Origin of the sequence: Novosphingobium sp. CCH12-A3 (assembly GCF_001556015.1) — a bacterium.
Lineage (GTDB): Bacteria > Pseudomonadota > Alphaproteobacteria > Sphingomonadales > Sphingomonadaceae > Novosphingobium > Novosphingobium subterraneum.
This window is the reverse complement of record NZ_LSIA01000254.1, coordinates 54,847-102,983: the sequence shown is the minus strand read 5'-3', so window position 1 is coordinate 102,983 and position 48,137 is coordinate 54,847. Positions and strand designations below refer to the sequence as shown.

The 48,137-nt window shown below is 62.0% G+C and carries 37 protein-coding genes, 1 tRNA gene and 1 pseudogene (1 of these 39 running past the window's edge); 11 read left to right on the top strand and 28 right to left on the bottom strand.

Annotated elements, in window-relative coordinates; genetic code table 11:
- From AX703_RS20775 to AX703_RS20765, 3 genes are all read left to right on the top strand, one after another.
- The coding region (locus AX703_RS20775) for a hypothetical protein (protein WP_231735645.1) at nt 1–1,795 on the top strand (1,795 nt) is incomplete at its 5' end.
- The gene (locus AX703_RS20770) at nt 1,792–2,385 is read left to right on the top strand and encodes a TadE/TadG family type IV pilus assembly protein (RefSeq protein ID WP_062346838.1); all 594 of its coding nucleotides are present in this window, start codon (nt 1,792–1,794) and stop codon (nt 2,383–2,385) included. The genes AX703_RS20775 and AX703_RS20770, both read left to right, overlap by 4 nt.
- Entirely contained in the window at nt 2,382–3,056 is a 675-nt protein-coding gene (locus AX703_RS20765) for a TadE/TadG family type IV pilus assembly protein (protein WP_062346836.1), read from the top strand. The genes AX703_RS20770 and AX703_RS20765 overlap by 4 nt, the downstream gene beginning before the upstream one ends.
- Nucleotides 3,057–3,113: 57 nt before the next feature.
- On the opposite strand, the gene AX703_RS20760 is transcribed toward AX703_RS20765, so the two are convergent.
- The 4 genes and pseudogenes from AX703_RS20760 to AX703_RS20745 form a co-directional block, all read right to left on the bottom strand.
- Nucleotides 3,114–4,508, bottom strand: coding sequence for a pyruvate dehydrogenase complex E1 component subunit beta (locus tag AX703_RS20760; protein WP_062346834.1), 1,395 nt, complete (start codon nt 4,506–4,508; stop codon nt 3,114–3,116).
- 1 nt (nt 4,509) lies between these two features.
- A pseudogene (pdhA, locus tag AX703_RS20755) lies at nt 4,510–5,405 on the bottom strand (pyruvate dehydrogenase (acetyl-transferring) E1 component subunit alpha).
- 443 nt (nt 5,406–5,848) lie between these two features.
- Nucleotides 5,849–5,925 (bottom strand) — tRNA-Arg (locus tag AX703_RS20750).
- A 28-nt stretch (nt 5,926–5,953) separates the two neighbouring features.
- Nucleotides 5,954–6,388: a (deoxy)nucleoside triphosphate pyrophosphohydrolase gene (locus tag AX703_RS20745; protein WP_082734716.1), complete on the bottom strand. Its 435-nt coding sequence runs from the start codon at nt 6,386–6,388 to the stop codon at nt 5,954–5,956.
- Between the two features lie 72 nt (nt 6,389–6,460).
- Here AX703_RS20745 and AX703_RS20740 point away from each other — a divergent pair, with 72 nt between their 5' ends.
- Nucleotides 6,461–6,643 (top strand): Flp family type IVb pilin, encoded by a 183-nt coding sequence (locus AX703_RS20740; protein WP_156452151.1) that lies wholly within the window; start codon nt 6,461–6,463, stop codon nt 6,641–6,643.
- 100 nt (nt 6,644–6,743) lie between these two features.
- Complete coding sequence (locus AX703_RS20735) at nt 6,744–6,926, top strand: Flp family type IVb pilin (protein WP_062346830.1); 183 nt, start codon at nt 6,744–6,746, stop codon at nt 6,924–6,926.
- Between the two features lie 115 nt (nt 6,927–7,041).
- Here the strand turns inward: AX703_RS20735 and AX703_RS20730 are convergent, their stop codons facing one another.
- From AX703_RS20730 to AX703_RS28055, 5 genes are all read right to left on the bottom strand, one after another.
- Nucleotides 7,042–8,469, bottom strand: coding sequence for a M48 family metalloprotease (locus AX703_RS20730; RefSeq protein ID WP_231735644.1), 1,428 nt, complete (start codon nt 8,467–8,469; stop codon nt 7,042–7,044).
- A gap of 176 nt (nt 8,470–8,645) precedes the next feature.
- Nucleotides 8,646–9,590: an acetyl-CoA carboxylase carboxyltransferase subunit alpha gene (locus tag AX703_RS20725; protein ID WP_062346828.1), complete on the bottom strand. Its 945-nt coding sequence runs from the start codon at nt 9,588–9,590 to the stop codon at nt 8,646–8,648.
- Between the two features lie 32 nt (nt 9,591–9,622).
- The gene (locus tag AX703_RS20720) at nt 9,623–10,462 is read right to left on the bottom strand and encodes a tyrosine recombinase (protein ID WP_062346827.1); all 840 of its coding nucleotides are present in this window, start codon (nt 10,460–10,462) and stop codon (nt 9,623–9,625) included.
- A 46-nt stretch (nt 10,463–10,508) separates the two neighbouring features.
- Nucleotides 10,509–12,188, bottom strand: a complete 1,680-nt coding sequence (locus tag AX703_RS20715) for a hypothetical protein (protein ID WP_231735643.1) — start codon at nt 12,186–12,188, stop codon at nt 10,509–10,511.
- Between the two features lie 233 nt (nt 12,189–12,421).
- Nucleotides 12,422–12,565 (bottom strand): hypothetical protein, encoded by a 144-nt coding sequence (locus AX703_RS28055; RefSeq protein ID WP_197423791.1) that lies wholly within the window; start codon nt 12,563–12,565, stop codon nt 12,422–12,424.
- A gap of 97 nt (nt 12,566–12,662) precedes the next feature.
- On the opposite strand from AX703_RS28055, the gene AX703_RS20710 reads away from it, so the two are divergent.
- Both AX703_RS20710 and aroB read left to right on the top strand, forming a co-directional pair.
- Nucleotides 12,663–13,244, top strand: a complete 582-nt coding sequence (locus AX703_RS20710; protein WP_039332172.1) for a shikimate kinase — start codon at nt 12,663–12,665, stop codon at nt 13,242–13,244.
- Nucleotides 13,235–14,341, top strand: coding sequence for a 3-dehydroquinate synthase (gene aroB, locus AX703_RS20705; RefSeq protein WP_062346823.1), 1,107 nt, complete (start codon nt 13,235–13,237; stop codon nt 14,339–14,341). The genes AX703_RS20710 and aroB overlap by 10 nt, the downstream gene beginning before the upstream one ends.
- On the opposite strand, the gene AX703_RS20700 is transcribed toward aroB, so the two are convergent.
- The 12 genes from AX703_RS20700 to AX703_RS20645 form a co-directional block, all read right to left on the bottom strand.
- Nucleotides 14,338–14,790, bottom strand: a complete 453-nt coding sequence (locus AX703_RS20700; protein ID WP_062346821.1) for a DUF488 family protein — start codon at nt 14,788–14,790, stop codon at nt 14,338–14,340. The two genes, aroB and AX703_RS20700, sit on opposite strands and share 4 nt — an antisense overlap.
- 38 nt (nt 14,791–14,828) lie before the next feature.
- Nucleotides 14,829–15,611 carry an enoyl-CoA hydratase-related protein gene (locus AX703_RS20695; protein WP_062346884.1) on the bottom strand — a complete coding sequence of 261 codons (783 nt, stop codon included), beginning with the start codon at nt 15,609–15,611 and terminating at the stop codon, nt 14,829–14,831.
- Nucleotides 15,612–15,777: 166 nt separating this feature from the next.
- Entirely contained in the window at nt 15,778–16,746 is a 969-nt protein-coding gene (locus AX703_RS20690; protein WP_062346820.1) for a glucokinase, read from the bottom strand.
- A gap of 28 nt (nt 16,747–16,774) precedes the next feature.
- Nucleotides 16,775–18,613: a phosphogluconate dehydratase gene (edd, locus tag AX703_RS20685; protein ID WP_062346882.1), complete on the bottom strand. Its 1,839-nt coding sequence runs from the start codon at nt 18,611–18,613 to the stop codon at nt 16,775–16,777.
- Nucleotides 18,613–19,239: a 6-phosphogluconolactonase gene (locus AX703_RS20680; protein WP_062346818.1), complete on the bottom strand. Its 627-nt coding sequence runs from the start codon at nt 19,237–19,239 to the stop codon at nt 18,613–18,615. Before AX703_RS20680 ends, edd begins: the two co-directional genes overlap by 1 nt.
- Nucleotides 19,232–20,680 (bottom strand): glucose-6-phosphate dehydrogenase, encoded by a 1,449-nt coding sequence (gene zwf, locus AX703_RS20675; protein WP_062346816.1) that lies wholly within the window; start codon nt 20,678–20,680, stop codon nt 19,232–19,234. The genes AX703_RS20680 and zwf overlap by 8 nt, the downstream gene beginning before the upstream one ends.
- A gap of 170 nt (nt 20,681–20,850) precedes the next feature.
- A complete protein-coding gene (locus tag AX703_RS20670) occupies nt 20,851–21,762 on the bottom strand; it encodes an alpha/beta hydrolase (RefSeq protein WP_231735642.1) in 912 nt (303 codons plus the stop codon).
- Nucleotide 21,763: 1 nt separating this feature from the next.
- The gene (locus AX703_RS20665; RefSeq protein WP_062346814.1) at nt 21,764–23,812 is read right to left on the bottom strand and encodes a glycoside hydrolase family 97 protein; all 2,049 of its coding nucleotides are present in this window, start codon (nt 23,810–23,812) and stop codon (nt 21,764–21,766) included.
- On the bottom strand, nt 23,812–25,446 hold the full coding sequence (locus tag AX703_RS20660; RefSeq protein WP_062346812.1) for an alpha-amylase family glycosyl hydrolase: 1,635 nt from the start codon (nt 25,444–25,446) through the stop codon (nt 23,812–23,814). Before AX703_RS20660 ends, AX703_RS20665 begins: the two co-directional genes overlap by 1 nt.
- Entirely contained in the window at nt 25,443–27,266 is a 1,824-nt protein-coding gene (locus tag AX703_RS20655) for an alpha-amylase family glycosyl hydrolase (RefSeq protein ID WP_082734714.1), read from the bottom strand. Before AX703_RS20655 ends, AX703_RS20660 begins: the two co-directional genes overlap by 4 nt.
- Entirely contained in the window at nt 27,259–28,785 is a 1,527-nt protein-coding gene (locus AX703_RS20650; protein ID WP_082734713.1) for a tryptophan halogenase family protein, read from the bottom strand. The genes AX703_RS20655 and AX703_RS20650 overlap by 8 nt, the downstream gene beginning before the upstream one ends.
- Nucleotides 28,786–28,899: 114 nt before the next feature.
- A complete protein-coding gene (locus AX703_RS20645) occupies nt 28,900–31,620 on the bottom strand; it encodes a TonB-dependent receptor (protein WP_062346876.1) in 2,721 nt (906 codons plus the stop codon).
- A 350-nt stretch (nt 31,621–31,970) separates the two neighbouring features.
- Between AX703_RS20645 and AX703_RS20640 the strand changes: the two genes are divergently transcribed.
- The 3 genes from AX703_RS20640 (at nt 31,971) to AX703_RS20630 (ending at nt 35,546) form a co-directional block, all read left to right on the top strand.
- Nucleotides 31,971–33,005: a LacI family DNA-binding transcriptional regulator gene (locus tag AX703_RS20640; protein ID WP_039332154.1), complete on the top strand. Its 1,035-nt coding sequence runs from the start codon at nt 31,971–31,973 to the stop codon at nt 33,003–33,005.
- Between the two features lie 139 nt (nt 33,006–33,144).
- Entirely contained in the window at nt 33,145–34,650 is a 1,506-nt protein-coding gene (locus tag AX703_RS20635; RefSeq protein ID WP_062346808.1) for an MFS transporter, read from the top strand.
- Entirely contained in the window at nt 34,647–35,546 is a 900-nt protein-coding gene (locus AX703_RS20630; RefSeq protein ID WP_062346806.1) for an ROK family protein, read from the top strand. The genes AX703_RS20635 and AX703_RS20630 overlap by 4 nt, the downstream gene beginning before the upstream one ends.
- On the opposite strand, the gene AX703_RS20625 is transcribed toward AX703_RS20630, so the two are convergent.
- From AX703_RS20625 to AX703_RS20610, 4 genes are all read right to left on the bottom strand, one after another.
- The gene (locus AX703_RS20625; RefSeq protein WP_062346804.1) at nt 35,525–36,847 is read right to left on the bottom strand and encodes a glycoside hydrolase family 32 protein; all 1,323 of its coding nucleotides are present in this window, start codon (nt 36,845–36,847) and stop codon (nt 35,525–35,527) included. The genes AX703_RS20630 and AX703_RS20625 overlap by 22 nt on opposite strands.
- Nucleotide 36,848: 1 nt before the next feature.
- Nucleotides 36,849–38,243 (bottom strand): putative 2OG-Fe(II) oxygenase, encoded by a 1,395-nt coding sequence (locus AX703_RS20620; protein ID WP_062346802.1) that lies wholly within the window; start codon nt 38,241–38,243, stop codon nt 36,849–36,851.
- Nucleotides 38,240–39,742, bottom strand: coding sequence for a tryptophan halogenase family protein (locus tag AX703_RS20615; RefSeq protein WP_062346800.1), 1,503 nt, complete (start codon nt 39,740–39,742; stop codon nt 38,240–38,242). Before AX703_RS20615 ends, AX703_RS20620 begins: the two co-directional genes overlap by 4 nt.
- Before the next feature lie 159 nt (nt 39,743–39,901).
- On the bottom strand, nt 39,902–42,412 hold the full coding sequence (locus tag AX703_RS20610; protein WP_062346798.1) for a TonB-dependent receptor domain-containing protein: 2,511 nt from the start codon (nt 42,410–42,412) through the stop codon (nt 39,902–39,904).
- 266 nt (nt 42,413–42,678) lie between these two features.
- Here AX703_RS20610 and AX703_RS20605 point away from each other — a divergent pair, with 266 nt between their 5' ends.
- On the top strand, nt 42,679–43,698 hold the full coding sequence (locus AX703_RS20605) for a LacI family DNA-binding transcriptional regulator (protein WP_062346796.1): 1,020 nt from the start codon (nt 42,679–42,681) through the stop codon (nt 43,696–43,698).
- A 6-nt stretch (nt 43,699–43,704) separates the two neighbouring features.
- Here the strand turns inward: AX703_RS20605 and AX703_RS20600 are convergent, their stop codons facing one another.
- The 3 genes in view from AX703_RS20600 to AX703_RS20590 are tightly spaced (at most 22 nt apart) and all read right to left on the bottom strand, a layout consistent with a single transcriptional unit that may run on beyond the window.
- Nucleotides 43,705–44,838: a glycoside hydrolase family 68 protein gene (locus AX703_RS20600; RefSeq protein ID WP_062346794.1), complete on the bottom strand. Its 1,134-nt coding sequence runs from the start codon at nt 44,836–44,838 to the stop codon at nt 43,705–43,707.
- Nucleotides 44,839–44,860: 22 nt separating this feature from the next.
- The gene (locus tag AX703_RS20595) at nt 44,861–46,960 is read right to left on the bottom strand and encodes an alpha-galactosidase (protein ID WP_062346792.1); all 2,100 of its coding nucleotides are present in this window, start codon (nt 46,958–46,960) and stop codon (nt 44,861–44,863) included.
- Nucleotides 46,960–48,137, bottom strand: the 3' portion of a protein-coding gene (locus AX703_RS20590) for an MFS transporter (RefSeq protein WP_062346790.1). 145 nt of this gene lie beyond the right edge of the window; only the last 1,178 of its 1,323 coding nucleotides appear in the window; its start codon lies off the right edge, out of view; its stop codon occupies nt 46,960–46,962. The genes AX703_RS20595 and AX703_RS20590 overlap by 1 nt, the downstream gene beginning before the upstream one ends.

Below are 48,137 nucleotides of genomic sequence, written 5' to 3'. Positions count from 1 at the left end.
CAAATCCGCTAAAACCCACGCATTCCCAAAGGCTTCAGAGTTTTTCACGGGCGACTATCTGGTGGAATCCCGGCTTCAACAGGCCTGCGATGCAGGCGTCCTGGGTGCACGCAAGGAACTGGGCGCGATCGTGGACTTCGACCCGGACATCGACGGAGCAGCAGTCATCAGCAAGGGCACGCGCTTCTTCAACGCGAACTTTGCCGACGGCATCTACAACTCCGTCGACCGAGACTTCGTGATGACGCTGGAGGACGATCAATCCGTCGGCGGCATTGCGTCCGTGATCCTTCCCACCGACATCATGCAGTTCTTCGGCAAGGACGAAATTGCCATTTCCGTAAATTGCCGCGCCGAACTGAGCGTGCCCAACACCGACATCATGATGGCTCTCGATGTCACCGGCTCGATGGCCGAGAGCAACCCCGACGACACCTCGCCCAAGATCGCCGTGCTGAAATCGGTGGTGAAGGGCTTCTACGCCACCATGGAAGCAAATCGCCAGCCACAAAGCCGGATTCGCTACGGCTTCGTTCCCTATTCAACAAACGTGAACGTCGGCGGCTTGCTCAAGGACGAGTGGGTCGTCCCGCAGTGGCGCTATCCATCGCGGACCCTGGTTGGCACCAGCGGCAGCGGCGGGCTTTATGGCTATTACAGTGCGGTCTCTCCGGTCTCCGGAACCTATTACACCACCACCTCGACGTTTGCCGCGACAGAGGCCGGTGGCGGATATACGTGTTCTGCGCCAGCGAATACGCTGACAACGTCGACGCAACTCATGTCCACGACGACCGCCCAAGTGAGCAATCCGTCCGGCACAAGGACAACCTACACCTATAATCGTACGAGGAACGGCAACACCTACTCCGTCTCTCGTTCAGGCAGTACCTGCACGCTTTCCACCACGACCTACGCAAGCTACGTCGACACCTTCAAGTATATCACCGAGCCCAGTCTCGCTTCAGGCAGTTCCTGGCTCTACAAGGATGTGCTGAAGGACACGAGCGACTGGCGCACAGCGTCTAACGGTTGCATTGAAGAGCGATCCACCTACGAGATCGACGACTACGACAATGTCGATCTCGATCGCGCTCTCGATCTCGATATCGACACCGTGCCGACCGCGGGCGCGCCTGACACGCAGTGGCGGCCGATGTATCCTGCCATGATCTATGAGCGCGCCAGGCTCTGGGATGGCTCGGGCAGCTTCACCACCAGCGAAGTCACCACCAACAGCGAGTTCCTTGCTCCTGGCATTGCCGGATTCGCAGCCTGCCCCACGTCAGCGCGCAAACTGCAGGTCTGGGACCAGACCGCGTTTGACAGCTACATCGACGGACTGGTTGCCGCAGGCAGCACTTACCACGACATCGGCATGATCTGGGCGGCGCGATTGCTGTCTCCGAGCGGAATCTTTGCGACCGAGAACGCCGATGTCTCCACCCGCCAGAGGACAAGTCGCCACCTGATCTTCCTGACTGACGGGCAGACCTCCTCGCTGGACATCAGTTACAGCTCATATGGCGTGGAACCGATCGCGCAGCGGCGCTGGAATCCCAGTTCGCCCCTCACGCTAACGCAGACGATCGAAAAGCGGTTTTCCTTCGTCTGCGAGGAAGTGAAGAAGCGCAACGTCACGGTCTGGTTCGTCGCATTCGGCACCGATCTCAACCCGATCATGACCGACTGTGCCGGCAGCGGGCACTATTTCAGTGCGAAAAATGCCGAAGAACTGGAGAATGCCTTTCGGAAGATCGCGCGCTCGATCGGTGACCTGAGACTTGCGCAATGATCAGGCGCAACCAGCACAGCATCGGTACTGATACTGATGGCGCAACGGCGGTGGAATTCGCGCTGGTATCTCCTGTTCTGGTGCTCCTGCTGATGGGGCTCTTCGACATGGGGTACTCGGTATATGCAAACACCATGCTGCAAGGGGCGCTGCAGCGCGCCGCGCGCAATTCCACCGTCGAAGGGGCAGCAAGCACGCTGACCACGATTGATGATGCGGTAAAGGCAGAGGTCCGCCTTGTGGTCCCCGACGCTTCCATCGCGTTTTCGCGCAAGGCTTATGCAAACTTCACGGATATCGGACTGGAGGAAGACTATACCGACGCCAACGAAAACGGCGTCTGCGATGACGGAGAGCCTTACGAGGACGCCAACGGCAGCGGCACTTGGGATCGCGACAGAGGCGCCAATGGCCTGGGAGGAGCGCGCGACGCGGTCGTCTATACCGCGACCATGACCTACAGTCGCAAATTCCCGATGGCGTCATTGATTGGCCTCAGCGAAACAGTGACCAACAGCGCCAGCACGGTACTCCGGAACCAGCCCTACGATGCCCAGAAAAGCCGGGCGAAACTCGGGAACTGTACATGAAGCGGGTTATCGAACGCCTGGCGGGCCTGGTCCGCAACAGCTCCGGCGTCGCGGCGGTGGAGCTCGCTCTTGGGGCGCCACTGGTGCTAACTCTCGGGCTGTGGGGAGCGGAACTGGGCAATCTTGCCATCACTCATATGCGTGTCAGCCAGCTTGCCATGCAACTGGCCGATAACGGGTCACGCATTGGCGACGAGTCGATGCTCGAAAACCTGAAGATCTACGAAAGCGACATCAACGACCTGCTGGTTGGCGCCAACATCCAGGCGGGCAAGCTTGATCTGTTCGAGCATGGCCGCGTGGTCATCAGCAGCCTCGAGGTTGTGCCCGGCACTGAAGATACGCAATACATCCACTGGCAGCGCTGCAAGGGTAAGCGGAACTTTCAATCGTCGTACGGTGGTGAGGGAACGGGAACCGACGGCTCGCTGTCCGGAATGGGGCCAGCAGGGGAGGAAGTGACCGCGACCGAAGGCGATGCGGTCATTTTCGTCGAGATCGAGTACGCGTACCAGCCCCTCGTCAGCCAACGCTTCGTACCCGATGCCGTGATACGGACCACCGCAACTTTCAACGTCCGTGCGGATCGGGACCTGACCCAGATCTACCAACGGAACGCCGCAGCGCCGAACCCCATCGCACGATGCAACGTCTATGACGGATACCACTGAATGCAGAAGGGCGCCGGATCGCTCCGGCGCCCCTGAACTTTCAGCGGATCCACCACTTCAGCGGTAGCAGACCTTCCGCACGGCAGCCGCGATCTTGCTGGCGTCGATCAGGGCCAGCTTTTCGAGATTTGCCGCGTAAGGCAGCGGCACATCCTCGTCGCACACGCGCAGCACGGGGGCGTCAAGGTGATCGAAGCCCTCTTCCATGCAGATCGCGATGATCTCGGAAGCGATGGAGCAGACCGGGAAGCCTTCCTCGGCCACGACCATGCGGTTGGTCTTCGCCAGCGAGGCGAGAACCGTTTCCTTGTCGAGAGGGCGAAGCGTGCGAAGATCGATCACTTCCGCATCGATGCCTTCGGCGGCAAGCACTTCGGCTGCTTCGAGCGCGAAGCCGACGCCGATCGAGTATGAAACGATCGTGACATCCTTGCCCGGACGAACGATGCGCGCCTTGCCGATCGGCAGGACGAAATCATCGATCTGCGGCACGTCGAAAGTGCGGCCATAGACCAGTTCGTTCTCGAGGAAGACAACCGGATCCTCGCTGCGGATGGCCGCGCGCAGCAGGCCCTTTGCATCGGCGCTGTCATAGGGGGCGATGACGACGAGGCCAGGGACGTTGGCATACCACGGACCGTAGTTCTGCGAGTGCTGCGCACCGACGCGGCTGGCAGCACCGTTGGGGCCACGGAACACGATCGGGCAGCGCATCTGGCCACCGGACATGTAGTTGGTCTTCGCGGCCGAGTTGATGATGTGATCGATCGCCTGCATGGCGAAGTTGAACGTCATGAACTCGATGACCGGGCGAAGGCCGCCCATGGCAGCGCCTGCGCCGATACCGGCAAAGCCATACTCGGTGATGGGGGTATCGATGACGCGCTGTGGGCCGAACTCCTCGAGCAGACCCTGCGTTACCTTGTACGCGCCCTGGTACTCGGCCACTTCCTCGCCCATCACGAAAACGCGATCGTCGGCACGCATTTCCTCGGCCATGGCATCGCGAAGCGCTTCGCGAACCGTGGTCGGAACCATCGCCGTGCCAGCGGGAAGCTCGGGATCGGCGGCCGGCTTGGCATCGCTCTTGGGCGCGATCGCGGCCGCTGCCTTGGCCTTGGCGTCCTGTCCGGCAGGCGCTTCGCTTTCGGCTGCCTTCTGTTCGACTGCGGGTGCGGCTGCAGCTGCAGGTGCCGCGTCAGCCGAATCATCTTCGCCCTTGATGGTCGCAATGACAGTGCCGACCTTCACGCCCTCGGTGCCTTCAGCCACGAGGATTTCACCGATCGTACCCTCGTCGACAGCTTCGAATTCCATCGTTGCCTTGTCGGTCTCGATCTCGGCGAGGATGTCACCCGATTTCACTTCGTCTCCGGCCTTGACCAGCCACTTGGCAAGCGTGCCCTCCTCCATCGTCGGGGAGAGCGCAGGCATCTTCAGTTCGATGGCCATCTCAATAGTTCTCCACCAGCACGTCGGTATAAAGCTCGGCCACATCGGGCTCGGGCGATGTTTCGGCGAAGTCCGCCGACTCGGCGACAACCTGGCGAATGCGCTTGTCGATTTCCTTGATCTTCTCCTCGGTCACACCGCGCTTGAGAAGTTCGGCCTTGGCGCCCTCGATCGGATCGTGATTGTCGCGCATTTCCTGCACTTCCTCACGGCTGCGATACTTTGCAGGGTCAGACATCGAGTGGCCACGGTAGCGATAGGTCTTGAGTTCCATCAGGACCGGGCCATTGCCGGCGCGGACGTACTCAAGCGCAACTTCCGCTGCCTGGCGGACTTCGAGAACGTCCATGCCGTTCACGTCCATGCCCGGAATCCGGAACGCCGTGCCACGGCGATAGAAGTGCGTTTCCGCCGAACCGCGCTTTACCGCCGTCCCCATCGCGTAACCGTTGTTCTCGACCACGAAAATGATCGGCAGCTTCCACAGCGCCGCCATGTTGAAAGTTTCGTAAACCTGGCCCTGGTTCGACGCACCGTCGCCGAAGTACGCCATGCAGACGCCGCCATCGTTGCGGTATTTGTGCGCAAAGGCGAGACCAGCGCCCCGTAGAACTTGTGCTCGGTGCTGAACATATGCATCGAGCCGCCCTTGCCGCGCGAAATGCCAGCGCCGCGTCCGGTAAGCTCTGCCATGATGACCTTGGGATCGATGCCGTAAGCGAGCATGTGGCCATGGTCGCGATACCCGGTGATCACACTGTCGTGCCCTTCCTTGAGGGCGGACTGAAGACCCACAGCGACAGCTTCCTGGCCGATGTAGAGATGGCAGAACCCGCCGATCAGGCCGAGACCGTAGAGCTGGCCCGCCTTCTCTTCAAAGCGGCGAATCAGGACCATCTGCTCGTAGAACTTCAGCAGTTCCTCATCACTGGCATCGTAGCGCTTGTTGTTCGCATGCGCCTGCTGGAGACTCCGCAAGGCGAAGGTCGCTTCTTCGGCTACGTCGGACGCAATGACCGGCTCGGCCCCGACCACGGACGTGGTCGCACGCTTAACGGCTGGTTTCGTGGCAGATGTATTGGCTCTGGGCCTCGGGGACTTCGCCAAGTCTGGGTTTCCTTTTCTGGCAGCCTCGGGTTCCGTAGGGTCAGGAACGCACAGGCGAGCCTATACCTTAGCACAGCCCGTTCGCAACGCTGTTCGGTCAATACGAAGCTATTATGGATACCTATGCAAATTCCGCGAACCGTTTTGGCTCGCAGTTCGCGGTCGCACAAATGCATGGACTGCCAGAAACGAAAAGAGCCCGCGCTAAGGCGGGCTCTTTCGAGAGACGGTGATGGCGCACCCGGAACGATTCGAACGTCCGACCCTCAGATTCGTAGTCTGATGCTCTATCCAGCTGAGCTACGGGTGCTTGGGAGACGCGCCTTTAGGGGGCTGATTCACCTTTGGCAACCCCCAAGCAGAGGAATTACCGCCTGGGCCAGCGGAATGTCCAACGGGGGCATCGGCAGACCTGCCAGTTCCTCGGCGCCTACCCAGCAGATTGCGCTCCCAGCTTCCTTCGCCATCGCCACGCCACTCCAGATTCGCGCGCCATAGAGCAGAAGGAGGATCTGCCGGGAACTCGAAGCAACTGCATCATGCGCAAAGGAAATCGGAAACAGGGCTTCTGCGTCGATCGCAAGGCCGAGTTCCTCGTCGATTTCCCTTACAACCGCTGCAGCGAGGTTTTCCCCCGCCTCCACCTTGCCGCCTGGAAACTCCCAGAGGCCGCCGTGCTGCTTGTTCGGAGGGCGTTGATGCATCAGCACGCGCCCTTCCCGATCAAGGATCGCAACCGCCACGACGATCATGACTGTCGAGAATCTTTCCATTCCGCGCGCGTATCAACCTTTTCTTAGGAATGCCAGCGTAGACCAACCTATGCCGCAACCATGGAAACGGAAATGAAGACCCTTCTTCTCAAAATCTTCCGTAACCTGAGCGGCGCTACAGCTGTCGAATACGGTTTACTTATCTCGTTGATCGGCCTTGCTGCCACCTTTGGCATGAAGAACTTCTCCGACGCTCTGTATAACCTGTACGTCACTGTAGATCGACGCACTGACTTGCGAACGAACAAGGATTAACCAGTCCTTAGTTTTTTGTAAGTAAGACAACGAATGCTCGCTCCGGGGACAAGATGGGGCGGGACGGGAAGAATGAAGCACCACCTCTAGGAGACCGAACATGAAGCTTTTCCGTGACCTGCTCGCCAACAACGAAGGTGCAACCGCGATCGAATACGGCCTGATCGCTGCTCTCGTCGCTGTTGCTGCCATCAGCGCCATGACCCAGCTGGGCAACTCGCTGGAGAACACGTTCACCACTGTTGGCGGCAAGATGGACAACGCAGACACGCTTGCGCAGTAAGCACCTGCTGAACGGCTCCACAGCCGATTAAAAACGGAGAGGCGGTCGCGATGCGGCCGCTTCTTTCGTTTGAGTGCGTGGCGCAGGAGCGCGCTTCCTCACGCGCTAGGCAGCATCAGTAAACTACGAGTTTGACCTTCTGATCCGGGACGAGCCGGCTGCCGGAAGTGAGACCGTTCAGCACCAGGAACCGTTGCAGCGGCTGGTCGGTATAGGCCATCCGCTTCGCCAGGGATTCGACAGTGTCGCCCGATTTTACAGTTACCACCGACAGCCGGCGAGGCTTGACCGCCGATGCTTCGGTTGCACTGATTCTCCGGATTGATCGGAACATGGTATCGAACTGCGAGGCTTGCCCAGCCTGGCTGATGGTCGTGAAGTGATAGGCCTGCTGCGGGCCGAACTCATAGGCGAAGACGACAACGTCAACTTGCCCATTGCCGCTGTTGACGCGTGCCGCGCCATAGACGGCGGGGATGCCGTTGACCGTGGTCCGTTCAAGCGTTGCAGGTGCGAGCTGCTGTTGGCTGGAAAGCTTGGTGAAGACCGAGCGCACGTAATTCTCGAGATTTCCACTGTAGGCTGCGGTCGAAAACTCGCCCTTCCCGCTTTGCCCGGAGATGGAGACCGCTCGAGTGCCATTTACGAGGTAGAAGCCATTGGGTGCCTGGAAGGCAAGCCGCAGAGCGGGATGCACGAAGCTGGAACCATCGACGATGCCTTGAGCAGGATCATCCCCATAGGTCAGCCCGTTGATGCCAGCGAGGAAGGTGTCCCGGTTCGTTCTTCCCGTCGTGTTGCCCGCTCGGGTTAATGCTGCCCGCACGCGGGACGCCGGATCAGGGTGGGTGCTGGCCCACTCCGGCACCTGATTCGTCGTCCCCTTCACGCTGGCATCAAGTGCATTCTGGTTGGCAAGGCTTTGCAGAACCGTCGACATTGCGCGAGGATCGTAACCTGCCCGCTGAAGATAGGTGATCCCGAGGTTGTCCGCTTCGGTTTCCTGGCCGCGCGAGTACTTGAGAGTCAGCAACTGGCTGCCGGTGGAAAAGATCTGCTGGCCAAGCTGACCAAGGGCGCTGTTACCAAGCAATGCTCCCGACAGAATCGATCCCAGCGCTCCGAGCAAGGAATTGCGAGTCGCCTGGCTTTCGCGCTTGGCCGCGTGGCGTGCGGCTACGTGACCGACTTCATGGCCCAGCACGCCGGCCAGTTCGGCCTCATTGTTCATCAGCGCCGCAAGCTGACGCGTTACGTAGACATAGCCACCGGGGATGGCGAAGGCATTGTTGACCGGGGAATTCAGCAAGGTGACGGTGAAATCACCGCGTGCGTTGCTGAGGCCGGACTGGATCGCGATATTCTTGCCCACCGTTTCGACATAGGTGGCCTGCGCCCCCGTCATCGCTCCGCCAAATTCCTGAAGCAGTTGTGGATGCGCCTCGGCGCCCTGCTTCTTGTCGGCTGCGCTGATAGCCTGCGTCGCGCCTTGCGCGCTTGCCGGACTGCCAGTTTGACTGACACATGCAGGCAGAGACGACATCGCGATGACTGACACAGTCAGAAACGCTGCACGCGAACGGCGGAATAACGGCATCTTCAACTCCCCAAGGCGAAGGTCTAGCGGGACGCGAGTGCAGAACACCCGCCCGCTACGGGACTGGTCCGATAACCGTCTTGTCGCAAATCCGGTTCCCGAGCGCCAGATGGCGCCCGCGATCAGGCGCCGATGCGCAGGAAGCGTTCTGCCCGGATCTGGCGCAGCTCGTCCGCCGGCTTTCCGACCAGCGCATCGAGCTCTTCGCCGATGGCCTTGCCCAGGAGCGCACAGGTCGCGTCAGGATCGCGGTGCGCTCCACCAACAGGTTCGCGCACGATGCGGTCGATCACGCCAAGCGAAAGCAGATCCTGCGCCGTCACCTTCATGGCCTCTGCCGCATCTGCAGCCTTCTCGGCCGTACGCCACAGGATAGAGGCACATCCTTCAGGAGAAATGACCGAATAAACGGCATGTTCAAGCATCAGGACGCGTTCTGCGCTTGCCAGCGCCACTGCGCCGCCCGATCCGCCCTCGCCCACAATGGTCGCCACCATCGGAACGCCCAGCGCAAGACAGGCCTCCGTTGACCTTGCGATTGCTTCAGCCTGACCGCGCTCTTCCGCCTCTACGCCCGGGAAGGCGCCAGAGGTATCCACAAGCGTCACGACAGGCAGCCCGAATCGGCTCGCCATTTCCATCAGCCGGATCGCCTTGCGATAGCCTTCGGGCTTGCCCATGCCGAAGTTGTGGCGAATGCGGCTTTGGGTATCGTTGCCCTTTTCATGGCCGATAAGCATGACCCGGCGACCATCCAGCTTGGCGAAACCACCGACGATCGCCTGATCTTCACCGAACAGACGATCCCCGCCCAAAGGCATGAAATCCGTAAAGATCTTCTCGACGTAGTCCTTGAAATGCGGACGTGAAGGGTGCCGTGCAACCTGCGTCTTCTGCCAAGGGGTCAGCGCCTTGTACGTGCTGGCGAGCAATTCGGCCGACTTGCTTTCAAGCCTGCGGATCTCGGACGAGATGTCGATGTCTCCGCCCTGCGCAGTCTGGCGCAGTTCGGCGATGCGGGCTTCCAGCGCGGCGACCGGCTTTTCGAACTCGAGGTAGGAAATCATGGCCAATCCGCTAGGCGCGAGCGCGGATTTGGTCAACTCCGGGCAAGCGGATGACGCTGGTTTACGAGGGCGACCAGACGCGCGGAATCAACGTGGGTATAGATCTGCGTCGTTGCGATATCTGCGTGGCCCAGCAAGGTCTGCAACACGCGCAGGTCAGCGCCGCCCTCCAGGAGATGGGTGGCGAAGGCATGGCGCAGCACATGCGGGCTGACCTTTTCCGGGTCCAGGCCAGCCCGAAGCGCCAAATCCCTTAGCAACTGGAACAATCGAACGCGCGACAGGAACCCACCTCGCGGCGATGGGAAGACGAATCGCCCGCCCCCTCCCCGCGCTACCAGCCAATCGGACAACGCCTTCACGGCCCGGGCGGAAACCGGCACCATCCGCTGCGTCCCTCCCTTTCCCGTGATCGTCAGGAACGGTGCATCACGAGGCACCGCCGCCACCGGGAGCGAAACCAGCTCAGTCGCTCGCAGGCCAGACCCGTAGAGAAGCTCCAACAGCGCCAGCATCCGCAGACCCTCCGGAGTCCGGGACGCGGCATCCTCTTCCGCCTGCCTGAAAAGAGCGCCGATCTCCTCATGGCCGAGCAGGCGGGGGAGAGGGCGTCGGGTCTTTGGCCGTGGCAAGGCGCCGGACGGATCGTCCTCTCTCACCCCTTCGTCGACAAGGAAGCCGTAGAACTGCCGCAAAGCCGAAGACTTTCGTGCCAGGGAGGCAGGCGCCAGGTCCGCGAAGGCGACCGAAAGCCGCGAAATGTCTTCGCGCGTTGCTGTCGACAAGCACCCGATCGCCTCGGCCGCACCCGCAAGATCGCGGCGATAGGCGGCGATTGTATTGGGTGCCGCTCCGCGCTGGACAGCCAGCATCGACAGAAAATCTTCGACTGCAGGCTCTGCCCTGGCTTTCACCCCCTTAGACGCGAGCGACGGCTTCGGCAGCAATCATGCGCGCCTCGTTACCGAGCCCGACACGGTGCAGGGCCGACACCACATGATAGAGGTGCAACGGGGTCATCCGGCCCCAGCCATCGCCCTGCATGCCAAAGGCCGCAAGCAAAGCCACCAAGGCCTGATTGTTCGACGCCGCAGCCTGATCGATCGCCCGGGTCCAACGAGTCTGCCGGTTGAAATCAACGCCCAGCTTGCCTGCAAAGTCGCGCGCGACGGCAGGGTCGACCCGCTCGAGCCCCATCATGCCCGCAAGCAGGAAGCGCGATCTGATCGCGTTATCGGAGTCGTCATTGTCAGCGAATGCGTTCAGCCCTTCAGACCCAGTCCGGTTCGCCCGGCCCGGATTTGACAGGACCAGCAATCCCCAGGCCTCCGTTCCAACCGGGCAGAACGGTGCCCATTTTATCGCGTTGCGATCGAGTCCGGCGGTCAGCATCGACGAAATCAAGGGCGCCGCGCTATCGGCCAGTGCCTCGGAGGGGACCATCCGTGCTGATGCATGAGATGTCAGGACCAGCCCTGCATAGGCCCGCTCCGGATCATTGCCATCGCCCCACAGGCTGCGGATCGCGTCAAGCCGGTCTTCCTGCGCCTCGGCCACATAGGCGGTGCGCAGGGTCGCTGCCCGCTGGGTCCATTCATCCTCAGTGGCGTCTGCTGCCTCGGCATCGCGCTGAGCATAGATCGCGCTGTAGAGGTCGATCAGTGACCGCGACGACAGTACGCCACGTGCAGCGCCAACATCGGCAGCCGCGGCCCGTGAATAAATGGAGAGCATCGGCGCCCGCGCCGCCAGCAAGGCATAGTTCTCGCCAGCCTTCTTGCGCAGGTCCTCCGGAGGCTCAAGCCCTGTGGCAAAGGACATGCCGATGCTCCAGGGCGTCAGTGCCTCCACATCGTTCCACTCAATCTTGACAGCACGCCGCGCGTTCGTTGCCGCTCCAGCGAACTTCTGTGCCAGCAAGATGTCGATCTTGGTTCCGGTTCCCCTGCGCAAGGCCTTGTCGAGCGTGGCCATCGCAGTCGAACCTTCATCGGTGAAGGCAGAACAGATCGCACGTGAAAGTTCCCAGTCCCACCCGGGCCGGCCTGCTGCAGTGAGTGCTGTGATGGGACACAGCCCGACGGGATCCGCCGTGGCAAGGAAGCTCGCCATCGCCGCATCCTCGAGACCACGGGTGAAATTTCCGCTGTCGACCGATTGCACCATCGCCCGCGCCGCGTCCGCCTCGCCCATGCGCAGCAGCAGCTGCGCACGCATCGCTGCCCAGTCCGCCCCGTTCATGCCGACAGGTGTTGCCAGCCTGCTGGCAATCACCCTGCGTGCGAGGATGTGGCCCCAGCGCGACACGAAGCGTCCGCGCATCTTCGTGATCACGCCCTCGACGAACGGGCCGTTGAGGTAATGCGTCGAGCCGACCGGGAAGCCGCCATCGCTCTGGTCGATCACGCCCACGACATCGAGGCTGCGCCGTCCGGCCGGCGGAATGTCCGATTTGGGCCTCGCCGAATCTATCAGCTTGGCGAGCAGTGCCGGGTCGATCGAATCGAGCAATGCCTGATCGCTGAGACCGCCCCCGGTCGTGGCTACGGGTTGCACCGTGTCGGGCAACGGTTGCACGACGGGCGAAGCTGTCGGCATGGGAGCCGCCGATCCCGAAGCAGCTGGACGCACTGCCGCGGGAGCCGCGTTGCGTGCCGGTGCCGGTGCCGGTGCTGGGGCGCTGGATCGCTGTGGCGCGGGGCGCGTGGGCGCAGGAGGGTTATCAAAGCCCGGTGGGAGCAGGGATTCCTGCGCAAGCAAGGCCCCGGACAGGGAAGCCAGGGCAGCAACGCCGCCCAGCCAGAACGTCATCCTTCCGGACACCCGCCTGCTCACTGCGCATTGCCCCCGACCGGAGGTTCGCCGACCGGCTGTTCAACCCACTGCATCGGCTGTGTTCCACCGCTGATCCAGATCACCGTCAACAAGGCCACCACTACAACTGCTGCCAGAGCGACCACGGCAATCCTCTTCATTCAACCACCCGGTACCAGACGACAAACCCTTTTGCACCGCCGTGCAGTCGAGGCGGTGCTTGCAACGGGCACTAGCGCAAGTATAGGCGGCGCGGCAATGGAACATGACGCGCATCCGCTTAGCTCGTCCGAAATCGCCCGCATCGCGCGGCGGATTGCACGACCGTTGGTGCTCGTCGGCATGATGGGTGTGGGAAAGACGACCGTCGGCAGAAAGCTGGCGACAATGCTGCACCTGCCTTTCCTCGACGCGGACGAAGAGATCGAACGCGCCGCACACATGCCGATTCCCGAGATTTTCGCGACATATGGCGAACAATATTTTCGCGATGGTGAGCGTCGCGTCATCGTTCGCCTGATGGGCACGGGCCAACACACGGACCGCAAGGTGCTCTCCACCGGCGGCGGCGCATTCTGCAATGCCGAAACCCGCGCACTGATCCTTGAAAAAGGCATTGCAGTCTGGCTCGACAGCGACGTCGAAACCCTTGTCGAGCGGGTAGGCCGGAAGGACAACCGCCCCCTCCTTCGGTCGGGAGACCCGCGCGAGATCCTGGCTCGCCTCAAAGCAGAACGGGAACCGTTCTACTCCCAGGCACCGATTCACGTCACCAGCAGTGCGCAGCCGCATCATGTGACTGCCGACAAGATACTCAAGGCAATCGACAAATGGCTGTGATCCCCGTCGCCATCGCTGGCGTCCCTTACGAAGTGCGCATCGAGGCAGGGCTGCTGCCCAATGCGGGCCAGCATTGCCGGCCATTCCTTCGCAAGGACCGTGTTGCCGTTGTCACCGATGCGAACGTCGCCGCAAACTGGCGCGAAGTGGTTGCGGCCTCATTCACGGCTGCAGGCATCCGCAGCGAATGGCTCGTTCTGCCCGCCGGCGAAAGCACCAAGAGCTGGCAGTGCCTCGCCGAAGTTGTCGACTGGCTGCTGGCACTGGAAGTCGAGCGCAAGGACAACATCGTTGCCCTCGGCGGAGGCGTGATCGGAGACCTGACGGGATTTGCCGCCTCGATGATCAAGCGGGGCTGCGGGTTCATCCAGATTCCCACTACGCTCCTTGCCCAGGTCGATTCCAGTGTCGGGGGCAAGACCGCAATCAACACGCCCGCCGGCAAGAACCTGGTTGGCGCATTCCACCAGCCCTCGCTGGTACTCGCCGATCCGCTGGCCCTCGACACGCTGCCCTTGCGCGACACCCGTGCAGGCTACGCCGAGGTCATCAAGTACGGCCTGATTGACGACGCGCCCTTCTTTGAATGGTGCGAGGCCAATGGGACAAGGTTGCTCGCAGGTGACAGCGGCGCGCGGGAAACCGCAATTGCCAGGAGCGTTGCAGCAAAGGCCCGGATCGTCGCCGCAGACGAGAAGGAGACTGCCGGAGTCCGCGCGTTGCTGAACCTGGGCCACACCTTTGGCCATGCGCTGGAAGCGGAGACCGGCTTTTCGGACCGCCTGCTCCATGGGGAAGGCGTTGCCCTGGGCACGGTACTCGCCGCGCGCTTCTCGGCACGTCGAGGGCTGATGAACGGACAGGATGCGCGTCGGATAGCGGCCCACATGGAAGCGGTCGGCCTGCCATCATCGTTGCAATCGCTTGGCCTCGCCTGCGATGGCCGCCGCCTGGTGGGCCACATGCTGCACGACAAGAAAATGGACGCAGGCACCTTGCCCTTCCTGCTGATGCGGGGGATCGGGCAGACATTCCTTGCAAAGGACGTCGACCTCGCCGACGTGGCAGCGTTCCTCGATGAGGAATTGCGCGCCTAGGCAGCGTCCACGGGGATCAGGTCGATCACCTCGAAGTCCGGCAAGATGGCCTGCCGCAGCAAGGTGCGATGGCAACCGTGTGCCTCGCGCTCATAGCAGAGCAGAGCAACCTTCCGCTCGCTTGCCATGTCGGCCAACCTGGCACCGGCCACTATCGCTTCGGGAAGTTCGAGCTGGCCCTCGTAAATCCGCTCGAGAGTTGCGTGATCGTTGCGCCGTGCCGCCGCGCGTCCTTCGGCCGGGGTTCCGAGCGCCTTGAAATGCACATACTCGATTCCGGCGTCGCGCGCATTTGCCGCCAACGCCGACTTTGAGAAGCCCGGCCTGCGAGACAGAGGAAGCGCCCGGACATCGGCAAGCACCTCAACGCCCGCCTCACGCAGCGCTTTCATCACCGCAGGCACGGTTGCCTGCTCATAGCCGATAGTCCAGATCCTGCGGGTGGTCATACCCCTGAAGTGGGGTAGACCATCCGCATATCAAGGGTTTACTTGCCGGTGAACGCCGCCTTGCGCTTTTCAAGAAACGCCTTTCCACCTTCGGCCGCATCGGCGCTGTCGCCGGCTTTCCATTGTCCTTCGGCTTCGACGAGCAAGGCGCTGGCGTAGTCCGCTTCAAGCGCCTTGGCGATGTTCTGCCGCATCACGCCGAGGGCAACCGTTGGCCCTGCTGCCAGTCGGGTAGCCAGAGCCATCGCCTCGTCCTGAAGAGCGGCATCGTCCACAGCCTTGTAGATCAGGCCCCAGCTTTCTGCCTTCTCCGCTCCGATCTTCTCGCCCAGCATCATCATCTCGGTGGCACGCGCCTTGCCGACGAGACGCGTAAGCATCCACGAGGCGCCCCCATCGGGCACGAGCCCAATGTTGACAAAAGCCTGGAGGAAGTAGGCGCTGCGGGCGGCGATCACGAAATCGGCTGCCAGCGCTATCGAGCATCCGACGCCTGCCGCAGGTCCATTGACCGCCGTGACCACCGGAACCGGCAGGCGCGATAATGCAAGCATCAAGGGATTATAGGCCTGCGTCAGCGCAGTGTAGGCACCTCGCCCGCCTGCAATCGAGCGATCACCCCGCGCGGCAAGATCAGCGCCGGAGCAAAACGCGCGGCCCTCTCCGGTGATCACGACGGCACGTGCTCCACCGAGATCGCTGACGGCATTGGCCAGTTCAAGCGCCATGTTCGGCGGACAGGCGTTCAGCCGCTCCGGCCGGTTCAGCACGATCTTGAGGACATCGCCTGCACGCTCGACGCGAATGGTCTCGTATTCCATCTGGGCACCTTCTCCTTCGGCATCCGCATTCATGCTTCCGACCCAAGCAATACCGCTTCGGCAGAACGAATCCACCAGAATTAATTGCCCGATTAAAGCGAGAATGCCGGTCTATCTGGTCCCATCCATAGGCGGGCGAGGCACCGCGCGCCTATCCACACATTGATCAGTCTGGATAGGCTTGGGCGTAGGCTGCTGCTGCACCGAACAGGCCCGGCTGCGGGTGGGTAATCAGCTTCACCGGGATCGCCGCCATCAGCCCTTCGAAGCGACCCTTGGCGCGGAACCGGTCGGCAAATCCCGATCGCACTAGCGTGTCCTTGATGCGCAGGCCAAGTCCGCCCGCCATCACCACGCCAGTCGAACCGTGCGCAAGCGCGAGGTCGCCGGCAACGCTGCCCAACGACAGGCAAAATCTGTCAACCGCCGCCGCCGCCAGGCTATCGCCACCTGAAGTGCCGAGTTCCCAAAGCTCGCGGTCCTTGCGGGGGGTGTATGGGCGCCCTTCCAACAGCGCGAGAGCCTCGTAGATGTCGACTATGCCCGGCCCTGCCACGACACGTTCGACCGATACCCGGCGATGACGCTTGCGCAGGCCTGCGAGGATCGCATCCTCGATCGCATCGAGCGGCGCGTAATCGATATGCCCGCCCTCGGTCGGTTGAACGCGATAGGCGCTTTCGTTCCGCCAGAGTTGCGCGACACCGAGGCCGGTGCCGGGGCCGACGACGCTGATCACGCCAGTGGATGGCAAATCCGTTTCCGGGCCGGAGAGATGCAGGAAATGACTATCGTCCGCCTGCGCCACTGCATGAGCCACGGCGGCAAAATCGTTCACCACCACGTAGCGTTCCGCACCGAGCTTCTCGGGAATCAGAGCCGGTCGGATGATCCACGGATTGTTGGTGAACTTGATGATCTCGCCGCCAACCGGGCCCGCAACTGCGATCGCTGCTGCCGACGGCAACGGCCTGCCGACGATCCGCCCGTAGTCCTCCCAGGCGAGCTGGAAAGACCCGTGTTCGGCGGTCTTCAGCGTGACCGCTTCACCCAAGGAAACGACCCTTCCCCCCGTCACTTCCGCAATCGCGAAGCGGGCGTGGGTCCCGCCAATATCGACGGCAACTACCTGCATCCTGCCCCCCTATTCTCTTTCGTTGCCGTCAGAGCCCGGCTGCAGCCAGCATCGCCGAACCGCCGCGTTCGGCCTCGTCCGAATGCAGGCGCATCAAGGCGAACAGTTCACGCCCAACGCCCATGGCTGCTTCGGGAGCAGGCGCATTCTCGCGTGCGGACCATTCAGCAGCATCGACCAACGCAGCCAGTTCGCCTGTGTCTGCGCAGACGCGCACGATGTCGCCGTCGCGCAGTTTGGCAAGTGGGCCACCGGTCTTCGCTTCCGGCGACACGTGGATCGCAGCAGGAACCTTGCCGGACGCGCCAGACATGCGGCCGTCAGTGACCAGAGCAACCTTGAAGCCGCGGTCCTGCAGCACTCCGAGCGGCGGTGTCAGCTTGTGCAACTCGGGCATGCCGTTCGACGCGGGTCCCTGGAACCGCACCACGACCACAACATCCTTCTCCAATTCGCCGGCCTTGAAGGCTGCCAGAACGTCGTTCTGGTCGCTGAATACCCGGCAAGGCGCTTCGATCGTCCAGCGCGAGGGGTCCACAGCGCTGACCTTGATCGTGCCGCGGCCGAGATTGCCCTTGAGCAGGCGGAAGCCGCCTTCGGGCTGGAATGGTGCAGCTACCGGGCGCAACATCTTCTCATCGCCCGAAACCTCTGGCGCGGCTCTCCATTTGAGCGTGTCGCCATCCATGACCGGCTCCTGCGCGCCCTCTTCGAGCGACTTGCCGTATACGGTCATGATATCCGCATGGGCGAGGCCTGCGCCGATCAATTCGCGGATCACGTAGGGCATGCCACCGGCCGCAGCAAAAGCGTTCACGTCGCCGGCCCCGTTCGGATAGACGCTGGCGATCAGCGGGACGGCGCGGCTCAGCTCGTCCATATCGTCCCAGTCGATCTGGATGCCCGCGGCCCGCGCGATGGCTGGCAGGTGGATCACGTGGTTGGTCGAACCTCCGGTCGCCAGCAGACCGGCGATTGCGTTGACGATCGCCTTTTCATCCACACACAGTCCGAGGGGGCGGTAGTCGTCACCGTCCCATCCGATCTGGGTGATCCGGTGCACCGCAGCGCGGGTAAGTTCCTGGCGCAGCTTGAGGCCGGGCTGGACGAAGCTGGAGCCCGGCATGTGCAGGCCCATCATTTCCATCATCATCTGGTTGGAGTTGGCGGTGCCATAGAAGGTGCAGGTGCCGGGCGAATGGTAGCTTGCGCTCTCGCTTTCGAGCAGTTCGTCGCGCCCTACCTTGCCCTCGGCATAGAGCTGGCGGATGCGAACCTTTTCCTTGTTGGGCAGGCCGCTCGGCATCGGGCCGGCTGGGACGAGGATCGTTGGCAGGTGTCCAAAGCGCAAGGAGCCGATCAGCAGACCCGGCACGATCTTGTCGCAAATGCCCAGCAGCAGTGCGCCTTCAAACATGGCATGGCTAAGCCCGACGACCGCAGCCATCGCAATATTGTCGCGGCTGAACAGCGACAGCTCCATCGAGTCCTGTCCCTGCGTCACGCCATCGCACATCGCCGGAACGCCGCCCGCCACCTGCGCCGTCGCACCGACCTCACGGGCAAAGATCTTGATCTGCTCAGGGTAGCGGCCATAGGGCTGATGCGCCGAGAGCATGTCGTTATAAGCGGTGACGATGCCGATGTTCATCGCCTTGCCGCTCTTGATCAGCGTCTTGTCCTCGCCCGAGGCCGCAAAGCCGTGGGCAAGGTTGCCGCATGAAAGCTGCGGGCGATTGAGGCCCTGTTCGCGCGATCGCTTGATCAGGTCGAGGTAGGCGGCACGCGATGGGCGCGAGCGTTCGATGATGCGTTGGGTGACGCGCTCGACGATAGGGTGCAGGGCGACACTGGAATTGGAGGGCATCATTCGCTCCAGTAGATGGTAACGGGCGGGCCAAAGCCGCGGAGGAAATCTGTGACGGGATAACGCTCATCACCGCCAAGTGCCGCATCGAGCAGCGCCTTCTTCGAGGTGCCAGTCACGACAAGGATGATCTCCCTCGTCGCCTTGAGTGCTTTTTCATTCAAGGTGAGCCGATCGAACGGCGCTTCCTGCGGCAGCGGGATGGGCGTGGTCGCGATGACGGCAGGCCCGGGTCGGACATGCGCTGTCATTTCCGGGAACAGCGAGGCGACGTGCCCGTCCTCACCCATGCCGAGCCAGACGAGGTCGAATGGCGCGACTTGCGCGCCTTCTGCGAGGCGTTCGAATTGCGCACCGGAATCCCCGAGCGCTGCATGGATCTTGCCGAAGTTGCTTGCCGGATGGTCGTCCGCCACCCTGCGATCGTCAGTCAGGGCAATGGTGACGCTGGACCAGTCGAGCGGGCGATCCTTGAGCAGGGCCAGCACCTTGATCGGCGTGGAGCCCCCGGTGAACGCGATCCGCTTATGGCCCGCTGCCGAAACGACTCGCGCGATATGATCCGCCACTGCCGCAGCATCGCCGGGCTGCGCCCACCGCACGCTTGCCGGCACGAGGTCAGTCATTCCAGCTTCTCCCGTCCCGTTCGGTCAGGGCAATGCCGGCGTTCGGCCCCCACGACCCAGCGGCATAGGGCCGAGCTTCCATCTCCGTTTCAGCCCAGACCTTGCGGATAGCGTCGACCCATTTCCACTGCGCTTCCACTTCGTCACGGCGCACGAACAGCGTCTGCTCGCCCTCGATCAGGTCGAGCAGCAAACGCTCGTAGGCAATGCGACGGCGCGCCTTGGCAAACGCCGTGGTCAGCGACAGGTCGAGGTTCACTTCGCGGAGCACGATACCCCCGCGATCCAGCCCCGGCTCCTTCGCCATGACCTGCAGGCGAACGTATTCCTCGGGCTGAAGGCGGATGACCAGGCGATTGGCGCGCAGGCGGCCACCACGCTCGGCGAAGACGTTGTGCGGCACCTGCTTGAATTCGACGACGATCTCGCTGCGCCGCTCGGCAAGGCGCTTGCCGGTACGCAGGTAGAACGGCACCCCGGTCCAGCGCCAGTTGTCGACGTGCGCCTTGATGGCGACGAAGGTCTCGGTGTCCGATGCCTCGCCAAGATCTTCCTGATAGCCCGCCACCGAAGCGCCCTTGACTGCGCCGGTGCGATATTGTCCGCGCACCATCTCCTCGGCTTTTACCGGGCGCAGTGCGCGCAGCACCTTGACCTTCTCGTCGCGGATCGAAGTGGCATCGAGGCTGGCTGGCGGCTCCATCGCCGTCAGCGCCAGAAGCTGCAGCATATGGTTCTGCACCATGTCGCGCAGCGCACCGGTATCGTCGTAGAAACCCTTTCGGCCTTCGAGGCCGACCGTCTCGCTGACCGTGATCTGCACGTGATCGATGCCGCCCGCGTTCCACAACGGCTCGAACATCATGTTGGCAAAGCGCAGCGCCATCAGGTTCTGGACCGTTTCCTTGCCAAGGTAATGGTCGATCCGGAAGATCTGTTCCTCTGCAAAGGCGGCAGCGACAGCATCGTTGATCCGGGTGGACGAGGCGAGATCGTTGCCCAGCGGTTTTTCAAGGCCGATCCGGACATTGGCATGCGCCAGCCCCGCCCGCTTCAGGCCTTCGATGGTCGGTTCGAACAGGAAGGGTGCGGTCGAAAGGAAAATCGACAGGCCGCACGAGGTATCACCAAGTTTTTCAGCGAGCGCGCCGAAGCCATCGACATTCGAGGCATCAAGCGTCTGGTATTCGAGCCGTTCGAGGAAGCTTGCCAGCTTCTCGTCGTCGCGCCGATCCTCCGGCAGGAACTCGGCGAGTGCGGCGCGCGCGAACTCGCGGAACCCGGCGTCGTCATGCTCGGAACGCGCGGTGCCAACTATGCGAAGGTCGGGGCGGATCAGCCCGTCCTCGTGCAGCGCATAAAGCGAAGGCAGCAGCATGCGCCGCGAAAGGTCCCCGGTCGCGCCGAACAGCAGCAGGGCCGAGCAACTGGTTTCGATCATCGACGCTAATCTCCCTTGGCAATGCGGCCCGCCGAAATCGGCGCCGGACCCGTGCCTTGCACCGGCCCTAGCCCCTTAGTCCTTCCGGTTCAGCACGCATATGTATGCAGGATAGCTATGCGCTGGCGCCGGATAGACATCCTTGCACTCGGACAGGCGCTGGGCAACCGTCAGGGGCGAAAGAGCCACTCGAGCACTTCCGGCAAGCGGGCTGCCCAGGCGTCCTCGTCATGGGGCGCACCGGGATAGAACCGGCTCTCGAAATCTGCACCTTCTTGCCATCCTGCGCTCGCGAAGGCCTGATCGACCTCCTTCTGGTAAGGCGCATAGAACTGGTCGAGCGTCGCGTCGCCATGGTCCATCCACACCCGGCGAGCATCGGGCTTGCCCAGCGTCGACGAGAAATAGTCGCGCCACACCTTCGCGGCCTGCGCGTCATAGCCAGCAACCGCGTCGGGGATCGCTGCCGGCCAATGCGAACTCAAGCAGGCCGCTCGCCCGAACACTTCAGGCCTGGCGGCAATGGCATAGCAGCTCATCAGGCCGCCCATGCTCGAGCCGATGATCGCGGTGTTGATCTTTGCTGGACGCGTGCGGAACGAGCGGTCAACCCAAGGCTTCAGCACATCACCGATCCACGCGAGGTATCGAGACGAGGTCACAGGTCCCTTTGCCATCACGTCCATCTTCGCCCGCAGTTCCGGCGGAGCGGCATCGTAGGCCGACTTCGGCAGATACTGGCGGAAGCGATCCTCACCCGGAGCCCAGATCCCGACGATGATCCGCGGTTCGAGGCCTTTACCCATGACAGCAAGCATGGCCTTGTCCGCCGCCCAGATCTTGTCGAAGTTGGAATTGCGCCGGTCAAACAGGTTGTGCCCGTCGTGCATGTAGACCACCGGATATCTGCGGTTCGACCCGTCATATCCAGGCGGCAGCCAGATGCTCAGTCGCTGCGGCGGCAACCCTGCCGCCGCAATATCGCTATATTCGATGATCCGCCCCTGATCCTGCGCCGCCGCCGGATGCGTGGTCATCGCCAGCAGGAGCATCCCCATCCCGGCAAGCAGGCGCAGCATCATGTCACTTCCCCGGATGCAGACGCACGGCAAGGCCACCGCCGGGTGCCAGCCAGGCCGGCAGGACATCGCCCTTCTTCACCTTCAGCGTGGCATAGGCGATACGGTGCCGGGCCTCGGTCTCGTAAGTAGCGCCCTCGCCGTCCTTCCACACTGTGGCGGTATAGGTCTTGCCCGAGTCGAGGAAGTCGAGGCTCAGCGAAACGTCGCGCGCCGTCGCATCGTTCACGCCCCCGACATACCAGTCCTCGCTGTTGCGGTCCTTGCGCGCAAAGATCGCGAAGTCACCCACCTCACCGGCGATCAGGTGGCTCTCGGACCAGTCGGCGGGCACCTGCTTGATGAAGGCCAGTTCCTTGGGATGCGCCTCGAGGCTCTCGATGAAGTCCGCTGCCATCTGGATCGGGGAATAGAGGGCAAGGTAAAGGCCGAGCTGCTTGGCAAGCGTGGAGGCCAACGGCACCTTGTTTGCGCCTTCAAGGCTCAGCACGCCCGGCGTGTAGTCCATCGGCCCGGACAGCATGCGGGTGTAGACCAGCGTCGGCTCGTGGTCCGGTCCGTTGGCAAACTGGCCCCAGGCATTGTATTCCATGCCCCGCGCGCCTTCGCGATCGATCCAGTTGGGATAGGTGCGGCGCAGGCCAGTGTCCTTTACCGGTTCGTGGGCGTTGACGACGATGCGATACTTCGCCGCCATCTCCACGACCTTCAGGTGATGCTGAACCTGCCGCTGGCCGTCATGGTATTCCATCTTGTACGTGTCCGGCGTGTCACCGGGGGCAAGGATGCCACCGGCATCTGCGACATAGCCGGTCTTCACCGCCCGAACGCCCAACCGGTCGTAAAGCTTCATGGCGTCTTCGAGTTGGGCCTCGTAGTTCGCGATATTGCCGCCGGTCTCGTGGTGGCCGATCAACATGACGCCCTTTTTTGCGCCGTATCTGGTGACGGCTTCGATATCGAAGTCGGGCGTCGCCTGGGTGTAGCTGAAGTCCTTGCCGTTGCCGAACCATGTGCCGTTCCAGCCTTTGTCCCAGCCTTCCACCAGCACCCCGCCGAAACCGTGCTTGGCGGCAAAGTCCATGTACTGCTTGGTCCGCGCGGTCGTCGCGCCATGTTTGGGCCCTTCGGCCCACGACCAATCACCGCGGATCATGCCCCACCAGATGCCAATGTACTTCATCGGCTTGAAGTAGGAGACATCGCCGATCTTGTTGGGCTCGTTGAGGTTCAATTCGAGGTCGTTCTCGACCAGGCCCTTGGCACTGTCGGCGATGCGCAGCGTGCGCCATGGAGTGTTGAATGGCACTGCGCGCACAACCTTCGGGCCACTGGACGAAGGGGCCAGTGTCGCCCGGAACGAAGTGCCGGTCTGACGCTTGAGCCACATTCCCGAATAATCGACCAGTGCGGCTTCATGGAACGACAGGTGGGTGCCGTCAGCGAGCTTCATCGTGATCGGCGTGTGCGCGGTGGAGACGGCGTCGACCGGCGTCTTCTGGTAGACCTGCTCGTAACGGTTCCATTCGCCGCCGGGGATCCACCATGCGGTGCCATTCTGCGCAACGTTGAACTCGGTCAGTTCATCGGCGATCTTCATCGCCTTCATCGCCGGCTGCTCGGGCAATTCGTAGCGGAAGCCGAAGCCGTCGTTGAACAGGCGGAACCGCACGTTCATGCGGCGGGCGCCCCAGTCGGGCACTTGCTCGAACTTCACCAGCAGTTCGTTGTGGCTGTCGCTGACATAGCGACGCTCGCCCCACGGCTGTTCCCAGGTTTCCTTACCCGATGCGGTCTCGCTGCCGATGATCTTCTGGCCCCGCTGCATCGTCGGCCCGTCGCTGGTGATGAAGCCCAGCATCGACGACGCCAGCAGCAGCTTGCCCTTGCGGGTCAGGCTGTAAAGCGGGTGCCCGTCATTGTCGGTTGTGACGGAAAGGACCAACGATCCGTCCGGGGATGATGCGGTCACGGTTTCAGCAAGAGCCGGCGAAACGAGGGCGCACGAAAGGGTCAGCGCCAGCGGCGCTGCAACGTTCAGAAAGTTACGCATCAGATCCTCTCTTCGATCAGCAGTGCGCCAAACGGCGGCAACTGCCCAACAGTGGCGCCGTTTACCGACGCGAGTTCCTTGCCATCCCGAACCAGTCCTTGCGGCCAGACCACCGGGACGGAGGACAGGTTGAAAAGTCCTGCAATCGATTGCTCTCCCGAGACGCGACGGATAGCAAGCAGGCATTCGTCTGCATGGAGAACCTGGAATGAGCCAAGGCGTAGCGCATCGTTTTCACGGCGCAGACGCAGCAGCCGCGTGGTCAGATTGAGCAGCGACGACGGATCGGCTTCCTGCCGGTCTACCGCGCGTGCCAGATTCTCTTCGCCCAACGGCAGCCACGGCGCTCCGCATGTGAAGCCCCCCTCGCCTGACTGCACCACCCACGGCATCGGCGTACGCGCGCCATCGCGTGAAAGCGTCAGCGGCCAGTTGGCAATCGCTTCCGGGTCCTGCAACTGCTCGAAGGGGATCTCGACCTGGGTCAACCCCAGTTCCTCGCCCTGGTAGACAATGATGTTGCCGCGCAGCGACGTGAAAAGCATGGCCTTCAGCCGTGCAAACGCCTCGCGATCATCGAGGCCGCACCAGCGCGACAGTGCGCGGGGAGCGTCGTGGTTCTCGAAAGCCCAGCTCGGCCATCCGATACCCGGCGTGTCCGGCCACTTGGCAACGGCCTGCTCGACGAACTTCGGAGTCAGCTTGTCGGCGTAGAGGAAATCGAAGCCATAGGCGCTGTTGAGATGATCCTCGCCCGCGGTGAAGGCTTTCATCTCGGTCTCGGCCAGATCGCCACCCACTTCGGCCACAGTGAACACCGCGCCATACTGATCGCACAGTTCCCGCACGCGCTGGATGAACCTCAGGATATCGGGGTGCGACTGGTTGTAGATCTTGAGCTGATAGTCAAATGGGCGCGTCTTGCGACGCCCGTCATCGGGCGCTGGCGGATTATCGCGCAGCGTCGGGTCATGCATGAGGAAGTTGAGCGCATCGAGACGGAACCCGTCCACGCCGCGATCCAGCCAGAAGCGCATGACGCCAAGCAGCGCATCTTGCACATCAGGATTGTGCGCATTCATCTGCGGCTGGCTGGAAAGGAAGTTGTGCAGGTAATACTGCTTGCGCCGCGCATCCCAGGTCCATGCCGGACCGCCGAACACTGATTGCCAGTTTGAGGGTGGCGAACCATCGGCTCTGGGATCGGCCCAGACGTACCAGTCTGCCTTGTCGTTCAGCTGGTCCTGCCGGCTTTCCTCGAACCATGGATGGAGGTCGGAAGTATGGGCGTAGACCTGATCAATCGTGACCTTCAGCCCCAGTTCGTGGGCGCGTTTCACCATTGCGTCGAAATCGGCGAGCGTGCCGAAAATTGGATCGACGTCACAATAGTCGGCCACGTCATAGCCGAAATCGCGCATCGGCGATTTGAAGAACGGAGAGACCCAGATTGCATCCACGCCGAGGCGCGCCACGTGCTCCAGACGTTGCGTGATGCCCGGCAGGTCGCCGATGCCGTCACCATTGGAATCACAGAAGCTGCGCGGATAAATCTGATAGATCGCAGCGCCACGCCACCACGGCACGTCAGGCTGTGGCTTGGTGCTGGGAAGTACGGCTTCGGAAGTCTTCATCGAACGGTAGTTTCCGGGGAGGGAGCAACACGGCAAACCATGCTGCCGAAGGCGGGTAGCTCGACCGTAACGCTGCCGGGCGCGGAAACCTGCGCCGGGCATCGCCCATAGAGCGTCTCAAGGCTTGCTGCGGACACCCCGATCACGCTTTGCATGGCGATCGGTTTGTCCGAGGTATTGAAGGCAATGAAGTATTCGGTACCGCTAACCGGATCAAAGCGGGAGACCGAAAACAAGCCGGGCGCTTCCGAATACGTTCGCGTAACCTGCCGACCTCGCGCCAGCGCCGGGTGGGCCTTGCGCAGCTGGGCAAGGGTCGCGATCAACCTGTAAAAAGGGTGGGCCGGATCGAAGTTGGCCGTTGCGGTGGTTGCCGAAGTGCCAAGCAGACGATTGTCGTTGTAGCTCGCGACCTTGCTGGCGAACATGTCCTCGCGGGCGTCCTGATCGTTGCCATCGCCCACAAAGCCCTGCTCGTCGCCAGAGTAGATCACTGGCGAACCACGCAGGGTCAGCAACATCACATGGGCAAGCTCGACGCGCCTGGTAAGTTCGGCGTCTGAAATCCCCGGCATGTCCTTGGCGAGCAGCGTGGAGAACCGGCCCATGTCGTGATTGCCAAGGAACGTCGGCATCGCCAGCGCGGCTTCTTCGCCGCCCTCATAGAGCACATCGCCATCGAAAGTATCGGCAAGGACCTCGGTACCCTTGCCCTGCCCCAGCACGGCGCGCACCGCGCCCTGAAAGGCGAAGTCCAGCACTGCCGGATAGCCGTCACGCCGGGTGTAACGGGCTATGGTGCCGGGGTCCGACCCTTCGTGCGCCACTTCGCCGAAAATCGAGAAGTTGGGTATGCCGGCCTGCTTCGCCGTATCCAGCATCGCAGGGATAAACGCCTGCCAAAAACCCGGATCGACATGCTTGGCCGTGTCGATGCGGTAGCCGTCGATGCCGAACTGCCTGATCCAATCGGCATAGATCTCGATCATGCCGGCGCGTACCCGGGGATGCTCGGTGAAAAGGTCGTCAAGGCCGGCGAAGTCACCGAAGCGGCTGTTCTCGCCGCGGAACGTGCTGTCACCGCGGTTGTGGTAATAGATCGGATCGTTAAGCCAATCGGGCACCTTCACGTGCGCTTCGGCTGGCGGAACGAATGGCTCGTAGGCAAAGCCGGGATTGGTCAGCTTGGCGAAGTTGGCTGCACTGGAGTCCGCGTCTCCGGCGAACCCAGGATTGACCGGCTCACCATTCACGCCACCCTTGCGCGAATAGGGCCAGTTCGCCTTGTCGCGGTAGGTGTACTGGCCATCCTTGTACTGGATTACGTCAGCGGTGTGGTTGGCGATGATGTCCATGTAGACCTTCATCCCCCGGGCGTGGGCCGCGTCGACAAGCGCCTTGAAGTCGGCATTGGTGCCGAAGTGCGGATCGACGCGGGTGAAGTCGGTCACCCAATAGCCGTGGTATCCGGCACTCTCGAGCCCCGGCCCGCCCTGCACCGGCTTGTTCTTGAAGACCGGTGCCACCCAGATCGCGGTGGCGCCAAGCCGCTGCAGGTAGTCTAATCGCTGGGTCAGCCCCTTGATGTCGCCGCCGTGGTAGAAGCCCTTGGCGGCGGGATCAAAACCGGTCTTGTAGCGATCTCCCTTCAGGCCGCCGCGATCATTGGCCTTGTCGCCATTCTCGAACCGATCGGGCAGGAGGAAATAGATCGTCTCCCCCGCTGCCGGACGCGCCCGGACTTCGGCGAGCGGCACGTCGGCCAGCGCGGGTTGCGAGGCGAGCAGCGCCAGAAGAGAAAGACCCATGACCTTACGCATGTGCCGGCACCTGTCCGCAAACATGCGACACGTATTCAGCGTGAGACGGCATTCGGGCAACGTCCTTTTCGTAGGCACCGCGCACGGTATCGAGGAAGGCTTTGAGGCTTTCGGGCGCAACCTGGTCGGCAAGCGGATGCCAGCGTGCGGGCACGACACCCTGCCCGATCATGACCTGCACCCAACCGGGCACGTCGAACAGTTCGTCGTGTTCGCGCACGATGCGTCCCGACGCCCGGAACATCGCAAGACGTTCGCCCAACGCCTCGGGCAGCTGTCCGGCTGCCTCCATCTGCCGCAGAGAGTCCCAAAAGGGTTCGCCGTGCCTGCCATTGGCGACGTAATGCAGGATCACGAAATCGCGGATGCGCTCTATTTCGAAAGCTGCGAGGCGGTTGTAAGCATCGCGATCAGCATCCTGCACAGGGCCATAGGGCATGAAATCGACGAGGCGGCTGATTGCGGTCTGGATCAAGTGGATCGAGGTGGATTCCAAAGGCTCGATGAACCCGGAGGAGAGCCCGATCGCCACAACGTTCCGCTCCCAGAACTTCTCGCGCCGCCCGGCCTTGAAGCGGATGGTGCGCGGATCGGCCAGTTGCTCGCCATCGAGGCGGCCGATAAGCCGCGCTGTACCTTCATCTTCGCTCATCAGGTCGGAGCAGAAGACGTGGCCGTTTCCGGTACGATGCTGAAGCGGAATGCGCCAGCACCAGCCGGCGGGCTGCGCAATTGAACGGGTGTAAGGAACAAGCGGCTCAGCCCTGTCGCAGGGCACCGCCACTGCGCGATCGCATTTTAGCCACTGGCTCCAATCGAGATAACCGACGCCCATCTCCTGACCCAGAAGCAGGCTGCGGAAGCCAGAGCAGTCCACAAAAAGATCGCCATCGATCACGTCGCCACGTTCAAGGCGAAGTGCCGCCAGATTGCCGTTCAGCACATCGCGGTCGAAACCGACGATCCGCCCCTCGATCCGGCGAACGCCACGGCCTTCAGCGTAACGCCTGAGGAATGCGGCATAAAGCGAGGCGTCGAAATGGTAGGCGTATGGCATCGGCGGCAAGGCGCTACCTTGCGGACGGTCGATATGCGCGAACTTGTTTGCATCGGAAGCGACGGCGTTGAGCACGTATTCGCCCAGCGGACCGGCAAGGCCATGTGCACGGCCTCGCAGCCAGTAGTGGTGGAACGGCAGAACACCGAGGCTGCGACCCGTAAGCCCGAAGCCGTGGATGTAGCGGTCATCGAAACCACCCCAGCCTTCGAAAGCGATCCCAAGCTTCCAGGTGCCATGCGTTTCGCGCAGGAACTGGGCCTCGTCGATACCCAGTGTCTGGTTGAACAGGCGAACCATCGGGATGGTCGCCTCACCGACGCCGACCGTGCCGATTTCCTCGGACTCAATTAATGTCACCTGCCAGTGCGGCGAAGCCAGCCGGGCAAGAGCAGCGGCGGTCATCCATCCTGCCGTGCCGCCACCTGCAATGACGATCCTGCGCTGATCTGTAGCCGACACGTCCGTTCTCCCGCAGTGAATTCTCTCGAGAGTGCCTTCTGCGGGCACATTCTTGCAACGTCTCTGTCCCGAAAGGGTGGAGGGAGCGGGATGAGGCCGCTCCCTCCGGAGGGATCAGAACTTGTAGTTGAAGCCTGCCATGAAGCGACGACCGTAGGTCTGGTAGTTGCGGATCTGCAGCGGTGCGCCATTGTCGACCGAAACGAAGGGCTCGTCGGTCAGGTTCTGGCCCTGCACGAAGAGGGACAGGCCATTTAGCGGGCTGCTTTCCTGGAAGTCATAGCCGATCTGCGCATCGACGATGGTTTCCTTCAGCGCGCGGCGCAGTTCACGCTCGCCGCCGAAGCCGACAAAGATTCCCTGGAACGACGAGCGGTGACGGGCCGAGACGCGGGCGTTGAAGCCGGCCTTCTCGAAGAACAGCGTGCCCGAAGCAACCCAGCGCGAGTAGTCCGGAAGGTCCATCGAATTGGCGTTCGGACCCGGCTTGATCGAGGTCTTGGTGTAACCAAGCCCGCCCGTGAAGCCGAAGCCCTCGAGCGCCGGGGTGATGACTTCAAACGGAAGAGTTCCAGCGAGTTCCACACCATAAAGCTTGCCGCCCGAACCGTTGACCGCCGTGTTGATCGTACCGACGAAGTTCGTGATCGGAACCGGGGCGACGATCGGCAGGCCGGTGTAGTCGTACGGGACAACGTCCTTGTAGATGTAGTTGTCGAGCTTCTTGTAGAACATCTGCAGGCCGACGTAGCCCTTGCGGCCGAAGTACTTTTCGATGTTCAGGTCAGCTGCCCATGCACGATACGGACGCAGTTGCGGGTTGCCGCCGTTACCGGTGATCACGCCGCTGTTGACGTTGTAGCTGTAGTCCAGGCTAACCTTCATGTCCTCGAAGCGCGGACGCTGGATCTCGCGCGCTGCGGCAAAGCGTACCACCCAGTCACCCGGAATGCGGAAATTAAGGTTGAGGCTTGGCAGGATGTCCCAGTAACGCGCGCCGCGGGTGACAGGCACCAGCGAGGCAGCCGCAAGGTTCACGAAGCCACGCGACTTCTGCTCGGTGTTCTGTGCAAGAACGCCGATATTGCCGTCCATCTCGACATCGCCGAGCGTCGCCTTGAGGTCGCCCTTGAGATAGATCGACATGACGCGCTCGGTGACCGAGTAAGCCTTTGCCGGAACGTCCTTCGAAGCGTTCAGCGTCTTTACGTAGACTCCGTCTTCGAGCAGCGCGAAGGGATCGTAGCCGATGACCGGACCGGCACCGATGAAGCCAAGGTCGGTTGCGCCCGTGCGGTACTTCTCCGGCACGACCAGCGACTTGGCGCCGCCGGCGAGGTTCAGGAAATACTCGACCGGCGTCTTTGCCTTGGTGCGATCGACGTAAGCCGTGCCGACCGTCAGCTTCGAGAGGAAGCTGTCTTCCAGTTCCTTGCCGACTTCGACCTGGAAGCTCTTGATCTCGTCGTCGATGATGCGGTCGTTGTAGTAGCCCTCCTGCGAACCATTCGGCGCGCCGCCACCCCAGCCGAGCGGGTCGGTCAGGACGATGGTGTTGTAGTTGCCATAATCGAGGACGTGGCTGGTGAACCTGGTTCCGGTCGGACCGCTGACGAAGGTCAGCGTATCGGTCGCACCGACGCCAGCGCCCGGGCCGGTGCCCGCGTTGGTTTCAAGGGTAAGTTCGTTGCGATCGGTCTTCGAGTAGCCGAAGTCGAACGAGGCCGACCAGCCATCCTCACCGGCCCAAGCAGCGTTGAAACCGCCCGAGAAGATGTCCGAGTTGCGTTCGTAGCCATGATTGTTGACGACGGCCTCGACGCCCGAGAACGTGCCCTTGGTGATCAGGTTGCCGTTGGTCTCGATACCGGTAGGCGACAGCTGCGCACCACTCCAGGCCAGCGGAAACTCGATGCCACGCTTGATCTGCTTGTCCTTGAAGTTGCCGTAGAAACCGTCAACGGTCAGGGTCAGCTCGTCGACCGGCTTGAACTGCACGGTGCCCTGGATGCCGAGACGCTTGAGCTGCGTTGATACGCCAAAAGGCTTCATGCCGCCGATGATCTTGGTATTGTTCGGGCCGTCGGCGTAACCCCAAGCCTCGAATTCCTGAGCCTGATATGGCTCATCGGTGTAAGCAGCCGACAGAGCAACGCCAAGGCGATCTTCCATGAACTGGCCGACATAGGTCGCCGTCGCACGATAGCCGAACTCGTTGCTGTCCTTGTTGACTTTGCCAAGGTCAGCGTAAGTGCCGCGGCCGCCGAACGAGAGAAGGCCCTTGCCGAATTCCAGCGGACGGATCGTCTTGATGTCGACGGTGCCGACGAGGCCCTGGTGGACAAGGTTCGCCTGCGGCGTCTTGTAGACGTCAACGCGGCTGACGATTTCCGAAGGGAACTGATCGAACTCGACGTTGCGCTGTTCGCCTGTCGAAGTTTGCGGGCGACCGTTCAGCGTGGTCGAGGAAAGGTCCGCGCTCGAACCGCGGATAGCGATCGAGTTGGCGCGGCCGAACAGGCGCTGGGTGGTAAGACCCGGCAGGCGAGCAATCGATTCACCGATCGAGGCATCGGGCAGGCGGCCAATGTCTTCGGCCGAGACCGATTCCACGATCACCGGCGAGGTCTTCTTGACGTTGACGGCCGTGGCGAGCGCGGCGCGGAAACCGGTGACGACGATGGCCTGCTCCTGCGCCTCCGGAGCCGCGTCAGTTGCCTGCGCCTGATCCTGCGCCGGGGTGGCGTCCTGCGCCATGGCCGGAGTCGCAACGAGGGCGACTGTCATCGCTGCGAGCGATACGCCGGCAGCAGCGGATAATGTGCGAATTGCCATGTTGAAATTCACTCCCCCAAGCCGGAAGCTCCGACCCTGAACCTTCTGTTGAAACCGTGATTGCACTCGGCGGTGCCGCTGATCCCGGCCTTCCGCTCCATTCCGGTTTAAGGGAGCGATGAAGAATGGCGAATATGGCATACGTATACTATGCATGCGCCGCCCCCCGGATTGGTTTCAGTTGATGCTATTTGGCAACGCTCCCGCCGTGAGAAAAACCCTTGGGAAATCGGCATTTCCCATTGATTCTGGCAGCGCAACCGCCGAGCCATTGCATGACTGAGACATCACGCATAAAGTCCGGGTTGACCGACCACGGGACCACACCGGGCGGTGGGAGTGATCGGGATATGGGGCGCAGGCCTTCCAACAAACCAACCAGTTTCGACATTGCCTACCTTGCCGGCGTATCCCAGCCCACCGTGAGCAGGGCGTTGCGAGGCAGCAAGTCGGTCAGTCTCGCGACACGGCAGAAGATCGAGGCGATTGCTCGACAACTCAATTACACGGTCGACAAGAATGCTTCTTCACTGCGTTCGCAGCGGTCGAACACGTTGGCTCTGCTGTTCTTCGAGGATCCGACGCCTGATGAATCCAACATCAACCCGTTCTTTCTCGCCATGCTGGGATCGATCACGCGGCATTGCGCCAATCGCGGTCTTGACCTGCTGATCTCGTTCCAGAAACTGGATGACGATTGGCACAAGCGTTACCAGGACAGCCATCGCGCGGACGGACTGATCCTGCTTGGTTATGGCGACTACACGGCATACGAGCCGCGACTGCGCCAGTTGATCCGCTCGGGCACGCATTTCGTACGCTGGGGCTCGGTTGACGACGGCACGATCGGGGCCACGGTCGGATCGGACAATTTCGGCGCGGGGCGGCTTGCTGGCGAGCACCTTCTGGCACGTGGACGCAAGCGGATCGCTTTCCTAGGACAGGCGGATTCGCACTATCCGGAATTCGAGCAGCGCTATGCCGGCCTTGCCAAAGCTGTGGTGACTGCAGGCCTCGCGCCGGACCCATCCCTGCTTGTCGACGCCGTTTCATCCGAGGAGAACGGCTATCACGCTGCGCGTGAGCTTCTATCGCGGGAGGCGTCGTTCGATGCGATCTTTGCCGCGAGCGATCTTATCGCGGTAGGCGCCATGCGCGCACTGTCCGAAGCCGGACTGTCGGTTCCCGACGATGTTGCCGTCGTGGGCTTCGACGACATTCCCGCTGCCGCATTCACTTCGCCTCCGCTGACCACGATCATGCAGGATATCCGGCTGGCTGGTGAAGCTCTGGTGGAAAGCGTCCTTGCACAAGTCGAAGGTCGCCCAGGCAACCCACGCGTGCTGCCGGCGCGGCTTGTGGTTCGGGCAAGCAGCGGCGGGTGAACCGCCGACGGTCTTGGTATTCGTATGCGCATCGATTGCAGGAACGCCCGGATTCTGCAACTTCGCGACGCCTGATTGCAATGCAATGGCCGCGTGAGACGGCCACCTGGCGCGCCAACAGCGCCCCGATGGAGAGCCGATGACCACCTCGATCCGCCAACCCGCTAGAGAAAAACCCAGGCAGAGTTTCTGGGGACTGTGGAACATCAGCTTTGGCTATTTCGGCATCCAGATCGCTTTCGCACTGCAAAACGCAAACGTCAGCCGCATCTTCCAGTCACTTGGCAGCTCCGTCGACGATCTCGCATTCCTGTGGATCGCGGGGCCGGTAACGGGCCTTATCGTGCAGCCGCTGATCGGTTATCATTCGGACCGGACCTGGGGCTTCCTTGGCCGCCGCCGCCCCTATTTCCTTGCCGGTGCGGTGCTCGCCGGATTGGCCCTGATCGGCTTGCCCAACACCGGGCTGCTCCTGCTCGCCGCCGCCTTCCTGTGGCTTCTAGATGCTTCGCTCAACGTCGCAATGGAGCCCTTCCGCGCCTTTGCCGGAGACATGACACCGGACGACCAGCGCGCGCAGGCCTTTGCCTTTCAAACGTGCTTTATCGGCGCGGGCGCCGTGCTTGGCAGCCTCGCGCCGGCGCTGTTCAACTGGCTCGGTATTCCTAACGTCGCGCCGGAGGGGGTGATCCCGCCGTCCGTCCGCTACAGCTTCTATCTCGGCGCCGCAGCGATGGTTTTCAGCGTGGGCTGGACAGTGCTCAGAGTGCGCGAATACTCACCCGATGAAATGGCAGAGTTCGATCCGGGCTCCGACCACGATCATGGCGCGGAGCACGAGCCACTGATCTATCCGCGCAGCGGGCCGTTCTGGACGATTGCCGGAATCGTGATGCTTGGGCTTGTCCAGGCGCTCGCCTTGGACAAGCAGCTTTACGTGCTGGGAGCCGGGCTTTGCGCATTCGGCCTCATCCAGATCGGCGTTCGTGCCACGTCAGCCCGAGGAGCGCTTGCGCACATTGTCAGCGACCTTGCCCAGATGCCCGTCCAGATGCGCCAACTGGCCTTCGCGCAGTTCTTTACCTGGATCGGCTTTTTCATCGTCTGGATCTACACCACGCCGGTGGTGACGGCACAGGCGTTTGGCGCGACCGACACGACCAGCGTTGCCTATAACGAAGGCGCGGACTGGGTCGGGATAATGTTCGCATTCTACAACGGCGTTGCCGCAGTTGCAGCGTTCGTGCTGCCAATTCTGGCGCGGCGCATCGGCAATGCCGCAACTCATGCAGTCGGCCTTCTGTGCGGGGCGGCAGGTTTCGTCGGGATTCTCCTGATCCGCACCCCGGATGCGCTGCTCCTGCCGATGGTCGGCATGGGGGTTGCCTGGGCATCGGTGCTTTCGATGCCCTATGTCATTCTGACAAGAGTGCTGCCGCCGCGAAAGTTCGGGATCTACATCGGCATCTTCAACTTCTTCATCGTCATTCCTCAACTTGTCGTGGCGACACTGATGGGTGGTGTGATGCGCAGCTTCTTCCCCGGAGAACCGCGCTGGACGATGCTGGTGGCGGCCTTGATGATGATGGCGGCAGCAGCTGCCATGATACTGGTTAAAGAGAATGCGAAAGTGACGGGCGAATGAGCGAGAAAGGTCTGATCGGAGCGGTCGAAGCTGGCGGCACCAAGTTCGTGCTTGCGCTTGCGACGCATGAGGGTGAAATCCTCGCCCGCACGCGCATGCCGACGAACACGCCGACCGAGACATGGCCGGCGATGCAGGCGTTCTTCGAAGAGGCAAGTGCCCAGCATGGTCCGATCGCGGCGTTCGGCGTAGCAAGTTTTGGCCCGATCGACATCGACCCGACGTCGTCCGCCTACGGCACGTTTACCACCACGCCCAAGCCGGGCTGGTCAGGCGCACGGTTTCACGACGTGCTGTCCGGATTTGGCGCCCCGATCAAGGTGGATACCGACGTGAACGGCGCTGCGATCGGCGAATGGATGGCCGGGGCGGGTCAAGGCTGTCGCACCCTCGCCTACACCACCATCGGCACCGGGGTCGGCACGGGCGTTGTGCGCGATGGCCAGTCGCTGATGGGCATTTCGCACTTCGAGAGCGGCCATATCCAACCGCCGCGCGATCCGTCGCGCGATCCCTTCCCCGGCATCTGTCCCTATCACAGCGACTGCCTCGAAGGCCTGGCTTGTGGTCCAGCCATAGAGAAGCGGTGGGGCACGAGCCTCGACAAGCTCGGGGCAGAGGAAGTGGGCATTGTGGCCGACTACATCGCCCACCTCGCCTCGACGCTCGTCCTGCTGCACATGCCGGACCGGCTGATTTTCGGCGGTGGCGTGATGAAGGCGCCGGGGCTGGTCGAAGCGGTGCGCAAGGCTACGGCTTGCAAGCTCAATGGCTATGTTCAGCATCCACGGCTCGACGCCGGGCTGGAAAGCTACATCGTCACGCCGGGCCTTGGCGATGATGCGGGAATCACCGGCGCCATCGAACTCGGCCGTCAAGCGCTCGCGGTAAGGTAACAGGCAGAAAGTGTGCCGCTGCCGCGCAACGCCCATGCCTCACCGGCAAGGCGATGCTGCAAGGTGAGGCAATCTGCCCCAGCCCCTGCGATGATCTCGATGCTGCCGTGGTCGAGCCAGATCTCGACTGGTCCATCGCCGGTGAGCTCCATTTCGCACTTCCGATCAAGCTGGGGCGTTAGTGCATCCTTGCGCACGACCTCGATCCTGCTTGCCTTGCGAGAGCATGCGAGAAAGCGTCCCGCGTCATCAGAAAGCGTGAAGCTCCACTCGCCAGCAGCCGCTGTTAGCATGGAACAACCCGGCAGCGGAAAGCAGCCGTGATCTAGTTCGATCTTCTCCGCTCCACCGAAGAGTGCGCGGCATGATGGTTCGATCGACTGGACGAGCACGAAGCCGTTCTCGCGCCGCCTGAGCGAAAGCCTGCGAGGGAGGCTCATCGCACCGCGCCACCCTTGCAGCGGCAAGTGCTTCTGAACGGCATGGTTGCCCATCCAGCCAATCCACGTCGGCCTGTCTAGTCGGTCGCGTGGTTCCGTCCAGCCAATAGCCGCGTAGAACTCGTCGCCGTAGTCGGCCACCTGCCAGGCGCTTTCGGCTTTGAACCGGATACCGTCAAAGCTGCCGGCCCGATAAAGAGCGCCCGATCCCGGCGCGCCTGAAAGCACATCGACCTTGAACAACCAGCGTGTCTCAGCGGAGCCTTCAATGGGTAGTTCGACGAGGAACGGGCATTCCCACAAGTGTCCCGGCGCGCCGTCTGTCGGTATCTCAGACAGCTCTTCCCATGATTTCAGGTCGCCCGATCCATAGATCAAGGCGCAATTCTCGTCGGACAGGACCACGGTCATGATCCAGCGCTGCGTCGGCTCATGCCAGAACACGTTGGGATCGCGGAAGTCTTCCATCTCGCGGTCCAGCACCGGGTTGGCGGAATACTTGGTAAAGGTGCGCCCCTGGTCGGTGCTTGCGGCAATACACTGGAACTGATGCAGTCGATCGGTTCTTGCGCCGGTGTAGATTGCGATCATCGCGCCATGTCCGAAGCCAGCACTGTCGGCATGATCGATGACTGCCGAACCCGAAAAGATCATGGTCTGATTTTCCTCGGCCAGTGCCACCGGCAGCTCCCGCCAATGTGCGAGGTCCGACGAAACAGCGTGCCCCCACGACATGTGCCCCCATTCTTCACCGAAAGGATTGTACTGGTAGAACATGTGCCACGCGCCATCCTGCCAGGCGAGGCCGTTAGGATCGCTCAGCCAGTTGGCGGCGGGGGCATAATGATAGCGAGGGCGCATCTCAGGCCTTTGTGGGTGGGTTTGGGATTGCGGGAGCGGGAACGACATCGAAAGCGATGGTCATTCGCTCTCCATCGGGGAACGGTACAGTGCCGTGCCACATCGTCGAGGGAAACAGCACGAGCCGACCTGGCTTCGGCTCGATCGAGCCGTAAGGCTCAAGCGCCAGCGCGAGTTCGGGCGGCGGTTTTCCGAATTGCAGGTAACCCGCCGGCGCCGCCCCCCGCCGGGGCTCCTCCGGCACGGTCACGTAAAGTGCAGAGCTGATCCAGCCCATAGGGTGCGTGTGCATCGCGTGATATCCACCGGGCCGCAGCTTTACCGACCAGCTACCGGCGAACAGAGACCGCCCCCGCGGCGCAGCAAGCAGCGGGTGCGCGGGGTCAGGCAAGGATAAGTCGGCGATGTAGCGTGCGACTGCCCCTTCGATCCTGCTCCTCGCTGCAGCGATGACGGGATCGATCCGCAGCAGCAGCGGCCGCTCGGTCTGCGTGCCGCCCCGAACGGACTGTTCGTGCCAGGGTTCGTTCATGGTGTGAAGCCGGCGAAGCGTCCGTGCCAGTTCCGCCAACTCTTCAGTGCTGATGCCAAGATCGAACGCCCGGACATCGCGCATCCCTCCGTCGAGCCAATCGACACGGGCATCACCGAGGAGCCGCCAGGCAAGCGAAAGATAGGGCCAGAAAGCGCGCATTGCTGCGGTTCCGGCGTGGCGCAGGCAAACGTCGCGGCCGCGTTCTATCTGCCCACCGCGCAGGAAGTGTCGAACGCGGGCGAGATCGAGCCCCACGTCCTGAACATGTTCCACGCCGTCAAACAATGCCGCGTTGTCCGCCGCTTCACCGCTCTCGCTGGCAATGAACAGCTTGCCGAGCAGCGAAGGTTGGCGTTCGCCCAATGCCGCTTCGGCGTCTGCTATGACGGCGCGGGCATCGTCCCATTGCCGGGCCGTGGCAAGCACGTGGAACCACGCCATCCTCAGGCCGAAGTTGGCAGGATCGCGCTCGATCGCGGCTGGAAAGCTGCGCGCGAAGTCCGGATCGCCGACAGTCGCACGCATTCCGCACAGGCAGCGGTGACCTTCGATCCAACCGGGATTTGCAGCCAGCACGCCTTCCAGCAGGCCTTCACCTTCCAGCTGTCGTCCTTCGGCCGTCAAGGCAGTCGCACGGCTGCGCTGGAGGTCTATCCGCTGTGGCTGCAGCCTTGCCGCCTCGGCGTAGAGGTCTGCAGCATTCAGCCCCGCCTCGAACGAAATCTGCGCCAGTCCCAGCGCCACGTTGGGATCGCCAGGTGCGGCTTTGGCTGCCAGCAGGATCGCGTCCAGAGCACCGCCAAGATCCTGCACTTCGCGCAAGGCGACGGCGCGCCGGAACAAGGCTTGCGCCTCGCTCATGCCGCGCAGTTGGCCTTGATGAACTGCTCGTGCGTGGGTTGCTGGAGCGCAGCGTGGTGCATGGCAGCCCGCAACTTGCCCAGCCACTCGCGTCCGTCGATCCCGCGGTAGTCGGCAAGCGGATCGGTGCGCTCTGGAATGTTCCCCTGCCCGACGTGCACCGCCAGCCACGACGGCGCGCCGAACAGGTCGGCATCGCGCTGAACCAGGCGGCCGTAGCGACGGAAATGCTCGATCTTGGTCTGGAGCGTATCGGGAACGTCCATTGCCGCGCAATAGCGCCAGAGTTCGGAGTCATCGCGCGTCGTGAGCTTGTAGTGCAGGATCAGGAAATCGCGGATCCGCTCGTACTCGTTGATGGCAATGCGGTTGTACTCCTCGATCACGATGGGATCGAAGGTGCGGTCGGGAAACAGGGCAAGCAGCTTGGAAATGCCGGCCTGGATCAGATGAATCGAGGTTGATTCCAGCGGCTCCATGAACCCGCTGGAGAGGCCAACCGCAATGACATTCTTTTCCCAGAAAGTCTTGCGCCGACCAGTGACAAAACGCAGCGGCCGGGGATCGGCCAACGCCTTGCCATCCAGGCGCGACAGGAGCTTGTCCGCAGCCTGATCCTCGGACAGGAACTGGCTGCAGAAAACGTAGCCGTTGCCAGTGCGATGTTGCAGCGGAATGCGCCACTGCCACCCCGCTTCCCGCGCAGTCGACCGGGTGTAGGGCGTCAGCGGCCCTGCATTCTCGCATGGTACGGCCATTGCCCGATCGCACGGCAGCCAGTGCGTCCAGTCCTCGTACCCCGCCTTGAGCGCACCTTCGATCAGCAGGCCGCGAAAGCCCGAGCAATCCACGAACAACTCCGCTTCGACCGCTCGCCCATCATCCAGCGTTACCCCTGTGACAAAGCCGGTCTCGGCGTCCTGCTGCACGCTGGCGACCTTGCCCTCGATGCGCGTCACGCCCCTGGCTTCTGAGTATTCGCGCAGAAACTTCGCATAGAGGCCTGCATCGAAATGATAGGCATAATCGAAGGTCGAAAGCACATTGCGCTGATCTGGCATCGGCGGAGCAAACCGGTTCTCCTTTGCCAGAGCCCACGCCATCGAATGCTCGTCCAGCGGCGCAGTCTCGCCCGCTTCACGCGCCCGCAGCCAGTAGTGGTGAAGGTTGACGATATCGAACGCCCGTCCATGCGGACCGAACGGATGGAAATAGCTGTTGCCGAGGCTGCCCCAGTCAACAAACTCGATGCCGAGCTTGAAAGAGCCCTTGGTCTTGCGCACGAACTCGCGCTCGTCGATCTGGAGCGTCTCGTTGAAGGTGCGGATCGGCGGGATCGTCGCCTCGCCTACGCCGACCGTGCCGATTTCGTCGGATTCGACCAGCGTGATGCTGCAGTTGTGCCGCAGCGCCTGAGCCAACGCCGCCGCTGTCATCCAGCCTGCAGTGCCACCACCGATCACCGCGATGGAACGGATCATCAGGTCGGGATTGCTCATGTCATACAGCTCATTCAGGCGTGCCTCTTGTTGGCGTCCCTTCTGTCCTATCGCTCTTCCGGCGATATTGGAACGGAAGGGCGGAACGCATCAGCGCCCCGCCCCTCCCTCATGCGACCCGAGGTGACCGGGAGAGACGCCAGGCCTCTCCCGCCAGCATCAGAAGTTGTAACGGACCGAAGCCGAAACCGTGCGGCCCAGTGCAGGCGCACCGCCGATCACGACCGGGTTGGCAGTCGTGTCGGCAATGCCGCCGTTGCCGCGCAGGTCGAAGGTATCGAACACGTTGTAGACCTGCAGGCCGAGTTCGAGGTCCTTCATCGGATAGACGCGAAGCGACGGGTTGAAGATGGCCTTGCCCGGATACTCGAAGCCCGCATCGTCAATCGCGCTGGTCTGCCCGGTCATCGCCACGCCGACGGTGGCGATATCGCCGATGTCGTAATTGGCCGATGCCGTGTAGATCAGGTCAGGCAGGTTGGGCGAACGAGTATAGGACGTGGCACCTGCCGACTGCCGCTTGGCCTTCGAGTAGGTTGCGTTGCCGACGAAGCTGAAGCCGCCGTTGCGATAGGTTGCGAAGAATTCCGCACCGGTCGACTTGAACTTGGCATCGATGACGCAACCGCCAGAACCACCGGGGCAGCGGGTGGCCGACAGCTCATAGGTCGACTGCTTGAAGTTGCCCTTGAGCAGCGTCATTTCCATCGTGAACTGGCCGCCGAACAGATCGCCACGGCTCTTGATGCCGAGTTCGTGCTGGGTGACGAAGTCGACCGAAGGCGTCACGCCGTCAGCCGAGCAGCCGTTGCTGCCGATGTCGCTCGCACGGCACAGCGCACCGTCGTTGCGGATCTTGCCGCCCAGCGTCTGACGGTCGCTGTTGAAGCGGCCACCCCGTGAGGTGCGGGCGAAGATCGTCACGTTCGGCGTGACCTTGAACAGACCGCCCACGGTCCACGAGGTGTAACTGCGGGTATAGTTCAGGTTCTCGCGCACGCCGTTGGCAGTGATCGCAGGGATGGTCACGCCATTGCTGTTGATCGGGAACTCGGCCCCGCCGCCGATGGCATAGCCGGTCGACTTGATGCGCTCGAAGCGGACCGAGCCGTCGAGCCCGAACTGGTCGTGGTCGAAGTCGAGCGAGAGGTACGGCGCCGTGTTCGCATACGACAGGTCGTAGTCGCGAGCGCAGCATTCGCCCCAATTGTTGTTGTAGCCAGAAGTGCCGGCCTGGGTCAGCTTGTTGCCCGCGCTGTCGAACAGATCGAGCTGCGAGGGGTTGTCGCCGTTCAGTTCGCGCAGCGACTTGTTGACGTGCCAGTCCATCGCGATCTTCTGGTTCATGTAGAACAGACCAGCGCGGGTGGTCAGCTTGCCCGATGCGACGTCGAACTTGCCGGCGAGGGTCAGGTCATTGGCAAAGCTGCCAATGTCGCGGATGTTGGTGCGCACGTTGACGTTGTTGTCGAGGTAGCGATCGGTGAACAGCTGACCGGCCTTGGGACCGCTGGCATAGCGGATCGCGGCGACGGTGCGGCCGTTGACGGTCGACCCGAGCACCGACGAGGTCAGCGCGGTGTTGAGGAACGGTGAGGCAAACGCACCGCTCATGCTGGTGTAGCGCATGTTGTTATCGACAGTGATCCCGCCGTCGAAATCATAGTGGAACTGGCCACCGAAGGACTGCGCCTGGGTGGTGATGCCGTCCATCTTGACGCGCTCGAGGTTGCCCTCACGGTTATAGATGAGGAAGTCCTGATTGTAGATCGAGTAGTTCGAGGAATCACGACCATCGAAGCCCGGATAGGGGCGAATGTTCGAGACCTTCTTGCCGGTGATCGTGGCAAGTGCGGGTGCGCCGGTGTAGTTCGGCTCCTGCGTATCGGCCACCTTGAAGTTGAGGCGGAAATAGCCGCGCCCTTCGTTGAACTCCTTGGTCAGGTTGCCCTTGACCTGGAAGGAATCTGACACGGTATAGTCCGCCTTCAGCGGGCCACGACCGTTCTTCACGTAACCGCCGATGTGGAAGTACATCGTGTCGTTGATCGGACCGCCATAACGGAAGTCGGCGCGGGTCTCGTCATAGCCGAGGCCGCGGTTAATCGAGACAAAGCCGCCCTCCTGCTTACCGGTGTGGCTGATGTAGTTGATCACCGCGCCAGGTGCCTGCGAGGCAAAGGTGCCGGCCGAACCGCCACGAACGCCTTCGATGTTCTGCACCGATCCGTCGAAGCGGGTCCAGTAATCGTTGTTGCCGAACTGGATATCGCCGAACAGCACGGTCGGCAGGCCATCTTCCTGGATTTGCACGAACGGCGAACCACCGGTGGCGACCGGAAGACCGCGCACGGCGATGTTCGAGTTGCCGCCTGGGCCGGCGGTACCGGCAACCTGGATGCCCGGGATGGCGCGGAACACTTCGGCTTCTGAGGTAGGACGGATCGCCTGAATGGTCTCGGACGAAATCGAGCTGACCGAGACTGCGCTGTTGAGCTGCGTCTTGTCACGGCCCGATGCGGTCACGACAATAGCGTCAAGGCCGGTTGTCTCAGGAGCGGCTTCGGCGCTGTCAGCCTGTGCTGCGTCCTGCGCGAGAGCGGGCATGGCCGACATCGCGCTGCAGAGCGCGACAAGCGAGGCACAGCCGTAAAGGGGTGTAAGCTTCATATTTCCTCCCACCAAGATGCTCCTGCAGCACCTGCAGGAATCAGTCAGATGTTCGCTAAACCCTACTGCAATCGTTTGCAAGTCCAAATAACAATCGATTGCATTCGATGCGCAAATCGTGTTTATCATGCAACACCGGGCGCCGAGCCCTACGAGAACTCGGGCACCATAGTCATTGACACGCCGCCTCCGTGCGGCGCATCAATCGCCCGAAGACATTGCGCAAAATCGCGCAGAGAAGCGCTTGTGCAGGACATGCATTTTCCATGGACGACGTAAAAAAGCCCGGCAAGATCAGGAATATTGCCGAGTTAGCCAAGATTGCTGGCGTTTCCGCCGGAACGGTTTCGCGCGCACTTGCCGACAAATCCTTGGTAAACAAGGAGACCCGAGAACGCATCCAGGCCCTGGCTCGGGAACACGGGTTCCGCCCCAATCAGATGGCCCGTCGGTTGCGCACGCAGCAGACCGGCGTGATCGGCGTGGTCATTCCACTTGGCCATGAACGGCGCCAGCACATCTCGGACCCCTTTTTCATGACGTTGTTCGGCTACCTCGCCGACGAGCTGACAGAGAGCGGACACGACCTTATGCTCTCTCGCGTCATTCCTGGGGACGACGAGTGGCTCGACCGTATCGTGGACTCCGGCATGCTCGATGGCGCCCTGGTCATCGGACAGTCAAACCAGTTCGACGTGATCGAACGGGTCGCAAAACACTATCGACCGTTGGTCGTTTGGGGCAGCTATCGCGAGGGTCAGGTCCAATGCACGGTGGGCGTGGACAACGCGGCTGGCGGAGCGCTCGCAACACGGCGCCTGATGGCGCGCGGAGCCAAACGTCTCGCCTTCTTCGGTGATACCAACGGACCAGAAATTGCCGAACGCCTGCGCGGTGTAGAACGGGCGATCGCCGGGCTATCCGATGTCAGTCTTGCCAATTTTCCGACCCACCTGGCAAGTGATGAGATGGCAAGCCAGATAACAGCGCATCTCGACTCCCTTGACGGCGAAGTGGACGGCATCGTGTGTGCATCCGACATCATCGCGATGACGACCATCCGAATTCTCCACGAAAGAGGAGTCACCGTCCCGGATGACGTTGCCGTCACCGGTTTCGACGACCTCCCATTAGCCGCCCGGATGGTGCCGCAGTTGACCACCGTGAAGCAGGACATCGCCGAGGGTGCCAAGGCAATGGTCGATGCGTTGCGCCGCAGGATTGCCGGAGAGGATGCTCCATCGACTGTCATGCAGCCGGAACTGGTCGCGCGCGAAAGTGCCTGATCTGGATCAGGCAATCGTCACACTGTCGCCGTCAAAGTTCAGGGAAAAGCGCGGTGCAGGTGTTCCTCCGAAATTGCTGCGCAGCAATGCAGGGCACTCTGCAGTGGTTCGCCCTTCCATGCCCCAATAATCTACGAAGCTCCACACGACGCCTTCTCCAGTAACCCACCAGCTGTATGACTGCTTGGCCTCGGCGTCGGGATTGGCGGCGACGAGGCTCGTCCCGTTGATCGGTCTCCACGGCCCTGCCAGGCTGTCGGCCACCATGCCGTATAGTGCATTCGGACCAGCTACCGCACCGGGAGCAAAGGTGTGGGACTGCGTGGACCAGAACAAGTAATAATGTCCATCGCGCACGATCACGTGGGGGCGCTCAAGTTCATTGTTCACCCCTGTCGCTTCGATCAGGGGATCTCCAAGCTTCCACTCGCCCTCCATCAGGGTCGCCATGCCGACATTTCCATTGAAGGCGTGATCGGTCCAGGCAGCACTGCCGGTAAACAAAAGATGGGCCAGCCCGGTTGCGGGATCGCGCAACCAGGCCGGATCACGAAACCCCTTGATCAGGCCGGGCGCTCCCGCATCCTGCCTGTCATAAACATACCGCACCCCGTCTGCGATCAGGATTTCGCGCGGCTCCTGCCATTGCCCCGGGCCAGCGTCACCCAACCGCCCCACACTCGAGAAGATTCGCTGTTCGAAAGTCATCGCCTGTTCGCCGCGCCGGCCGGCTGCGGTGAAGAAATGCTGCACGGTTACGCCGTCGTCCATCAGTACCGCCGATCCGGCCCATTCGCGGCTGCCGGGCGTCATGCCATCGGGAAAAGCATTCCCGTGATCGATCCACCCCCCATCCCCGATCGAAAGCAGCCTGATCCGGGCATGACCATGACGTTCAACCGGGTCGGCAAAAACCGGCGCAGAGAGAAAGAACCACCAGCTACGGCCCAAATGTTGCACTGTCCTGCCATCTTCGTGAGCAAGTGGCCAGCAGTCCCATAGATCGATGTGGTCAAACAAGCGCACCACATCGTCCCTGCCGATAAGCGGGATGCGGGGTGCATCCCCAAAGCATGTTGGTTCCCAACGGCTCGCACCAAACGGAGCTACCTTCTGGATCAGCGCTGAAATTTGAGACATCGTGAGCTTTCTCGAAGTGCGGTCAGGCGCATTTGCGCATGTGAAAAATGGAAACTGTCTCGGCCTTGGATGGCGGCAACGGCAGCCCGGAGTGGGCAAGCCAGCTTGCAGAGAACTTTTGCGGCTCGGCGATCATCGCTTCGAACAATGGGGCGCTTTGCATGGCATGGCCGCCCTCACCCCCGGCAATCCTCATCAACTGCACATCCCACCAGCCTCCTCCGGCTGCAAAAGGCAGCGGAAGTGGTTGCGGCCGCCGATCTGCCGGAGGTTCTGCACGGATCACGAAAAGCAGGAGTTCGTCCTCTTTGCCCTGCGCCTGCCAGAGTATCCCGTCAGCGCCCTCACCCAACCAGACACGGCCTTGGTGGAGCAAGTCACGCCATTGCTTGTAAAAGGAAATCCAGCCCCCAAGTTCTGCGCGCTCGCCCTCCGACAGCGTGCGCGGATCCATTTCCACGCCGAGATGACCAGTCAGCGCCATCGCCGCGCGAAAAGCGAGAGGATGGCGACGACCAGTCGCATGTGCAGGGCTCGCAGCAATGTGCGACCCCATCACTTCTGGCGGCAAAAACGAGAGAAATCCGCGCTGTATACTGATCCGGCTGACTGCGTCGATATTGTCACTGGTCCAGTAGCGATGACAAAATTCAGCCATTCCGGCATCGTTACGGCCACCGCCACCGGCACAGGACTCTACCTCAACTCCAGGATGCGCGGCACGAACTCTCGCAAGCAGAGCATAGACTCCACGCAACTGCGCGGCACCGCCGGCTGGCGCAAGATCGCGGTTGTGATCCCACTTGAGGTATGTGATCGGCAGCTCGGTCAGAAGAGCGTCGAGACAGTCGAAGAGATAGTCACGGACATCCGTTCGAGCCATATCCAGGACGAGCTGGTTGCGAGCTGTCGGCTGCGGCCGGCCCGGCAGGGACAGTGCCCAATCGGGATGAGCACGATAAAGGTCGCTATCCGGGTTGATCATTTCCGGCTCGACCCACAGACCGAACTCCATGCCCAAGGCGTTCACCCTGTCCGCTAGGGGTTTCAAGCCGTTCGGGTACTTTCGCGGATCGGCCGTCCAGTCGCCCAGTCCGGAAGTGTCATCATCCCGATTGGGGAACCAGCCATCGTCCAGAATGAAGCGTTCTACACCAACCGATGCCGCTGCCTCGGCCAAGGCAACGATGCGTGCTTCGTCATGGTCAAAGTAGCAGGCCTCCCATGAGTTGAGATGCACGGGACGGGGGCGCATAGTGCGGCCAGGCCACCGCAGCCGGGCACGCACCGCGTCGTGGAACGCAGATGCCGCACCGTTCCGCCCCTCGGTTGACACCGTGAAAATCGCGTCTGGTGCTGTCCAGCTATCTCCAGGGGATAAAGTGACCTCGCCCGGCTGCAGAAGAGCGCCTGCGCTCATGATCCAGCAGCCTTCATCGTCGCGCTCTATTGCAACGCGATTGTCGGCCGACCACGCCAACTGCAATGCGCGAACGGTGCCTTGGTGCAAAGTCGCACCATGATCGAGCACGAAGACACCACCCGGTCCACCGTGCCCGGAAATGCCCCGCCGCACCTCGCGCACCCACGACTGCTGAGGCATGGCCTCGCAACATTCCACCAGCTCAGCGTTATGACGGCCACGCCATGACACGATCTGACCTGAAGTTGACGGGAGCGGCAGCATGGCGCTGGCGAGCCAGTCCACCGAGAAAGCCCGATCACCTACGTTGCGGACAACGCTGCGGCATACGTACGCCCGACCCGAGACCTCGAAAGTCTGTTCAACTTCAACGCGGGAAGCCTCGTCGCGACAGCGGATAATCACGCATCCAGCACCGTCGCAAACGTCCGCCGCCGAAAAGTCGATATCCAGGCATTTTCCGCCCCTGCTGACCTTCAGAAATGCAGGGCCGAACCAGCCAAGGCCGGACACCGGAACCGAGCAGAACGGCACGTCGTGGTCGAGTGAATACGAGGCGGGACCGCGCAAGTCGGACAATGGCGGCAGGCCTTGCGTCTCGACCGTCGGACCGAAATGTCGCCAGACCGGCGCCCTGCCTGCTGCCGTGTCCCAGACCAGAGACGCAGTCCCCGTATGCAAGGCAAAAGTGCGAGACATCACGCAACCACTGCCTGCTGCGACATGGCTCCGACCCGCCCTTCACGGACCCACAGAACCGAAACACCTGCAAGTGCAAGCGAGACACCACAGAACATCAACATGTTGCGCGGATCGCCACCCAGCGCGAGCTTGTAGGCATCGAATCCGATCGAGAGGAAGCCAAGATCGAGCCTGCTCATCACCACAGCAAACAGCAGCATGGGGATTACGATCATCATGTTGAAAATGCCCATGTAGACGCCCGTGCGCTGCGGCGGGATTGAGTTTGTCAGAATGGCGTAGGGGTTACCCATGATGCTGCCCCACGCCAGGCCTATGCCGATGGCCGGAACGAACAGGAACGCCTTGTCTGTCACGTTCGGCAGAAGAAACATGCCGACGCCACCGGCAAACAGGCAAAGTGCATGGAGTGGCCCCGGTCCGATGCGCTTCACGAGAGGAACCATGGCGAAGGCGGTCACAAAGGAAATGGCATTGTAGAATGCGGCGACTTCGCCGTTGGTCAGTACCGCCGTGTGGAAGGCACTGCTGTGAACATCGGCGGTCCCATAGACTGTCCGACTGATCGAATAGACGGCATACGTCCAGTAGCCGGACATGCCGGCCCACTGAAACAGGCTCATAAGGCCCAGTTTGCGCATGGCGACAGGCATGTCGGCGATCGCTGCCCCAATCTCGCTAAAGGTCGCCCAAACACCCCTCGGCTGGGCTTTGATGTGGGCGATCTCGTCTGCCGTAAGCGGGAGTTCGGGAACGCGAAGCACCGACCACAAGATCGTGGTCAGCGAAAGTACCGCACCGATCATGAACACGATGCGAACGGTGTAGGGAATTCCATGGCTGTCTACCCAGTCCTGGTTCATGCCGAAGCCGACAAGCAGTGAGGGCGTGAGGAACGCAAGCATCTGCGCGAGACCAGTAAAGGCGCTTTGCGAGAGGAAGCCCGCCTGGCGCTGATCGGGATTAAGCCGATCAGAGACATAGGCGCGGTAGGGCTCCATCGTGATATTGTTGCCGGCATCGAGGATCCACAGCAGCGACATCGCCATGAGGATTGAACTCGACAGCGGCATGAAGAACAGGCCGAGGCAGCACAGTACTGCACCGATCAGGAAATAGGGTGTGCGACGCCCCCACCGGCTGGCAGTCCGATCGCTCAAGGCTCCGATGATTG

Bases quoted from the DNA above. Each gene is read 5' to 3' on its own strand.
- AX703_RS20770 (WP_062346838.1), top strand. From the start codon at position 1,792: ATGATCAGGCGCAACCAGCACAGCATCGGTACTGATACTGATGGCGCA.
- AX703_RS20765 (WP_062346836.1), top strand. From the start codon at position 2,382: ATGAAGCGGGTTATCGAACGCCTGGCGGGCCTGGTCCGCAACAGCTCC.
- AX703_RS20760 (WP_062346834.1), bottom strand. From the start codon at position 4,508: ATGGCCATCGAACTGAAGATGCCTGCGCTCTCCCCGACGATGGAGGAG.
- AX703_RS20745 (WP_082734716.1), bottom strand. From the start codon at position 6,388: ATGGAAAGATTCTCGACAGTCATGATCGTCGTGGCGGTTGCGATCCTT.
- AX703_RS20740 (WP_156452151.1), top strand. From the start codon at position 6,461: ATGAAGACCCTTCTTCTCAAAATCTTCCGTAACCTGAGCGGCGCTACA.
- AX703_RS20735 (WP_062346830.1), top strand. From the start codon at position 6,744: ATGAAGCTTTTCCGTGACCTGCTCGCCAACAACGAAGGTGCAACCGCG.
- AX703_RS20730 (WP_231735644.1), bottom strand. From the start codon at position 8,469: ATGTCGTCTCTGCCTGCATGTGTCAGTCAAACTGGCAGTCCGGCAAGC.
- AX703_RS20725 (WP_062346828.1), bottom strand. From the start codon at position 9,590: ATGATTTCCTACCTCGAGTTCGAAAAGCCGGTCGCCGCGCTGGAAGCC.
- AX703_RS20720 (WP_062346827.1), bottom strand. From the start codon at position 10,462: ATGCTGGCTGTCCAGCGCGGAGCGGCACCCAATACAATCGCCGCCTAT.
- AX703_RS20715 (WP_231735643.1), bottom strand. From the start codon at position 12,188: ATGCCGACAGCTTCGCCCGTCGTGCAACCGTTGCCCGACACGGTGCAA.
- AX703_RS28055 (WP_197423791.1), bottom strand. From the start codon at position 12,565: ATGAAGAGGATTGCCGTGGTCGCTCTGGCAGCAGTTGTAGTGGTGGCC.
- AX703_RS20710 (WP_039332172.1), top strand. From the start codon at position 12,663: ATGGAACATGACGCGCATCCGCTTAGCTCGTCCGAAATCGCCCGCATC.
- aroB (WP_062346823.1), top strand. From the start codon at position 13,235: ATGGCTGTGATCCCCGTCGCCATCGCTGGCGTCCCTTACGAAGTGCGC.
- AX703_RS20700 (WP_062346821.1), bottom strand. From the start codon at position 14,790: ATGACCACCCGCAGGATCTGGACTATCGGCTATGAGCAGGCAACCGTG.
- AX703_RS20695 (WP_062346884.1), bottom strand. From the start codon at position 15,611: ATGGAATACGAGACCATTCGCGTCGAGCGTGCAGGCGATGTCCTCAAG.
- AX703_RS20690 (WP_062346820.1), bottom strand. From the start codon at position 16,746: ATGCAGGTAGTTGCCGTCGATATTGGCGGGACCCACGCCCGCTTCGCG.
- edd (WP_062346882.1), bottom strand. From the start codon at position 18,613: ATGCCCTCCAATTCCAGTGTCGCCCTGCACCCTATCGTCGAGCGCGTC.
- AX703_RS20680 (WP_062346818.1), bottom strand. From the start codon at position 19,239: ATGACTGACCTCGTGCCGGCAAGCGTGCGGTGGGCGCAGCCCGGCGAT.
- zwf (WP_062346816.1), bottom strand. From the start codon at position 20,680: ATGATCGAAACCAGTTGCTCGGCCCTGCTGCTGTTCGGCGCGACCGGG.
- AX703_RS20670 (WP_231735642.1), bottom strand. From the start codon at position 21,762: ATGATGCTGCGCCTGCTTGCCGGGATGGGGATGCTCCTGCTGGCGATG.
- AX703_RS20665 (WP_062346814.1), bottom strand. From the start codon at position 23,812: ATGCGTAACTTTCTGAACGTTGCAGCGCCGCTGGCGCTGACCCTTTCG.
- AX703_RS20660 (WP_062346812.1), bottom strand. From the start codon at position 25,446: ATGAAGACTTCCGAAGCCGTACTTCCCAGCACCAAGCCACAGCCTGAC.
- AX703_RS20655 (WP_082734714.1), bottom strand. From the start codon at position 27,266: ATGCGTAAGGTCATGGGTCTTTCTCTTCTGGCGCTGCTCGCCTCGCAA.
- AX703_RS20645 (WP_062346876.1), bottom strand. From the start codon at position 31,620: ATGGCAATTCGCACATTATCCGCTGCTGCCGGCGTATCGCTCGCAGCG.
- AX703_RS20640 (WP_039332154.1), top strand. From the start codon at position 31,971: ATGGGGCGCAGGCCTTCCAACAAACCAACCAGTTTCGACATTGCCTAC.
- AX703_RS20635 (WP_062346808.1), top strand. From the start codon at position 33,145: ATGACCACCTCGATCCGCCAACCCGCTAGAGAAAAACCCAGGCAGAGT.
- AX703_RS20630 (WP_062346806.1), top strand. From the start codon at position 34,647: ATGAGCGAGAAAGGTCTGATCGGAGCGGTCGAAGCTGGCGGCACCAAG.
- AX703_RS20625 (WP_062346804.1), bottom strand. From the start codon at position 36,847: ATGCGCCCTCGCTATCATTATGCCCCCGCCGCCAACTGGCTGAGCGAT.
- AX703_RS20620 (WP_062346802.1), bottom strand. From the start codon at position 38,243: ATGAGCGAGGCGCAAGCCTTGTTCCGGCGCGCCGTCGCCTTGCGCGAA.
- AX703_RS20615 (WP_062346800.1), bottom strand. From the start codon at position 39,742: ATGAGCAATCCCGACCTGATGATCCGTTCCATCGCGGTGATCGGTGGT.
- AX703_RS20610 (WP_062346798.1), bottom strand. From the start codon at position 42,412: ATGAAGCTTACACCCCTTTACGGCTGTGCCTCGCTTGTCGCGCTCTGC.
- AX703_RS20605 (WP_062346796.1), top strand. From the start codon at position 42,679: ATGGACGACGTAAAAAAGCCCGGCAAGATCAGGAATATTGCCGAGTTA.
- AX703_RS20600 (WP_062346794.1), bottom strand. From the start codon at position 44,838: ATGTCTCAAATTTCAGCGCTGATCCAGAAGGTAGCTCCGTTTGGTGCG.
- AX703_RS20595 (WP_062346792.1), bottom strand. From the start codon at position 46,960: ATGTCTCGCACTTTTGCCTTGCATACGGGGACTGCGTCTCTGGTCTGG.